The organism is Gorillibacterium sp. sgz306347 (assembly GCF_059735245.1).
Genome location: NZ_JCAPET010000032.1, coordinates 1 through 54,257 on the forward strand (window position 1 = coordinate 1; position 54,257 = coordinate 54,257).

Here is a 54,257-nt window from a genome sequence, read left to right on the forward strand (position 1 = left end):
GGGTTTTTGGGGTGAATAAGCGCTGTGGCAACCGTTAGCCACCCACTGCCCTGGCGGGCACCACAGATTATGAAGCTGCGTTATTTTCAGGGTAGAAATGTCCTTCATTTTCTATTTTGTTCATTTCTTATAGGATTTTCAAATTCATCAAAACAAGGCGGTACCCACCTGTTAATAAGCGAAAAGAACCTGCTCGCCATCCTCGGATGACAAGCAGGTTCTTGCTTTGATACCTTCTCTTGCTGGAACACTGCAAAAGACGCGATTTTACTGAGACAATGTTTTTTCCGAAACCAACGGCCACATAGGGTTTAGCCGAAGCATTGGGCAAAAAAGCAAACCGCCTCAAGCTCAGGACTCTTTTCAGTCAAGAGATGCCCTCTGCCTTTTGCCAGAATTTATCCTTCCAGAAGCAGCTTCTCCGGGTCCTCCAGCAGCTCCTTGACCGTGACCAGAAAACGAACCGCCTCGCTGCCGTCGACTATCCGGTGATCGTACGAGAGGGCGATGTACATCATCGGCCGGTTTTCCATCCGCTCTTCGTCGATGGCAACCGGACGCCGCTGGATGGTGTGCATGCCGAGAATCCCGACCTGAGGCGAATTCAGAATCGGTGTGGACAAAAGCGAGCCGAATACGCCGCCGTTCGTGATCGTAAACGTGCCGCCCTGCAGCTCCGAAAGCGAAAGCGAGTTGTCGCGCGCCTTGGCCGCGAGCTCGGCGATTTTCTTCTCGATGCCGGCAAAATCAAGCCGGTCGGCATCCTTTACGACCGGAACGACCAGCCCTTCTTTGGCCGAAACCGCGATGCCGATGTCGTAGTGATGCTTGACGAGGATCTCCTGTCCTTGAATTTCCGCGTTGAGAAGCGGGAACCGTTTGAGCGCCCCGATGACTGCCTTGGTGAAAAAGGACATGAAGCCCAGGCTTACGTCGAATTTGGCCTGGAACGCTTCTTTGCGGCGTTTCCGCACCTCCAGGATCGCGGTCATGTCGACCTCGTTGAAGGTCGTCAGCATCGCGGCCGTGCGCTGCGCCTCGACCAGCCGCGCCGCGATGGTCTGCCGCCGCCGGGACATGCGGATGCGCTCGACCGGGCGGCCGTCCTCCGCCGGCGCGGCAAAGGAGCCGGCGCCGCTTGCCCCGCCGCCGGCAGGAGCCGGCTGAGGCGAAGACGCCACGGCCGGGGCGCCGGACGACTGCCCCGGAGCGGCACCTTCGGCCGGACGGCTATCCGGCGAAAGCGCCGCAGACGCTGCTCCGCCGCCCGACAGCGGCTGCTTCGCGGAGGCTGCCGCATCCGGAGCGGCAGCACCGGCGCTCCGGCCTTCGACCTCCTCGCGCGTTATCCGCCCGCGCTCCGACTTGTCGGCCGACAGCGCTTCGTCGAGGCCGATGCCGCGTTCGCGGGCGAGCTTGCGCACCGAAGGGGCGGCGACCACCGCGCCGCCGCCTTCGCCCGCCGTACCCGCTCCACTCAAGGCTTCGCCGCCTGCTTCCGCACTTCCGCTGCTCGCTGCTTCGCTGCCAGCCGCCGCAGCAGCGCCACCGCGTACCGCCGATCCCGTGCTTGCGCCAACCGCTGCCGCCCTCCCACTGCTCGCTGCTCCGCCGCGATCCCCCGTTACCGCGCTCGCGCCAGCCGCGCCCTGCTCCGGCTGCGCCGCCGTTCCGCCGTCAGCCGCACCGCTTTGGCCGGCGGAAGGCGAACCCTCGCCCGGCTCGGCGGCGCGCAGCGTCCCGATCGCCTCCCCGACGCGGACGGTGTCGCCTTCCTTCTTCAGGATTTCCTCCACGATGCCGTCCGCTTCGGCCGTAATTTCCACGTTCACCTTATCCGTTTCCAGCTCCAGCAGCACGTCTCCGAACCGGACGGCTTCGCCGGCCTCCACCAGCCACTTCGAAACCGTCCCTTCCGTAATCGACTCTCCGATTTCAGGTATCCGAATGTCCATGCTTCGCCCTCCCCTAGGATTTTGCCGTCACGGGCCGTTCTGCCTTGGCAATCGGCTCGGAAAGCGCCTCGATCAGAATTTGGTTTTGCTCGAAACGGTGAACATGCTGGTAGCCGCTTGCGGGACTGGACCGCATCGGACGGCCGATGTAGCGAACTCCTACGCCGGCGGGCGCAAGCGCCCGCAGCCGGGGCTCCATATAGCTCCAGGCGCCCATATTCATAGGCTCCTCCTGCATCCAGACCACTTCCTCCAGCTTCGGGAAACGGGCGATCACAGACTCCAGCTGCTTGGACGGGAACGGATAAATGCGTTCGACCCGCGCCGCATGCAGCCATTCGGGCGCTGCAGCGGCGTCTCCGGCCCATTTTTCGGCCAGCTCGACCCCGATCTTGCCGGTGCTCAGGATAAGCCGCGTCACCTTCTCCGGCCGGCCGCCCGTCTCCGGCAGCTCCAGCACCGCGTGGAAGGTCCCCAGGCTGAAATCCGCTACCGGCGAAGCCGTCAGCGGGTTGCGGATCAGGCTCTTCGGCGTCATGAGCACGAGCGGACGAATGTAGTCCGTCTTCGCCAGCGCTGCATGCTTGCGCAGCAGGTGGAAGTATTGGGCCGCCGTCGTCACGTTGGCGACCGTCCAGTTCATCTCCGCCGAGTTTTGCAGGAACCGCTCCAGCCGCGCGCTGGAGTGCTCCGGTCCCTGCCCTTCATACCCGTGCGGAAGCAGCATGACCAGGCTGGACCGCTGCGACCATTTCACCCGGCCGGCGGAAACAAACTGATCCAGCACGACCTGGGCGGCATTGGTGAAATCGCCGAACTGCGCCTCCCAAATGACAAACGTTTCCGACGAGAACACATTGTAGCCGTACTCGAACCCCAGAACGGAGGCTTCGGACAGGGGGCTGTTGTAGATCGCGAACGAGCGGCTGCAATCCGGCAGCCGGTGCAGCGGCGAATACTTCTCGCCCGTTTCCGTATCGTGCAGCACGAGATGCCGGTGAGCGAACGTGCCCCGCTCCGAATCCTGACCGGTCAGCCGGATGGGCGTGCCATCCTCGAGAATGGCCGCAAAAGCCAGCGTTTCGGCCAGCGACCAGTCGATTTTGCCCTCCTCCTCAAAGGCGCGCGCCCGCCGCTCCAAAATCTTTTGCAGCTTCGGATAAACGTTGAAGCCTTCCGGAAACCGGATCAGCTCGCGGTTCACCCGGCGCAGCCGTTCCTCGGGAACCGCCGTCTGGAACGAATTGAACCGCTCCTCCTCCAGCGCCTCGCTCAGCATCGTTTTGTCCGCGCCTTCGTTTGTGACCATGCGGTCGTAAGCCTTCTGAAGCGCCTCTTCGCTCTCCCGCCGGAAGCTCTCCGCCTGCTCGGACGTCAGCGCCCCCTGCTTGATCAGATCTTCCTCGTACAGCTCGGCGACAGGCAAATGATGGTGCACCCGCTGGTAAACGATCGGCTGGGTGGCCTGGGGATCATCTGATTCATTATGGCCGTAGCGCCGGTAGCCGACGAGATTGACCACAAAATCCTTCCCGTAACGGTTCCGGTACGCGCAGGCCAGCCGCATCACGAACAGGCACGTTTCCGGGTCGTCCGCATTCACATGGACGATCGGGATTTCAAAGCCTTTCGCCAAGTCGCTCGCATAGCGCGTCGACCGGGAATCCACGCTGTCCGTTGTGAACCCGACGCGGTTGTTGGCGATGATGTGGATGGTGCCGCCGTTCCCGTAGCCCCTCAGGTTGCCCAGGTTAAGCGTCTCCGCGACAATTCCTTCGCCGGGGAACGCGGCGTCTCCGTGAATCAGCACCGCGACCGCCTTCGAGGGATCCTGCTCCGGGTAGCCGCACTTCGTTCTGTCATCCTGCGCCGCCCGAGCAAAGCCTTCCACCACCGGGTTCACGAACTCCAGATGGCTCGGGTTGTTGGCCAGCGTGATTTTGGTGTCCACCGCCCGCTCTTCCTTGAGGGAACGGAAGCCGCCGAGGTGATATTTGACATCCCCCGTCCAACCGTAATTAATCCCCATCGAGCCTTCCGAAGGGATCAGATCCTTGTTGGGGGAATGGTGAAATTCGGAGAAAATTTTTCCGTACGGCTTTCCGAGAATATGCGCCAGCACGTTCAGCCGGCCCCGGTGCGCCATCCCCATAAGAATATGCTCGGCCCCGCAATTGGAATACGCAACGACGATTTCCTCCAGCATGGGAACGAGCGAATCGACCCCTTCAATGGAGAACCGCTTTTGCCCCGGAAACGTACGGTGCAGGAAGCGTTCAAACAGCGCCGTCCGCAAAAGGCTGCGGTAAAGCGCTACTTGATCCTGCGGCTTCATGCGGGGCAGCCGGTCGGCCGACTCGACCTGCCGGTTCAGCCAGTCCCGTTCCTCCTGCTCGTGCACATGCCCGAATTCAAAGCCGGCCGAGCGGGAATAAAGCGATTTCAAACGTTCGATCGCCTGCCAGGCGTTCGCTACGTCCGGATGAGCGTTCTCCCAAACCATTTCGGCGGGGACGAGGCTCAGGTCGGCCGCCGTAACCCCGTACGTCTCAATCTCCATCAACCGGCTGCCCGCTTTCGGATGCAGCCCGAGGGGATCGAGATCCGCGGCCAAATGTCCGTATGTACGAATGCTTTCCACCAGTTTTTCCGCCGCCACCACAAGCCGGGTCCACTCGTCGTGAACCTCCTTCCGGCAGCCATGAAACTTTTCCACCGGCGGCAGCTTCATGCGCCGGCCCGCCGCGCCGGGTACTGCCGCAGGCGCCGGAACCGGTCCTGACGCGTCCTCCGGATTTCCCCACTGTTCGAACATTTCGCGGTATTCCGCCGCGACCGAATCGGGGTCTGTTTCGAACTTCTCGTACTGCTCGAGCAAATAGGCCAGATTGGGTCCGGTCCATCCGCTCCATGGCGCCCGACTGCCGTTGCCGTTTTCCATCGACGACTCCTCCGTCCTTCCTGGTTATGGAAAAAGTGCATGCGCAAACAAGGGTACACTTCATATTAACCTATTCTTGAGCAGCAGAAACCGATTTTCGGGGATGCCAAAAAAAACCGTTTTTGGTCCGCTTAAAGCCGGACAAAACGGTTTGGTTGCCGGAGCTGTCCGGCATGCCGGGCAGACGGCGTTATTTTTTGACGGGACCGACCAGCTTGTAGCCGACACCCCGGATCGATTCGATTTGCACGGACTGCTGGTTCATCTCCAGCTTCTTGCGCAGTGAGCTGACATGAACGTCGACCGTCCGCTGACCGCCGATGTAGTCGAAGCCCCAGACGACGTTCATCAGGTCGTCCCGCGTTACGACCACCCCGGGCCGCTGCACCAGATAGAGCAGCACCTCGAACTCCTTCGGCCGGAGCGGAATGGACTCGCCGTAAAGATGCGCCTCGTACTTCTCCGGGTAGATCAGCAGCTCGCCCGCCCGGATGACCCGCCCTTCGCTTGTTTCCTCGGCGGCGGACGGCTTGTTTTCCTCCGAGCCGGACCGGCGCAGGACGGCGGCGACGCGGGCCAGAAGCTCCGCTACGCCGAAGGGCTTGGTGATATAGTCGTCGGCTCCGTGCCTCAGTCCCTGGACGACTTCTTCTTCCGCCGTGCGGGCGGTCAGAATGATGACCGGTGTCGTCACGCCCTGCCGGCGGAGGTTGTTCAGCACGTCGAATCCGTTCATCCCGGGCAGCATGATGTCCAGAATAATCAAGTCGAATGATTGCTTGAGCGCGGCCTGCAGCCCTTCCCCGCCGTGGTCCGCCGATTGAACGACATACCCTTCCTGTCCCAGATTATAGGTCAACAGGCGGGAGAGCGTAGGCTCGTCCTCGATAACCAGAATTTGCTGAGCCAAGGGAAATCCCCCATTACAATGAAAGTGGATGTGACGTGTAACGTTTCGCCTCGTCTATTTTATCACAAAACGGTGCCCTGTTGGATGACGGGCAGCTCGATGATGAACGAAGAGCCGTAGCCGAGCGTGCTTTCCACGCGGATGGTGCCGCCGTGCAGCTCGACAAGATGCTTGACGATGGACAGGCCGAGCCCCGTTCCGCCCGAACTGCGCGAGCGCGCTTTGTCCACCCGGTAGAACCGTTCGAAAATGCGGGGCAGGTCCGACTTGGGAATGCCGATGCCGGTGTCGGAAACGATGATCCGCACCTTTTCCTCCGCCTCCGAGCCGACTTGCGTTGCCAGCACATGCACTTCTCCGCCTTCGGGTGTATAGCTGATGCCGTTGGAAAGCAGGTTGAGCAGAATTTGCCGCAGCCGGTCCTCGTCCGCCTCCAGGTACAGCTGTCCTTTGACCTCCATATCCAGCCGGATGTTTTTCTTTTCCGCTTCCCGCTGGGTGATTTTCAGGGATTGGCGGATGAACTCGTTCAGGTTGACCGGGGAATAGACCAGCGGCACCCGTTTGGATTCGACCTTGGACAGCTCCAGGATATCGCCGATCAGCCGGTTCAGGCGTTCGCTTTCGTCAAAAATAATTTGCACAAAAGCCCGCGACGTTTCCTTGTCGTCCAGCGCGCCGGAAAGGAGCGTTTCGGCAAAGCCTTTGACGGCGGCCACCGGCGTTTTGAGCTCGTGCGAAACGTTGGCGACGAATTCGCTGCGCATCCGCTCCAAGCGGCGGACGGCCGTTACGTTATGCAGCACGATCAGAATGCCCGAAAGCTGCCCGTCTCCGTCGTTGATCGGCGTTGTGTTTACTTCCAGAATCCGTTCCTCGGGGAAATAAAACACCAGCTCGTCGCGCAAGGGCTCGCCGGAGTCGAGGCTGTCCCGGATCAGCTCGGCAAACTCGTACTGCTGATTGGCCACCGAATAAGTGACGCCGATCAGCTCGTCCGCCGAAAAGCCGAGAAACTCCTCGGCCGTCCGGTTCAGAAGCACAATCCGCTCCTGCCGGTCGACCATCACAATCCCGCTGGTCATGTTGTTGAGCACGCTTTGCAGCCGGGTTTCGTTTTCGCTGATTTTGCGCAGTTGGGCCTGGAGGCTGTCCGCCATGGTGTTGATTGCCTGGCCGAGCTGGCCGATTTCGTCCCGGCTCTTGACGTCGACCCGCGATTTGTAATCCAGGTTCGTAATCTGCTGGGAGACGCGCGTGATTTTCTCCAGCGGACGCGTAAACCCTTGGGCGATCCGGTAGCTTGCGAGGCCGGCCGCCGTAAAAAGCGCGCCGAGTCCGATCAGCATGATGATCCAGAACCGCTCCAGGGAGTGCTCGACTTCTTCCAGGCTGACCGCCAGCCGGATGTAGGCGATCACATTGCCCGCGTCGTCCCGCACCTGCTCGGCTGCATACATCATGTTTTGGCCGAGCGTTTCGCTGTAGCGGATCGCGTATCCGATCGTCTCGGTGGAAGCGTTGCGGATTTCTTCGCGGTCCAGATGGTTTTTCATGGTTGCCGGATCATGATCCGAATCGCCGAGCACTTTTCCGTCCGCCCGAATGTAAGTGACGCGGGCGTCGGCCGTTTCCCGGATGCGGTTCACCTTGCCGGTGTAATAAGCGGTCATCTCTTCTTCCCCGCCGGTTTTGCGCCAGTCCGAGGTCGCCAGAATGATCCGTATTTCCCTCGACAGATCGCCTTCCAGCGCGCCGAGGTAGCTCTCCCGGAGGAGCTGGGCGGAATAAATGCCGGCGGTCAGCACCGACAGGCCGATCATAAGCAGGAAGACAAGGGTTAACTTTGTGCGATATCGCATGCGCGGACCTCCATCCGTCAGTGCAGGAACAGGCATAAACCGCCGGGTGCGGCGGCTCTTTCCGCTCCAGTGTACTCCCGGCGTGTTTTGGTATGATTAACGAATTGTTAACGCTATGTAAAGCGCGCTCCGCGGTTTGTCAGATGGCCGGACGTCTTCTATAATGATGCGTATAGATTACGTTTAAAGTCAAGGAGACCCGCTTTCATGAAATACATCGTTTCGGCGGTCATGGCCGCTCTGGTAATCCTCAGTTTACTCGTTTCCGGCCGGTCCGGCGCGGAAGACGGCGTTTATTACCGCAACCAGGTGGCGGTGCTGATGTACCATCACATCGCGGACGACAACACGAGCTCCTCCACCATCACGACAAAGCTGTTCCGGGAGCAGCTGGACGGCCTGCGGGACCGCGGGTATCAATTTATCGGCCTCGCGGAATTCAAGCGCTTCCTGGCCGGAGAAGCAAGTGTTCCGGACAATGCGGTATTCGTCACCTTTGATGACGGCTATCAAAGCTATGTCTCGCTCGGCCTGCCGATTCTGGAGGAGCGGGGGATTCCGTCGCTGAATTTCGTGATCACGTCTTACCTCGACAGTCCGAAAAAGATCGGCATTCCGGTCCTTACGCGGGACGAAATCCGCGCATCGCAGCAGAGCGGACTGGCCGGCTACGGCTGCCACAGCGGCGCGCTGCATGCCAAGGCGGATGGCGGAAGCGGCGACGCTCTTCTGGTCGCCCGATTAAAAACCGGCGGCAAAACGGAATCGGACGCCGAATACCGCCAGCGAATTCTCGCCGACGCGGCAAGCTGCCGCGAGGACCTGGTCGGCTTGGAAGCGGCCGGAGCCGACACTTATGCCTATCCGTTCGGCATTTACGACGCGGAAGCGATCTCGCTGCTTCAGCAAAGCGGCTTCCGCTACGGCTTTACGATCGCACCCGGAATGACCACCCGCTTTACCGATCCTATGAAAATCCCGCGGATCAATATCGGCAGTCCGAACGTCACCCCGGAGCTCGCGGACGCCATGATCAAACGGCGGATCGTGCTCTCTCCGGACGGTTAGGATGAAGCGGCCAAGCCGTCCCGGCTACGCACCCCAGTTTGCCCTCCGCCTCTCCTGCCGGTATAATAGAGCCAGGAAGGTATAAAGGGGAGTAGCCGAGAGGCAAAGCCGTCATTACGGGAGCGACGTTTCCCCGGCTTTGCCGGCAGCACTGCGTTGCTGGCGAGACCTTTACCAATGCGGCTGTATTGGTAAAGGTCTCTTTTTTGTTTAAGAAACAAGCAAGAAGACCGGAGATCGGCTCTCCGGCCCCTTCCCCATCCCATATCCGGCAAAGGAGAGATGAACCATGAAACGCGGCGGCATCCGTCTTATCCCGTTAACCCTTCTGCTTGGCGGCCTGCTTTCCGGCTGCGGCGTCCTCGAGACGGTGGACCAATCGTTGAATTACACCAATGAGACCCGGGATTACATCAACGACGTAACGGCGTTTGCCGAAGAGGTGCGCACCCGCTCGGCCGACGCGCTGGCCGACGCCAACGCCCGGGAGCAGCTGGAGCATTCCCTGGCCGATATGGAGCAGCGCATCGGCGAATTCCGGGAAACCGAAGCGCCCGCGTTTGCGGCGAATCTGCACGAGCAATTGATCGGCTACAACGACACCCTTCAGCAAAAAATCGACCAGGCGCAGACCGCCATTGCGGACGGCACGTGGAACGACAACCTGCTGGCAGAAACGGGCCTCCTGGAGCCGGTCGGCCAAATCTCGTCGATATGGGAGCAGATCAGCCAGCTGGACGGCGGCGGTTCGGAAGGCGGCGACGCGGGCGAAGGTGCGGACGGAAAGTCGGGCGGGGAATAACCCGCCCGTTTTTCGTCTCCCGGTTACATCCGCATGCCGGTCATATTGCCGGATGTGTAGCGCCGCAGGCCCCGCCGGAACATCCAGACGGCAAACGCGAGCAGGACGGCCGCAAAACCGAAAGCAGCGGCGGTAAAGCCCAAATCGACACTGCGCAGGAGCTTTACCGGCAAATAGCTGATAAAGCCGGCGGGAACCGCCGTGAACAGAAGCGCACGGCCCAGGCCGCGAAAAATATCCGTCGGATAAGTCGTAAAGGAAACCAGACTGTTGAACAGTTGCCCGCTGAGGCCCTCCGTGTTGCCGAAATAAAACGCGAGTGTCCCGAGCAAAATCGCTGCACCGAGAAAAATCGCTCCTCCGATCGCCAAGGCAAAAAGGAATTTCAGAAAACCGGGAAAGCCCCCTTCCCCGAAGCCGAAAAAGATAAGGAAGCCAAACAGCAGATCGCCGATGGCGCTGAGGGACATCCGGCTGACCAGCAGATTGAGAAGGACCGGCTTCGGCTGGCCCAGGTACGTATCCAGCTGGCCGTTTGCGATCAATCCCGAAAGGCGGGTGGCGTTGCCGAAAAAGACGGCCATCACCCCGAACCCCCCGGCGCTTACCGCCCACATCATCATGACATCCGTCATCGACCAGCCGTTTACGAGCTGAAACCGTTCGAAATAAATCCACCAGAAGAACAGCCAGACCAGATTGTTGATCATCATCGTGACCACCGCGAGCAAAAAGCTGAACCGGAACTCCATCGCGCCGGCCAGATTCAGCTTCCAGCTCGTGCCCATAAAGGAAAAGGTCCGCCGAAGTCGGCCGGCGAACCGTTTCGTTTTCTTTTCGTTCCGAGCATTATCCGCCGTTGACATGCAGCTTTTTCACTCCCTTCCGGTAAACGCCGTATGCAGCTGCTCCGAGAACCGCAACCCAGACCAACTGGGTCCCCAGCATGCGCGGAAGCGCCGCAGCGTCAAAAGCGACCGCTGTTTTGGCCGGAAAATACAGCACCGCCTGAAACGGAAGCCATTCGCACACCCGGCGGAGCGAATCCGGGAACACCTCCAGCGGCATCATCATGCCCCCGATGGTAAAGAGCAGCTTCCGGTAAACGAATTCCAGCCCCTGCGTCTCCTCAATCCAAAATGCGCACAAAGCCAGGGTCAGGTTCAGCAAAAAATTGACGGTAAACGCCCCAAGCGTCACGGCCAGCAGCCCCAGCCAACCGTAGCCGAAGGAGGGAAAGCCCAAAATCGCCACCCCCAAACCGAAGCCGACGGCCAGGTTGACGGCAAACCGGAAATAGACCTCCCCCAGATACGCCGCAAAATGAAAGCCGATATAGGAAACCGGACGGATCAGCTTGTAGCCGACGTCGCCGGACTTCACTTCTTGCTCAATGCGAAGCGCCAGGCTGGGCATGGCAAGGGTCATGGCCTCCGACAAAATCAGATACCAGATGATTTGCTTGAAGCTGTATCCCGCGATAAGGGTGCTTCCTTCCCCCCGGTACGTTGCGTGCCAAAGCTCGGTAAAAATGTAGATGATGATGAGCAGAAACAGCGTGCCGAGCAAAAAATCCGCGACATATGCCAGCTGGTTTTTGACGGTCACCCGCCCGACGGCGGAATATTTCCGTCCCTTTCTGATCAAAACGCCGGCTTTCATCTGGCCTCCGCTCCTTTCTGGGAATAGATATGGGCGATGATTTCATCCATTCCCGGGTCTTCGATGGTCAGGTCCACGATGCGAAAATCGCGCACCATCCGCTCCAGCAGAGCGTCCATTGCAATCTTCGTGGTATCGACGGAAAGCCGCAGCCCGCAGCCTTTCCGCTTCACCACCGTCACGCCGGGGATATCGACGCGCTGCGCCTCTTCCTTCAGCTTGAGATGCAGCGTCTTCCGGTTGAGGAATTCGCGTTTCATATTCGAAACGCTGTCGTCCAGGATAACGGTTCCGTGATTGATGACGATCGCCCGTTTGCAAAGCTGCTCCACGTCCGTCGGGTCATGGGAGGTCAGGAACACGGTGGTCCCTTCTTCCCGGTTCATCTCCAGGATTTGTTCCCGGATGCGCTGCTTGACGACGACATCGAGGCCGATGGTCGGCTCGTCAAGAAAAATCACTTCCGGCCGGTGCAAAAGCGCCGCCGCGATCTCGCAGCGCATGCGCTCGCCGAGCGAAAGCTTGCGGACCGGCGTCGTCAGGTAAGGGCCGAGGCCGAACCGCTCGATCAGCATCCCGCTCCGCGTCCGGTAATCCTCCCGGGGCAAATCATAGATGCGGCTCATCAGCTCGAAGGTGTCGATCGGCGGGAGGTGGTACCACAGCTGCGATTTTTGCCCGAACACGCAGCCGATCCGGTATGCCAGCCGCTGGCGGTCCTTCCAGGGACAGAGCCCGAGGACATTCGCTTCGCCGGAGGTGGGATGAAGAATCCCGGTCAGCATTTTGATCGTGGTGGATTTCCCGGCGCCGTTCGGACCGAGAAAAGCCAGCGTTTCGCCCGGTTGCACCGAAAAGCCAACGCCGTGCACCGCCGCTTTCTCGCTGTAGCGCGGACGAACCAGCGCCTGCAGACTGCCCTTGAATCCGGGTTCTTTTTCTTTTACCGCAAACCGCTTCGTCAATCGTTTGACTTCAATCACCATTCCTGACGCCCCCCTTTTTCTCTCTCGCAATAAGCCGCGTGCGGACGCTTTACTCCCGCAAAGCACAAAAGACCTCCGGCCGTTCCGCCTTTGCAGGAGGAACTTGCCGAAGGTCTTTTATCCCTACGGTGTAGCGCAGCTATCCGCACGCGCCCGGCTTCGCTCGGTCCGGTCCGGATAGGGCCAATATCGCCCTATCCGCGGCTCCCTAGAAGCCCTTCCACTTATTAGTTGGATATACTATCACGGATTTTTCATGGCGGCAAGACTTTTTTTATCGGCTATCTCTCGGTCCTGTCCCGAAAAAAAGAGGCCGGCGCCCGAAAGCGCCTGCCTCCTCTATTTATGCTTCCATGTGTTTGATAATCTCGTCCGCGAATTCGGAGGTTTTCACCTTCGTCGCCCCTTCCATCAGACGTGCAAAGTCGTACGTGACGGTTTTGCTGTCGATGGCTTTTTCCAGCCCTTTGTAGATGAGGTCCGCTGCTTCCTGCCAGCCCAGGTGCTCCAGCATCATGACGCCGGACAGAATGACCGAGCCCGGGTTGACGACGTCCTGATCGGCATACTTCGGCGCCGTGCCGTGCGTGGCCTCAAAGATGGCATGCCCGGTGACATAGTTGATGTTGGCTCCCGGCGCGATGCCGATGCCGCCAACCTGCGCCGCCAGCGCGTCGGACAGATAGTCCCCGTTCAGGTTCAGCGTGGCGATGACGTCGAAGTCTTTCGGGCGGGTCAGCACCTGCTGAAGCGTAATGTCGGCAATGGCGTCTTTGATAATGATTTTGCCCGCCGCTTCCGCTTCGCGCTGCGCCTTGTCGGCCGCTTCCGCTCCTTGGTCCGCCTTGATGCGGTCGTATTGATCCCAGGTAAAGGTCTGATCCCCAAACTCGCGCTCCGCGAGGGCGTAACCCCAGTTTTTAAACGCGCCTTCGGTAAACTTCATGATGTTGCCTTTGTGCACCAGCGTGACGCTTTTGCGGCCGTGCTTGATCGCGTATTCGATCGCCGCCCGCACAAGCCGCTCGGAGCCTTCGCGGGAAACCGGCTTAATGCCAAGGCCGGACGTTTCCGGGAAGCGGATTTTTTTGACTCCCATTTCCTTCTGCAGGAATTCCAGCACCTTCTTGACTTCCTCGGAGCCTTCCTGGTATTCGATCCCGGCGTAAATGTCTTCCGTGTTCTCCCGGAAAATCACCATGTCCACCTGCTCGGGATGCTTGACCGGAGAAGGCACGCCGTCAAAATAGCGGACCGGGCGCAAGCAGACGTAAAGATCCAGCTCCTGGCGGAGCGCCACGTTCAAGGAACGGATGCCGCCGCCGATCGGCGTGGTCAGCGGTCCTTTGATCGCGACAATGTATTCCCGGATCGCCGTGAGGGTGTCCTCCGGGAGCCACTCGCCGTATTGATTGTACGCTTTCTCACCGGCAAAAACCTCATACCAGGCGATTTCCTTCGTTCCCCCGTACGCTTTTTCCACCGCGGCGTCGAGCACCCGTTTGGATGCGCGCCAAATGTCCCGTCCGGTTCCATCGCCTTCGATAAATGGAATGACGGGGTTGTTCGGAACGTTCAGCGCTCCTTCCTGAATGGTGATCCGCTCGCCTTTTGCCGGCGGCGCAAACGATTTAAACATGGTCATGCCTGGGTTCCTCCCTGTTTCGTTATTTCAGTCTCTGGCGCGGTTCGGTTCTCTGCCTGCAGCCTGTGCTTATGTACCTGCGTACGGACGAATCCGGCGGGAAAAGCCACCCCTCCGCTTCGTCCGTTCGGTCACGCGCCGCCTCCGTTTACCGGAACTCGACGGGCACGTATTTCTGGTCGGCGTCGCCGACGTATTCCGCGCGGGGGCGGATGATCCGGTTGTTTTCGTATTGCTCCAGGATGTGAGCGGTCCACCCCGAGCAGCGGCTGATGGCAAAGATCGGAGTGAACAAATCCCGCGCAATGCCAAGCGTCGTGTAAACGGAAGCGGAATAGAAGTCGACGTTGGGCCTCAGCCCTTTGAGTCCCGTAACCAGCTCTTCAATTTTGACCGACATTTCGTACCAAAGCAAGTTGTTGGTCAGTTTGCCGAGCTCCTGGGACATTTTCTGCAGATGCTTTGCCCGGGGATCGCCGTTTTTGTACACCCGGTGGCCGAATCCCATCAGCTTCTCCCGGTTGGCCAGCTTGCGGCGGACGTACGGCTCGATGTTGTCCATCGTTCCGATTTCCTCCAGCATGTTCATAACCGCTTCATTTGCTCCTCCGTGGAGCGGCCCTTTCAGAGCCCCGATCGCGGAGGTGACGCCGGAATAAATGTCCGAAAGCGTGGCGACCGTCACGCGCGAGGAAAAGGTGGACGCGTTCAATTCATGGTCCGCGTGCAGGACGAGCGCTTTGTCCAGCGCTTGGGTGGCGATAAAATCGGGCTCGACCCCGTTCAGCATATACAGGAAGTTTTCCGCGATGGAAGCGCCTTCTTTTGGTTCTATGGGGGAATTTCCTTCCCGGATCCGCGCAAATGCGGCGATGATCGTCGGGATTTGCGCCTGCAGGCGAATGGCTTTCCGCAGATTGGCTTCCTTGCTCATGTCGTCCGCTTCTTCGTCATAGAGGGCAAGCGAAGAAACCGCGGTGCGCAGAGCGGCCATCGAATTCGTACCGGATGGAAAAAGGCGGATCAGGTCGATAACAGGGGCGGGAACGGCAGCGCTTGCGCTCAATTGTGCCTTGAAGTGCTCCAGCTCGGCGCCGCTCGGCAGCTTGCCGTACCAAAGCAAATAAACGACTTCTTCAAAGGTCGCATTGTCCGCCAGGTCGTCGATGTCGTATCCGCGGTAAGTCAGGATCCCGTCGATTATAGAGCTGACAGAGGTGGTGGCGGCAACGATTCCTTCCAAACCTTTGGTGGCTGTCATCCGTCTCTCTCCTTTATTTCCTGACTTGATGAATAAACAAGATTTATCATTCTCCTGATATTAATAATAAAGTATTGGAATGGCTTTGTGAATGAAACCAAAATAAAACTTCATTATCAAGATCATAAAAGAATGTGTTGCAAATCTGTGAACAAAACGCGCGCCACTACTTTATACCCTTGGTTGTAAGCGTTTGACTCGCGAAAACCCGGATTCGGATGATGAAATTTTTTAATCCCTGTTTCAAAACAAAATCCGCCGGCGGTTACCGGCGGAAAATGCGAAAGTTCCCTTTTTCGATTTGTTTTTTGAGGATGGCGAGCAGGATCGTTTTCGCCAGCGGACGCGTCAGCGGGAGCAAAAGAAACAGCCCCACGATGTCGCTGAAAAAACCGGGAAAGATCAGCAGGCAGCCGCCAAGCACGACGCAAATGCCGTCGACCACGGTGCTCGCCGGGATTTGGCGCCGGGCGAGCTGATCCGAAGCGTTTCGCCAGGTGTAGGCCGCTTCTTTGCGGGCCATATAGGCGCCGAACAGCGAAAGCAGGAGGATGAGCAGCAGCGTCTGCCAGCCGCCGATCCATACGGCCATTTGGTAGATTCCCCAAAATTCAAGGACGGACAGCCCAACGACAATCAGCATCAGGACACGCAGTGTGAGCACCCTCCATCTTTCCCGGTAAACCGGTTTGTTTGCAAAGAACGGCCGGCGGGACAAAGCCCGGTCGGCCGCTCAGCGGGTTATTCAGCTATGCCGAAAGGTTCTTACAGAACGGCAGCCTTGCCGGAGTAGATGAACCCTTGCTCGGCGTAAAGGGAAACTTCCGTTCCTTCTTGGAGCAGGTTCAGGGCGTTCTCCACGCCGATGATGACCGGTTTGCCCAGGTTCAGGCCAACCACTGCAGCATGGGACGTGATACCGCCGGCTTGCGTGATAATGCCGGCCGCCTTTTCAAAAGCAGGCATGTAATCCTTGTCCGTACCGGCGGCTACCAGAATGGAGCCTTCCGTTACTTTCTCGATCGCTTCCTGCGCGTTCTTGGCGATGACGACTTTGCCGGTCGCCGTCTGGCTTCCGATGCCTTGGCCTTGCGCGATCAGCTCGCCGACATGGTGAACCTTGATCAGGTTCGTCGCGCCGGATCGGCCGACCGGAATGCCGGCCGTAACGATAACCAGGTCGCCGAGGTTCAGGACGCCTTTGTTGCGGCTGGCGTCCAGGGCGAGCTCGATCATTTCGTCCGTCGTGTTGCCCAGTTCGCCAAGTACGGGAATGACGCCCCATACCAGAACGAGACGGCGGAGCACTTGCTCATTGGACGTGTAAGCGATGATCGGGGCGGCCGGACGGTATTTGGATACCATGCGGGCCGTATAGCCGGTTTCGGTCATCGTGACGATCGCTTTGGCGTTCAGGTCAAGCGCGGAGTTGGCTACCGCTTGGCTGATCGCTTCCGTAACGGACGTTTGCTGTGCTTGCGCCTGCTTCAGGAACATTTCGCGGTGCTCCAGCGCTTGCTCCGTGCGTTCCGCGATGCGGGCCATCGTGCGGACGGATTCCAGCGGGTATTTGCCGGCAGCGGATTCGCCGGACAGCATAACGGCGTCGGTGCCGTCGAAGATCGCATTGGCGACGTCGTTGGCTTCGGCGCGCGTCGGGCGCGGGTTGCGCTGCATGGAGTCGAGCATTTGCGTAGCCGTGATGACCGGCTTGCCGACTTTGTTGCACTTCTTGATGATCAGCTTTTGCACGAGCGGCACTTCTTCGGCCGGGATCTCTACGCCAAGGTCGCCGCGGGCAACCATGATGCCGTCGGAGACTTCGATGATCTCATCCAGGTTGTCTACGCCTTCCTGGTTTTCGATCTTCGAAATGATTTGGATGTGGGTGGCGTTGTGCTTTTCCAGCAGCTCGCGGATTTCCAGCACGTCGCTTGCTTTGCGCACGAAAGAGGCCGCGATGAAATCGATGCCTTGTTCGATGCCGAAAATGATGTCGTTGGCGTCTTTTTCGGTGATGCCCGGCAGGGAGATCTTGACGCCCGGGACGTTCACGCCTTTTTTGCTCTTGATCGTTCCGCCGTTGACGATTTTCGTCGTGATTTCCGTTCCTTCGACCTTCAGAACTTCCAGCCCGATCAGGCCGTCGTCGATGAGGATCGTGGAACCGACTTCAACGTCTTTCGGAAGGTCGGAATAGGTGACGGAGATGCGGTTTTTGTCGCCGAGGATTTCTTCGGTCGTCAGCACCAGGGTTTCGTCCTGAATCAGCTCGATCGGCTCTTCCTTCAGCTTGCCCGTGCGGATTTCCGGCCCTTTGGTGTCCAGCAGGATCGCAACGGTTTTGTTCAGCTTCTCGCGGACTACCTTGATGTTCTTGATCCGGTTGCCGTGTTCCTCGAAGTCGCCGTGGGAGAAGTTGAGGCGGATGACGTTCATGCCCGCTTCAACAAGCTTCGTCAGCATTTCCTCCGATTCACTGGCCGGACCGATGGTACAAACGATTTTTGTTTTTCGCATGGTGGTTTCCTCCTAAAATTTGCACATGCACTGGCAGAATATATATTTTACGCTTGGGGGAGCGAAAATATCGAAGTTGTGGCGCACCCGGGTTATCCGAGCGGCTGCAAAAAGCCGAAGCGGCCGATTTGCCGGAATTTGCGGTACCGGTCCTCGCGCAGCTCGTCCGGCGCAAGCTTCATCAGCTCGTTCAAATGAGTCCGCAATTTGTCGCAAATGGCCTCGGCGGCCAGCTTCGGATCGCGGTGAGCGCCACCGCGCGGCTCGGGGACGATGTCGTCAATCACGCCGAGTTCCTTGATGTCCGCCGCCGTAATTTTCATGCGCTCGGCGGCCTCAAGAGAACGCGAAGCGTCTTTGTAAAGGATGGAAGCGGCCCCTTCAGGCGAAATAACGGAATAAATGGCGTTCTCCAGCATCAGGACGCGGTTTCCCACGCCAAGGGCGAGAGCCCCGCCGCTGCCGCCTTCCCCGATCACAACGCAGATGACCGGCACCCGGAGAAGGGACATTTCCTGCAGGTTCCGGGCGATGGCTTCCGCCTGGCCGCGCTCTTCGGCGGCTCCTCCCGGATAAGCGCCGGCCACGTCGATGAACGTAATGACCGGACGGCGGAACTTGTCCGCTTGTTTCATCAGACGAAGCGCTTTGCGGAAGCCTTCGGGATGGGGCATGCCGAAGTTGCGGGCAAGGTTGTCCTTCGTATCCTTCCCCTTCTGATGGCCGACAACCGTTACCGGAATGCCGTCAAGCTTGGCCAGCCCGCCCACGATGGCCAGATCGTCCCCGAACAGGCGGTCGCCGTGCAGCTCGACAAAATCCGAAAAGATCATCTGGATGTAGTCGAGCGTAGTCGGACGCTGCGGGGATTTGGCGATCTGGATTTTTTGCTTCACGCCAAGGCTGCCGTAAATTTCTTCCTCCAGAAGGCGGTAGCGCTCTTCCAGGCGTGCGATTTCATCGGAAAAATCGATTCCCTTCTCTTCGCCGAAGCGCTTCAGCTCGTCGATTTTCCCTCTCAGCTCTGCAATGGGCTGTTCAAAAGGCAATTCACCCGCCATGGGCAACCTCCTTCACCGTATGAATGTCAAGGAGTTTCGTGAGCGTGGCCCGCAGGTCCTTGCGGTGGACGACCTTGTCGATCTGCCCGTGCTGCTGGTTAAACTCGGAGGTTTGAAAATTATCGGGAAGCTTTTGACGGATCGTCTGCTCGATGACGCGGCGTCCGGCAAAGCCGATGACGGCCCCCGGCTCCGCCAGCACGATGTCGCCCAGCATGGCAAAGCTGGCGCTGACTCCGCCAAGCGTCGGATCCGTCATGACGGATATGTATAAGCCCCCGGCCTCGCCGAATTTGCCGAGCACGGCGCTGGTTTTGGCCATCTGCATCAAGGAGAGGATGCTTTCCTGCATCCGCGCTCCGCCCGACGTGGAGAACACGATGAGCGGATAGTTCTTCTGCAGGGCGGTCTCGGCCGCGCGGGCGAGCTTCTCCCCGACCACGCTTCCCAGCGTTCCGCTGAAAAATTCGAAGTGCATGATGCAGACGACCACAGGAAAGCCGCCGATTGTCCCCTCTCCGGTTACAATGGCGTCCCGAAAGCCCGTCTTCTCAATCATTTGAGCCGTCTTCTCCGGGTAGCCGGGGAAGCTCAGCGGATCCTCCGAAACCATGTCGGCGTCATACTCAAACAGCCTTCCGCCGTCCAAAAGCATCTCGATCCGCTCGGCCGCGTTCAACATGAAATGATAACCGCATGAGGCGCATACTTTCAAGTTTTTTTGCAATTCCATGTTGAACTGTATGGCGCCGCATTTGGGGCACTTGTTCATCAAGCCCTCCGGAATTTCCCGTTTGGTCTTCTCGGAGGGAACCGTGGCGTACTTCCGTTTCTTCTGGAACAAATCCTTAAGCTGCACAAAGACACCTCGCAAAGCTTATTTCGGGACCCCAAAGCGACGTCGATCGCGCAGTTCTCCCGCGCCTGCATTCCCGGCCGAAGCCGCGCCATGCCGTCAGCGGTGCAGAATCGTGCCGAGCACCTCTTGCACTTCCATGACTTCGCCCTCGGGAACGAGGATTTCGAACTGGGTCTTGTTCAGATTGATGGCCCGGATCTGGACCAAAAACCCTTCTTCCGTCAATTTTTGCTTGATACGCTCGGCAGTCTTGGCGGTCTGTGCGATATAGATGACTGTCCACATGCGTATGCAACCTCCCCGAACCCTTGCTTCACAAGCGTGTACAATAGAAATATCATAGCACAACCACCAATTGGGCCGCAACAAAGCAAACGCTAGATTTCCCCATGTGCCGCCGTGAAAAGCCGTGCGGGAGAGGCATTTTCCCGGCTTCGTCAGTTCACCTTCGCCGAACCTTCCCCAAGCAGCCGGTCGATCTCCCGGATCAGATCGGGCGAAGGCTTGACATTGTATTTCTCGCTCAGGGCGCGGGTTTTCTGGCCGCGCTCGTAGAACAGCACGACCGGCAGCGGCCCCGTGTTCGCCTGCAAAAGCGCCTGCAAGCGTATCAACCGCTCCCCCTCCTCGCGGTCCGCCGCGATCTTCACAAACACCTTCTGTGTACGGGACGCACGCGGGGAGGCCGCGCGGGCCGATGCATCGTGTTCGGAAGCGGGAAGCGCCGCGGGTGCGCCGCCGCCCGGTGCTCCGTCCCGCTCTTTCCCGGCGGGACCGGACGCCCCGTCCGTCCGTTCGCTTTGCGGCGGACGGACGGGGCCGGCGCTCCGGCCGCGCGGACGGGCCGGCGCCGCAGCGGCGGACGGCGCGCCCGCTTCGGAGCGCGGGCGGGAGCCGCCGCGCCGGAGCGAGCGGACCGATGCGGCCGCATCGTCGCCCGCAAGCGGCACAATCTGCTCGGCGAGCAGCTTGCAGGCTTCCTCCTCGTGCTGCACTTTGCCGCGCAGCGCGATCAGCGAGCCTTTTTGCAGCTTTCCGCGCAGCGTCCGCCACAGGGTCGAGAAAACCACCGCTTCGGCGTGATCGATCCGGTCCTCCAGCTCCAGAAAGGCCATCTGCTGCCCTTTTTTGCTGACGATTTCCTTCACCGAAACGACCATGCCGGCCACGACGGCTTCTTCCCCCTCGGGAATGTCGCCCAGATAGGCGATGGAATCGAGGTCCTGACCGGACAAGGCGTCATCGTAATCATCCAGCGGATGGCCGGACAGGTAGAGCCCGAGCAGCTCCCGTTCCATATCCAGTTGCTCGGTGCGCGTGTACGGCCGGATGTCGGGGTATTCCACCGTCCAGTTGACTTCCTCGGTCAACCCGAACAAATGGAGCTGTAGATCGTCCCGCTCCTTTTTCCATTTGGCGGCGGCTTCCACGGTATCGTCCAGAACGGCGATCTGCTGCGCCCGGTGCCCCGGCAGCGTATCGAGCGCCCCGCCCTGGATGAGCGATTCGATCACCCGCTTGTTGCACTGCCGCAGGTCGACCCGGCGGCAGAAGTCGAGCAGGTCGGCATAGGGACTGTCCGTCCGCCCGGCGATAATGGCGTCGATCGCGTTCGTGCCGACGTTTTTGATCGCCGCCAGCCCGAATCGGATCCAGCCGGCTTCTTCCGGACCGGTTCCGGCTTCGTCCGGCCGCGCCGCATCCCGCCCCGCCAGCGGCGTGAAGGTCACGCGGCTTTCGTTTACGTCGGGCGGCAGCACCCGAATGCCCATGCGCCGGCACTCGTCCACGTATTCCGCCACCTTGCGGTGGCTGCCCATGTTGGCCGTCAGCATCGCCGCCATAAACGGCGTCGGATGGTGGGCCTTCAGATAGGCGGTCTGATAGGCCAGCACGCCGTAGGCCGTCGCATGGGCGCGCGGAAAACCGTAATCGGCGAAGCGGAGAATCATTTCGTACACCTTGCCGGCATCCTCGGCCGAATAACCCTGCTTCACGCAGCCGGCCGTAAAATGCTCCCGCTCCCGGTCCAGCACGTCACGCTTCTTCTTGCTGACGGCGCGCCGCAGAAGATCGGCTTCACCCAGCGAAAACCCGGCCATGCGCGAGGCGATCTGCATGATTTGCTCCTGGTAGACGATAATCCCGTACGTATCCTCAAGGATCGGCCGGAGATCGGGATGGGGGTATTCCGCCTCCGCACGGCCGTGCTTGCTGTCGATGTACTTCGGAATAAATTCCATCGGCCCCGGCCGGTAAAGCGCCAGCACGGAGACGATGTCGGCGAACGAGCTCGGCCGCATTTCCTTCAGCACGCGGCGCATGCCCGGCGATTCCAGCTGGAAGATGCCGGTCGTTTCGCCCCGGCTGAGCAGCTCGTAGGTGGCCGGATCGTCGTATTCCGACCGGCTCCAGTCGGGCAGTTCCTTCCCGCTTTCGGCGATCCAGTTCATCGTCCGCTCGATGATCGAAAGCGTCCGCAGGCCGAGGAAGTCCATTTTGAGCAGGCCGATCGCTTCCAGATTTTCCATGGTGTACTGGGTGAGCGGCGTTTTCTCCGTTCCTTCCTGGAGGGGGACGTAATGCGTGAGCGGCTCGCGGGAAATGACGACGCCGGCCGCATGGGTCGAGGCATGGCGCGGCATGCCTTCGACCTTCATGGCAAGCTCGATGAGCCGGCCGGTCGACGGCTGCTTCGCGCAAAGCTCCTTCAGGTCGGGACTCATCGTCAGGGCATGGCTGAGCGTAATGCCAAGCCGGTTCGGGATCAGCTTGGCCGCCTTGTCGACCTCGCCGTACGGCAGATTCATGACCCGCCCGACGTCCCGGACCGCTCCCTTGGCGGCCATCGTGCCGAACGTGATGATCTGCGCAACATGCTCCTCGCCGTATTTGGCGACCACGTAATCGATCACCTCGTCCCGCCGCTCGTCGCTGAAGTCGATGTCGATATCGGGCATGCTGACCCGCTCCGGGTTCAGGAACCGTTCAAACAGCAGCCGGTGGCGGATCGGGTCCACGTCCGTGATCCGCAGCACGTAGGCGACCAGGCTGCCCGCAGAGGAGCCCCGTCCCGGTCCGGTGGCGATGCCTTTCTCGCGCGCATAACGGATGAAATCCCAGACGATCAGGAAGTAATCCGAAAACCCCATCGACTCGATCACGTGCAGCTCGTAGGACAGCCGGTCCTCCAGCTCCTTCCGGGCGGCCCCATCAGTCCAGCTGTCCGTGCCTCCAAACCGTTCCGCAAGGCCTTCCGCGCATAGGTTCCGAAGGTAATCGCCCGCGTCCAGACCGGCGGGAAGCGGCCGGAATTCGGGCAGGATGGAGTGGCCGAATTCCAGCTGAAGGTCGCATTTGGCCGCAACGTCCAGCGTATTCGCAATTGCTTCCGGCAAATGGGGAAACAGCCGGGCCATCTCCTCGGGGCTCTTCATGTACAGCTCCTGCGTGTCGATGCGGAAGCGGCCGGGATCGTCCAGGTTTTTGCCTGTGCCGATCGCGAGCAGGATGTCCTGCACTTCGTGGTCCGCCCGGTTGATGTAGTGCACGTCATTGGTGGCGACGAGCGGGATGCCGGTTTCCCGGCTCAGCGCGATCATGCCCTGAATGATCTTTTTTTGCTCAAGCATGCCGTGATCCTGAATTTCCAGGTAAAAATCGTCTCCGAACACGCCGCGGAACCACTCCGCCGAGCGGCGCGCCTCCTCCGGCTTGTCCTGAAGCAGAAGCTGCGGAATTTCGCCTTTGAGGCAGGAGCTGAGGCAGACCAGCCCCTCGGCGTGGCGGCTCAGCAGGTCCTTATCGATCCGCGGTTTATAGTGAAAGCCCTGCAAATGGGCGACAGTTGTCATTTTCATCAGATTGCGGTAGCCGGTTTCGTTCTTTGCCAAGAGGACCAGGTGGCTGGTCGGGGACTCCTGGCGGGAAGCCTTGACGCTCAGGCTGCCGCTTGCCAGATAGGCTTCCACGCCGATGATCGGCTTGATCCCGGCCTCGCGGCAGGCCTTGTAAAACGGAATCGCGCCGTACATCACGCCGTGGTCCGTCAAGGCGAGCGCCGGCATGCCGAATTCGGCGGCTTTCGCCGCCAGCTCGCGGACGCGGGCGGCCCCGTCCAGAAGACTGTATTCGCTGTGAGCGTGCAGATGCACAAATCCGTTCATGGCGCTGCTCCAATCCGTTGATCGTTATTCTTCTATTTTACCACAAGGAAGAGGGCATGCGAACCCACATTCCCCTATCGCCCGCAGTTTCCGTTTTTTCCCGCCCAGCACCCGGCAGCCGGCATCCGTGGCAAAACACGAGCCCGGGAGCAAATTGTCACAGTGCGCCAAAGGGCAATCTTCTATACTGAGGGTAGTACAAAACCGGCCGGAAAGGGAAAAAGACAGTGCCGGCGAAGAGAGGCGGGCGGTTATGAAGCGGACGGTCATTCATTATTTTTCGGGCACCGGCAATACCCGGCGGGCGGCGGCCAGACTGGAGCAAGCGTTGGCTGCGCGCGGATACGAAACCGAAAAAGTCGACATCGGCAAAAATCCGGCCGCGGGCGGACCGAACGCGGATAGTGACTTCGGAGGCGCAGAGCAAGGTAGCGGTCCGGAGAAAACCACCGGAGATCTTCATGTTTTTCTGTTTCCGCTTTACGGCTTCGGTCCGCCGAAGCTGGTCCTGAACTACGCCCGCGGATTTGCCCCGGCGGACGGCGGGCGGGCGGCTGTCATTGCCGTCGGCGGCACCTCGGGCAGCGCGGAGGGATACGACGGCCGGGCGACCGTCCGCGTCGCCTCCGCGCTGCGCAAACGGGGCTTCCGGGTCTTCTTTGAGGATTTTGCCACTTATCCGGAAAACTGGACCCAGTTCTTCAACCCGCCCGATCCGGACCAGGCCGCCGCTATTTGCAGGCGGGGAGACCGGCAGATCGACGGCTTTGCCGAACGGATCGCGGCGGGACTTCCTTCGCTCCGCGTCCGCCATCCGTTTATGCGTTGGGTGACGGTGCCCGTCTACTGGGGCTACCGCCTGGCCGGACGCCGCCTTCTCGGCAAACTGTTTGCGGCCGATAAAAGCTGCGACGGCTGTTCCGCCTGCGCGCGAAGCTGTCCGGCGGGAGTGATCGCCATGAAACGGAACCGGCCGGAATGGAACTGGCGGTGCGAGGGCTGCCAGCGCTGCATCAACACTTGCCCGCGCGCCTCCATTCAGACCTCGTACGCCCGACTGGCGGCATTCGGACCGCTCGCGGCCTTGCTGCCGGTATTCCCTGCGCTTGCGCTCCTCCGTTTGTTTGAGCTTTCGTCCGGGGTGCTGGCCATCGGGACCGGGCTTCTGCTCTACATCGGCTTCGCCGTTCCGATTGCCGCGGCTATTGATCCGGCTGTCCGAAATCTGGCGCGGATTCCCGCCCTCCGCCCCCTGTTCGCCGCCGGCTTCACCCGATCCTTCCGGCGCTACCGCGCACCGAAGGATCGGACGTAGTGTAGCCGCCCCTCTCCCTTCCATGAACCGGCCCGTCGGAGCGAACGCCTGCCGGCCGGGCCGCCGGTCGGGCCGCTCGTCAAGCCGAAATTGTCCTAACCAACGCCTTGTCATGTTCTTCCCCGCTCCCTGTCAGGGAGCGGGTTTTACATATTCTTTGGCGGAAATCCACACGGACAGCTCCGACTGCACGACCACCAAAGACTGGACGCGCACCCGGTAATCCTTTCCCTTGATCGCGGGATATACCTTCCCGTCCACCAGCCGGAGAAAAACAAGCGGCGCGGCTTTCACCGCACTGACGGGCCGGCCGGACGCCACTTGAAGGTCCTGCCGCACCGCTTTGCGCAGCTCGCTTTCCGTCCACTCGTCCAATTCCCCGTCCCCCGTCCGGTCGATATGCACCGATAGCTTGGTGACCGTCTCCATCCGGTTTTGCATGCCCGTGAGCGCGTTCAAATTGGTCCGCAGCTCCTCGGTTTCCGCGCGCAGGTCCGCATTTATGGCGCACAAGCGGGAAAAGGCCTGCTGGTGCAGGCTCATATAAACCGCGCTGCCGCATACGGCGCCTGCGAGAAATAACGCGCTTCCGACCATCAGGCCGCGATAGCGGTCGAACGGCGGCACCCTCACGGCTTCGTCCCCGCTCCGGGGCCTCCGCACATCCAGTGAACCAGCGTGTAGCCCAGATGGGCTCCGATGAAAGAGGCGGCGAAAAAAAGAATCTGCTTGATCGCGGGCGACAGGTACCCTTCCTGAAAATTGGTTTCAATAATGCGGATCGGGTCGATCGTGCCGCCGGCGGCGGCGATCATGGCCCAAATTTTGATATTGGACGCGACGGACTCCATAACGCTTGAAGGCGGCTGCAGCATGAACACCGCGCCGATGCCGGCGAGCAAGCTTCCTCCAAGCACAAAACCAAAGGCGATGAACAGATCCAGCACGCACTTGACAAGAAACGCGTTCACGGCGCACCTTCCTTCGCTCAGGCTGCCCGCCGTCCCCGCAATCGCTCCGAATTCCGGACAGGCTCGGCTTATGTATATGCAAGCCCGGCCGGGCCAATGCCACGGCGGCGGAAGAGCCCCCCGGCAAGGCAAAAACGGCCCGGCGCGGAACGAAGGCCAGACGGTCCAATGCCACGGCGGCGGAAGAGCCCCCCGGCAAGGCAAAACGGCCCGGCGCGAACGAAAGCCAAACGGGCTCAATCGTTTTCGCGCCGGGCTGCTTTCCTGCTTTTCCGCCGGCTTTTTACAAATCTTCAAATACATGCGCGGTGATCATCGCTTTGACCACAAGGCGGTCTTCCGCGTGCATAGTTACTTCCAGCTTGGCGAATTTGCGGCTGACCTCCAGAATGACGGGACGGATCAAAATATCGCTCTCCATCTGCACCGGGTGTAAAAAGTAAACCGAAACGTTGTCGATGACCAGATCGCCTTTTTTGTAGCGTTCGGCAGCCCGGTATGCGGCCTGCGTCAGAAGCGTGCTGAGCACGCCGGACGATACCGTGCCAAGCTGGTTGGTCATCTGCGGGGACATCCGGCCGCGAAAGACGACGTTGTCGTTCTCGTCGGTGAATTCGGCAAAGCTCGTCCACATCTGATCGTCGAAGGTTTCCCCCATCTGCGGCTGCCGCTGGATGTATTGCAGCACCTTCATGACTTCAGAACGGCTCACGCTTCCGACCAGCTTGCGCCCCGCATCCACAACGGGCAGCAGGTCGATGCCCTCCCACATCATGAGGTGGGCGGCGGAGGCGACCGACGTGCGCAAATGAATGGTGACCGGATTGCGCGTCATGTACTTTTCCACCTGCTGCTCGGGCGACGCCCCTTCCACATCGCGCGCCGTTACCATTCCGATGACGCGGTTCCATTCGTCGACGACCGGAAACCGGTCAAACCCGGCCGTTTCCGCCAGCCGGCGCCAGTCCGCCACGGTGCTGCTCGTCTTGAGGGCGTGCAGCTTGGCGCGGGTAATGACGTCCTCCACCAGCATGATTTTCTTCTTGATCATCCGGTCGTAGATCGCCCGGTTGATCATCGACGCCACCGTAAACGTATCGAATGAACTGGAGATGATCGGAAGCCCCAGGCTGTCCGCCAGTCGCTTCACTTCAGCGTTGGTATCGAAACCGCCGGTAATGAGCACCGCCGCCCCGTTTTGCAAGGCGCCTTTGTGCGCTTCCTCCCGGTTCCCGACAATCAGCAGGCTCCCCGCGTCGATATAGCGAAGCATCGCCACCTGCTCCATCGCCCCGATAACAAACTTGTTCAGGGATTTGTGCAGCCCCCGGGCGCCGCCGAGCACCTGCCCGTCCACGATATTGACGACCTCGAGAAACGTAAGCTTGTCGATGTTTTTCTGTTTTTTCTCGATCCGGACGGTTCCGATGCGTTCCTTCGTGCTGACAATGCCTTTGTTCTCCGCTTCCTTGATCGCCCGGTAGGCGGTTCCTTCGCTGACGTCCAGGTCCCGGGCGATTTTCCGGACGGAAATGTGGCTTCCGACGCGCAGGCTTTCAATATAACGCAAAATCTGCTCGTGCTTGGTAAGGGAAGGCTCGTTCGAATAATCGTCCATGTGTTTCACCCTTTCCGGGTATCCTGTACTAGTCTGTATGACGATTATAATACGTGCAGGCCCCGGTTCACAACGAAACGCCCCCCTTTTGCCAGCGATTTTTGCCCAAGCATGCCCGGCTGCCGGCCTATTAAAAAAAGTCTGGTTACCCCGCTCACTCGCAGCACTCTCTCCACTTGCACAGGGAACGATGATTGTAACTTGCTAAACCAGGGATCGGGCCCTCTTGGGCGGATAAAAAGGAGCTTCTCCAGGTTCCCAAATGGCAGACAGCATGGCAAAAGCCGGAAAAAGGCTCTCCGGCAGAACCTGCGGCAGCGAAGTGAGCTTGTTTTCCCTCGGGGGACTGATGAGGAGAACCGGTTTTCCTTTGATGGATAACGACGAGTAATCCTGTTTCCTTCGGTCTAGCGAAGAGAACCGGTTTTCCTTAACGAAAAGAACTGGTTTCGCTTCGTTCTGGCGAGGAGAAGCGGTTTCGCTCGAGATATAGCGAAGAGAATTCCCATTCCCTTCGGTCTAGCGAAGTGAACCGGTTTTCCTTAACGAAGAGGACTGGTTTCGCTTCGTTCTGGCGAGGAGAAGCGGTTTCGCTCGAGATATAGCGAAGAGAATTCCCATTCCCTTCGGTCTAGCGAAGNCCTTAACGAAGAGGACTGGTTTCGCTTCGTTCTGGCGAGGAGAAGCGGTTTCGCTCGAGATATAGCGAAGAGAATTCCCATTCCCTTCGGTCTAGCGAAGAGAACCGCTTTCCCTTTGGTGGTTTATGGAAGGGGTGTCAAGCAGCATCGCCTGTTTGGCCTCAGCTCAACGCTAACGGTTGCCACAGCGCTTATTCACGCCAAAACCGCCTTTTTTAATTTCTAACGGTTGCCAGAGAGCTTATTTTGGAGAAAACCGTGCTTAACCACGCAAAAAAGCATAAATAAGCCCCGTGGCAACCGTTACATTTCGAAACGCCTCTTTTTGAGGCAAATAGGCTCTGTGGCAACCGTTAGCGCAATCGGCAAGCAGTCCCCTAGCAGAATCATCGCATAGCCCGCATGGCAAAGCTTTATCCCAGCTATTCTACAAGAAGCGAGAAGCGGCAATCAGCGTCTCTTTTCCGCACCGCACGAAGCTCCCAGCGCGCGGTGTTCAGCGTCACATGTCGGTGGTAGGAAAAAAAATTCTCATTAGGCGGATACTGTGTACGTTATGCGAAATTCGTCTGCGTTACGCTTTTATCGCATTATGTACGTGCGCCCCTGCGTTACGCGTCTATCATTCAAGTTGCGTACCTACGGTTGCGTAAACCTGAACGCACGAGTTACGCGGTTATTCCCCGAGTTACGCCTGCATGGGCAGCTAACACATTCACGACTACGTTAACGCATGCCCGTCTGGTTACGTGTGTTCTGTCGCGTTATGCGTATATCATCCAAGTTAAGCATGTAAGGACTACGTTGCCCGAGTACGCCCGCGTTACGCGTGTACCCTTTGCTTTACTTGTGTACTGGCCCCTTATGCGTGTAGCATCCGAGTTAAGCCTCATGTATCGTCTGTGTTATGTACGAACGATCCGCGTTACATCTGTGACGCCTACTCGTGTATTCATCGAATTACGCTTGTATCTTTCGAGTTACGCATGTACCATTCACGTTGCGCATGTACCATTCACGTTGCGCATGTACCATTCACGTTGCGCATGTACCATTCACGTTACGCATGTACCATTCACGTTACACGTGTACCAGCCCCGTTATGCACGACCTATTCTCGTTACACACTAAATGGCCCGCATTACACGCTTATACCGTCTAAGTCCGCGCCCTAACCTTTGTTTGCAGACCGAAGATTTCGCGGTTCGCAAACGGACTGCGGGAACCCAAGTTCAGCTATAAAAAAGACCGGCGCCATCAGGCGCCGGTTCCGGCTGGCTGGGGTCCTAAACCCAGGCTTTCAGGATGATGACCAGCAGAATGAAAAGAACCAGTACAAATGCGAAGCTGTTGCCGTAGCCGCCGCCGCCGCAGGGATAACCTCCACCCAAAAATGCCATGCTTGACGCACTCCTTTCTCATCCGCCAGGTGTGAGTTGCGTGCACATTTGACCCATGCACAGTGTCATTGTATGGCGGAATCCCGAAAGGGATTGTACGCGTGTCCCCTATGGCTTAATGCCGGGGAAAAAAGCGGCTTGGTCAACTGGTAGCAGTCAATGGCTTCGTTGTAGCCGGCCATTCGGTAGCCATGTCTGGTATAAAACCGCTGCGCTCCGGCATTGACGGCATCGACGTAGAGATGGGCGGAGTCGCAAACCCGGTGCCGGCCGAGCCGCTCGGCATGCTTGAGCAGCTCGCTTCCCCAGCCTTTTCCCTGGTGCTCTTTTGCTACGGCCAGCATGTCGACCCACAAACCGCCGGATGTCGGAACGGCCGCGATGAAGCCCGCCAGCTTCCCGCCGGGCTGCGCCGGATCGACCATTACAAACACGGTGGCATTGTCCAGCCGGGCCCGGATTTCGCTTACCTCCACCTGGATGCCGGGAAACGCATGGCGGGCGTACGGAAGCAGCTCCCTTCGCACCAGCCCCGTGATCTCCCGGTCGTCCCCGGGAGCCCGATATCGTATCATTTCACGCCGCCTCCTTGGTCCGCGCATCGGTTCTCCGCGCGAACGTTCGCTACATCATATCCCGCCTCTCCGAAAAGGGACTTCACCCAAGCACATTTTTCGGAAACATGTGCCGTTGTCCCGGCCGGGCGGCGCCAGCCCTCATACGATGAGAAAGGAACAGGCATGGAGGTGGGAACATGACGCGATCGGGAGCAAACCCGGCTACCATCCGCAAGTGGACCGGGAAACGCATATATGCGCTGACAAAGGACGGGCGGGTCATAAGCGGCAAACTGCTTAAGGTGTCCGGCGGCAAGCTTTATCTATCCCGCGGCAAAAAAGGAAAAGCGTCCGTCTCGGCCATCATTCCTCTGCTTTTGACGAATCTTCTGGCGGTGGGGGCTTATCCGAAAGGAATCGGGGGCTTTGGTAAGCCGCCAGGCTTCGGCGGACCCGGAGGTTTTCCGGGCGGCTTCCCCGGCGGCTTAGGCGGGATCGGAGGGCCTGGCGTTCCAGGGGGATTCGGCGGGTTAGGCGGATTTGGCGGCCTAGGCACTCCCGCAGGATTCGGCGGGTTTGGCGGATTTGGCGGTCCAGGCGCTCTCCCCGGATTCGGAGGTCCGGGCGGGTTGGGCGGCTTCGGAGGGCTTGGCGGTTTGGCCGGGCTGGGCGGGCTTGGAGGAATCGGAAGCGTGGGCGGCTTGGGAGCTTTTCCGGGAGGATTTGGCGGCTTCCCGGGCGGCTCGCTGCTTGGCGGAGGAGGCGGCCTTGGCGTTTTGGGCGGTGTCGGAGGCGGCTACAATCCGATCGCCGGTTTTGGCGGCGGCGCGGGCGGCATTGCGGGCACCATTTTCTAGCGGACGGCAAAAAAGCAGGCCGACAGCCCCGGAGCGGCCGTCAGTCTGCTTTTTTATGCGGAAGGATCATTCCCTCCCTCCTCCTCCGGCTGGACCGCCGGCTCCGCTTCCTCTTCCCCGTCTTTTTCCGCCGCGTAAATATCGGCCATCCATTCCTTGATCCACTCGGGAATCCCGGGATCCTCCCGGACGCCGGTCTCCGGCTCGGCCGCGGCATTCTCATGAAGAAACGAACGCGCGCCGCTGAACCGGTTTCCGTCCCCGCCTATGGAGCCGAATCCCTGGTTGTGGGTTTTGCGGCTGGCAAACCCCGCTGGAACATTGTTGCCGATGTTGATACAAGACGCGCCTTCCACACTCCCGATGCGGATATGGCCAATAACAAACGTCGGAGATAAAAAAGAACCCGGCATCGCTTCTCCTCCTCACCCGGGTAAAAACCGGAAGCCTGTACCCGTGCGCTCCATCCCCGCTTTTCTCCCCTTCTCCTCCGGATCGGTTCTGCCGGGGGCGGGAAGGGATGACGGGAAGGTCCGTTCTTTGTCTTTGTCAAGTGTCCCTGGCGAAAGCGGCCGCACGGTACCGCGGGCGGACAATCCGGCCGGAGCATTCATCCGGTCCTCCCGTACCGCAACCCGGACAGGCTCCCGCTTGGCAGTGGAAACGTCCATAAGAGGCGTTTCCACAGCGGGCGGCTCGCTCCCGGCCACCGGTGCGGCGGATACGCCCATGCGCGGCTCTCCGGCCGCGGGCGTCCCACTCCCGGCCACCAGCGCGGCGGATACGCTCATGCGCGGCTTTACGGCCGCGGTCAGCTCACTCCCGGCTGCAGTCGCCCCGCTCCCGGCGTCCGGTGCGGCGGATGCGCCCACGCGCGGCTCCCCGGCCGCGGTCGGCTCGCTCCCGGCGTCCGGCGGGCACCGGCCTGCCGGGCCGTGCTCCGGCGGCTCGTCTGCTCTGCGGGCATGCTCCGCCGGCGGCCTCTGCGGCTCGCGGAGGTTCTCGCCCGGCAAGTCTTCCGGCGGAGGAAGAGTCACGGTGCCTTCGCCTGCCGCTTTTGCAGGCACGGCCTCCCGGCCGAGAGCCGAAGCCGGCTTCGTTGCTATCCCCCTGCTCTCCGCACTCTCCCGGCTTCCCGTTCTCTCCGTGCTCTCCCGGTCTCCCGGTCTCTCCCGGCTTCCGGGGTCTTCCGCCCGCCGCCCGCCGCCGCGCGACGCGCCAAAGCGGTTGCCGATCGTAAGCTCTCCGCTCAGCTCCCCGATTTCCAGCCGGTCCATGCGAAAAACAAGCTCGTCGGCCACAAAGCGGTCGACGTGCATGGTCTCCACTGTAAAGCGGCATTCTCCGCCCGGCTCGGCTCGGGTCCATCGGGCTTCGAGCCGCTCCAGCCGCTCCAGGATGTCCCGGAGCAGCCGGAGCTGCTCGCCGTCCACCGGTTCCCGCTCCCTGGCTTCATCCGTCACCCCCGCCATTCCTCCGCCTCTTCCCGCCCTTCAAATTCGACCGCCACCGTGCGGCTCTCGGCGTCCGGGTACAGCGCCATTGTAAGTATCAGCAGCCCCTGGCGATAGGATGCGCTGACGCGGTCCGGGTCGACAGGTTCGGGAAGCGGCAGCTTGCGGACAAACCGGCCCAATTGGCGCTCCGAGCATAACAAATCGTCCTCGTTCACCGGATAGGAAAACGGAATTTCGCCGCTGACGGTAAGCCACTTTCCGGTCAGCGACACCGAAAGCCCTTCCGGCGAGTCCACGCCCGGAAGCTCCATTACCGCCACCAGGTCGCGGCCGTCCCGGTACAGATCGGTCCGGGGGCCCTTTTGCGGCAGCATGTCCCCAAGCTCTTCCCAGAAGTCTTCGCCGAGGACACGGATCGCCTGTTCCTTCCATTTCTTCATCATAGCGCGGCTTTCCCCGATGCTCATGGCTTTCGCCCTCCCCTTCCGTCATGCCGGATTTGGACTCCGCCGATCAGGCCTTCCTTGTAAAATACGGTCGGGCTTCCGCACTTGGCGCAATAAGCGGCGTCCTCCCGATTGACGTGGCTGCATTTTTTGGTAAACAAATCTCCTTCGCTCGTACAGGTGTTCACGAGAGGCGCCGCGCAGTGTACGCAATACTTGTCCTTCTCGTCCGCTTTTTCCCGGCAGCGCGGACAGCGCCGTTCTTTTTTATCCTCCGCCATTCGGTTCGCCTTCTTCCGCAAGCGCCGTGCGGGGACGGCTTGCGCCGGAAACGCCCGCTTCCACAATATTTCGGTCCCCGGCCACTTCTCCGAAGCCTTCGCTCCGCACCGAAACGTCCCGGTGCCCCGCCGGGCGGTTGCGTCCGGAACGGATGGCCGAGCTCCGGCCAAGACGGTCCGCCCGAAGGTCGCCGATCAACAACTTCATGGACCCGGCACTCCTTTCTCCGCCGATTGGAGTCCGCCTGGACCGGCTCCGTCCGATACGCGTCCCCCTTTTCCACTATATGCCTCCGGCCTGTTTCCCTATGCTAAGCCCCTGCGGTCGTCACCGACGGATTGTTGTTGAATTCATTATCGAAAATGGGCGTATCCACAAGACTGTTGTTGCTGAGAATGACATAGGGATTGGTGATGAGGTTATATTGCCCGCAGATGAGACCGACGCCGACCACCCGTTTGGAGTGGGCGTTCCAGCCCCATTGCTCGTTCTCGCCCTGAAAAAGCCCGGCATTGGTGCTATTCGAGTTGATGACGATGCTATTGAAGTTTAAACTGACCGTCAATCCGCCCACCTGCCGATCCCTTGGTGTTGGCCGCATGCGCCCATTTCAGCCTATTCCGCGCCCGCCGACATGGTGCAGCGCATCCGCGCGCAAGCTTCACGGAGTCCTCCTGCCTTTGCTTGGCCTTTCCGAAGCGTTTGGCGGGGCGGCGTGCCGCGTGTCCAATCCCGGTGCATCGGGCTTTCCGCCCGTCTTCGGGCCGGGTGCCGTTGTCGTCTGACCGAAGGTATGCGCGGCGGGAGCGGCTACATCCGCCGGGACGGCAGCCGGTCCCACTGCGGAACCTGCGGGTACTCCTGCCGCTACGGCGGCCGGTCCCACTGCGGAACCTGCGGGTACTCCCGCCGCGTCTGCGGCCAGCCCTACTGCGGAACCCGCCGACGGTCCCCCGATGAGGTCGCGGTCGTCGATCGGGGTATCGACCAGGTCATTGTCGTAAATCACGCTGATGTTCCCCGACAGCCGGTTCATCATGCCGGATACGGTTCCGAAGCCGGATACGTTCTTGGCGTGGGAGCTCCACCCCCACTGGGCGTTCGTCCCGATAAAAATGCCGGAGCCGGAATCGATATGGGACACGTTGATGTTTCCAAGCTCGATTTTCAGCTTTGCTGGCCGCCGCATCCCCTACGCCTCCCTGCCCGCAGTCCGCATTCGCCGGTTATCCGCCATCTTATGCCGGCGAATGCCCGTTCAGCACTGTCAGCCGAAACTTCCCGGAACACGCACAGAGAAATCCCTTCATAAACTGGAAGGAAACCGAGGAAGGAGGAAGACGGAATGCCCTCGAAAAACGATTCTGACCCATGGGTGGCGCTGAACCGGCTGCTCGAAGGAAAAACCCCGCTGCCCAAAACGGCGGAAGCCCTTCAGTCCGGCGAATGGATGCGCTCCCTGATCGAGGACTTCGTAAAGCACACGCTTGACTCGCTCTCCATCGGCACGGCCGCGCCGCATGCCGGACCGGGCCAGGAACAGCACGAACCGGCGGCGGATACGCGCAAGCAGGCGGCGGCCCGTCCCGAGTCCCGCCAGCCCGAAAACACGGTTCACGCCCCCGCCCCGTCCTATCCGCGCAACCCGCGGATCACCGCGTCGGGGGACGCGGTGGTGGTGCGCTTCACGCTGCCGGACAGGACAGAGCCGAGCCGGCTGCTGCTGCATGCCGACCGCACGCAGCTTCGGCTCTCGGGTCTGCCCGGCGGAACCGAGCGCCTCTTTGCGCTCCCCGTTGCGGTTGCGTCAAAGGGCGCGGTCGCCCGCATCACCAAAAACAACCTCATCATCCGGCTTCCCAAAGCCCCGCCCAGCCGGGAACGGGAAATACCGATCCGGCGCGGATGACGCCGTGGCGGCGGGGCAATTGCCTTTTGCCCGTTGTCTTTTTGTCCCCGCCGCTTAACGGGCCTCGCTTTGTTTGACCACAAAGCGGTTGTTTTCAAAAACGAACGTTTGTGTGCTTGTCACCGGTTCCGTCAACGGCACGCCGGCCAGGCTTTCTTTCGCTTCCGTCTGCCAATGGATCAATTCCGCTTTTTCATTGTAAAACCGATACCCGCCCAGACGCAGATAGACGGTGTCCTGAAAAACCGATCTTTCGCTTGCCACGCCGCTCCACGCTTCCTTCCAGCGCCCCGCGGCGTCCGGGGTCAGCAAGTGGACCTCGCGCATATCGAGGCCGCTGCCCCCGTCGCGGCTCTCCACCTCGTAAAACGGAACGGAACCAAGAAAGAACGCGGGCTCCGCCCGAACCGAGTCGACCTGCCATTCGCGCTCAAACAGCAGGCGGACGCCGCCGGGGTGACGGTCGAATACAAAAAAATAACCCAAATGAACCCCGCCGTCCATTCGGACGGCGTATTCGGCTTCCGGGTCCGCGTCGGCATGAATCGGGTCAACGGTGATAAACTCGAAATAGTCTTCCGGTATCGTTCCAAGTCCGCTGTGCTTTCGTATCCATTCCGCCGCCTCCTGCGGCGTCGGCTGCGTCTGGAGCTCGACGGCGCGCTGCCCGGCATTCCAGGTGACCTGCGCCCCGAGCGCCTCGGCAACCGTTCGGACAGGCGCAAAGGCGGTCCCGTCTTTGACGGAAACCGTTCCCGCCGTTTTTATCTCCGCGCCGTCCACCCGAAGGCCGACCGGCGCGCTTTCCATTCCTGCGCCTGCAGCCAGCAGGCTTGCCGCCGTGAGGGCGGACAAAATCGCGAACCGTTTTTTGCCCATGCTTTCGTCTCTCCTTTGGAAATATCATTTGTTAATAGAGACGTTGGAAAGGCCGGCGGGGTTTTCCGCTCCCGGCTGGCAACCGCGTTTTTGGGCTTCTTCCAAACGGCGTGATATAATAGAGTCGATAGGGAACTCATCAACCCGTTTGGAGTGATTGCAGATGCCGTTTCAGAAAATTTTACTGGCTTATGACGGTTCGGAGCCCTCCCGGAAAGCGCTGGCGAAAGCCATCGAGCTTGCCGCGTTGAACCCCGAAGCGGAGCTGCACGTGCTGAATGTTTTGCAGTATCCGGTTATGGTGCTCGGGGAAGCGATGATCACGCCGCCGCCAAGCGCCCAAAAAGAATACTATGACGATTCCGAGCGGATGATGGAGGAGCTGAAGCCGCTGCTGGAGCCGCTGCCCCACGATTCGAAGCTGGTTCAGATCGAAGGCCCCGCCGCCGAAACGATTCTGAATTATTCCCGAGAAGGCGCGTTTGATCTGCTCGTGATCGGCAGCCGCGGCCTCGGAAACTTCCGTGAACTGATGCTGGGCAGCGTCAGCCATGAAGTCGTGCAGCACGCCAAGATTCCGGTTTTGGTCGTCAAGTAAGACCGGCGGTCACCCGCCGCGCTTCCCGTACAACGCATAAAGAGACGTTCCCGATCAGCGGCGGTCCGCTTTTCGGAAACGTCTCTTTTTCTTGCCGGTGATCCCTCTCCCTATTCCCTCCGTGGGTTCAGCCGTGTTCAGGCGCCTTCCCGTTTGCCCTTCCAGGCATTCGCTGCACTGTTTAACGTCTGCTCCATCCGCCATTTGCGCGCCCGCTTGACCGCCCGGTACTCCGCCCGCTCTTCTTCATCCACGCCCATGATGTCATGCAAATGCGCCGCCACGATCAGCAGCAGCATGGCCAGCCAAAGCACCCCGAAAACCGTGGGAAGCATGAACCCCTCGCCCATTCTGAGCTGCGGGACGGCATAGATCAGCAGGCCGAGCGCTCCGCTGAGACATAGCATGCTTTTGGTTCCTTTCATGATTGCCCGCTCCCTTCCGAAGCTTGTTCGCTTCAGCATATGCCCGGCGGGCGCGGTTTATGACGCGTCCCCCGGGGCATCAAGTTGGGCGCGGATCAAGCACCAAGGGATATCTGTCCTCATATGATGAACCAGTCGTTGACAGAACTGTTTTATTTCGTTTTCCGGAGGCGTCGCTTATGGATACGAGCCGGCCCTCGATCGGCGTAATGGCGTTTCCCCGTCCGGGGCGGCTTCTCTTCCGGGAGAGCCGGACCTACGCGGAGCTGAGCGCCGAAGCCCGCCGTCAAGGCGCGAACCTGTATGTCTTTGCTCCGGAGGCGCTGCTTACCCCTGCGGAAGGCGTCAGCGGTCAAGCGTACGACGCGGCTGCGGGCGTCTGGCGGGACGGACGGTTTGCCCTGCCGCACGCCGTAATCGACCGCTGTTTTCCCGAAGGGCCCGATGAAGCGCGGGCCGCCCGCCTCGGCCGCCGGCGGCTCGCCGCGCACGCCATCCCGCTTTTGTCCGGCCGGCTCGGCGGGAAGCGGGAAACCGGCCGGGCGCTCGCCCGCTGTCCGGCGCTGCGGCCGTATTTGCCCTTTACCGGACCCGCCGGCAACGGCGAAGCCGTGCTGCTGCGGCTGGCACGGCGGGGCGCGGCGTTTTTGAAACCGGACTGCGGCTCGCAGGGCAAGGGCTGCTGCCGTCTCCGGCTATGCGGCGCGGACGGCGCGGGCATTGCCGCGGACGGCCGCGACCGGACGGGAAAGCCGTTCCGGCGGACCTTTGCCGCTTCCGATGACTTTCTTGACTGGCTGCGCGGCTTTACGGGCGCGCAGAATTACCTCGTGCAGGATTGCTTGCAGCTTGCCTGGGACGGCGAGCCCGTTTGCGACATCCGCTGCCTTGTGCAGAAGGACGGCTCCTGCACCTGGACCGTCGCGGGCACGGCCGTCCGGATCGGCGCGCCGGACAGCGCCGTGTCGAACCTGCATGGCGGCGGACGGGCGGCCGACCCCGGGAGACACCTTGCCCGGAGATTCGGCGAAGCGGAGGCAAGCCGGCTGTTGGACCGGATCCGCCGGCTGTCCGTTTTGGCGGCCAAGGTGCTGGAGCGCGCATTCGGCCGGTTCGCCGAGCTCGGCCTGGACTTCGGCATAGAGCCTTCCGGACGGCTTTGGCTCCTCGAAGCAAACTCCCGTCCCGGACGGGAAGCGTTCCGGGCGGCGGGCGATACCGAAGCCGCCCGCCGCTCCGTCGCCAATCCGGTGGCGTACGCGCTCGCACTCGCGCGCCGCCATCCGGCTCCCGCGGCCGTTTAGCCCGCACCAAACCGGCGAATCGTTTAGGAGGAACTCTCGATGAGTTTGACTTCATGCAACATCCTCATCACCCGTCAGGAAGGGCGTTTCGTCGCGCTGACCCGTCCGCTGTGCAAACGAATGCAGCTTACCCCCGGCAGAACGTGCACCCTCCGGATCGGCTCCCGCAGCGTGACGCTCACGGTGAAAACCTTGAACCGCCAGGGAAACCTGCTGGTTCTCCCCGCATCCGCCGCCGCATCCCTCCGTCTGCCGCACGAAGGAAGCTGCTTCGTGCGCACCGACGGCGAGCGGGCGGTCCGGATCGGGCCCCTGGTCGGCGTGATGACCGATATTACGGCGAATGCCGAACGCCCCTTCGGGGGCCGCACCCCGATCATCCGCGAGCTTGCGGACCTGGCCAAAAACAACGGGTTTCTCTTCGCCTTTTCCCCGCGCAGCGTGAATTGGAACGACGAGACGGTAACCGGCTTTTTCCGCCAGGAGCACGGCGGGTGGAGACGAAAGACCGTGCCGCTTCCCGATGTCGTTTACAACCGTCTGCCGCACCGGTGGGCGGAGAAATCCGCTTCGATGCTGGAGCTGAAGCGGAGGTTCGTCCGCCGCGGCATCCCGTTCTTCAATTGGGACTTCTTTGACAAATGGGACGTGTACCGGCTTCTGGACAACGACCAGACCATGTCGGCCCACGTGCCCGATACCGAAATCGATCCGGACCCCGAGGAAATCCGCAGCATGCTCGAAAAGCACCGGTTCGTATACCTCAAACCGACAACGGGCAGCCTGGGCTTCGGCATCTTCCGGCTGACGTACCAGCCCGGCAAAGGCTACTACCTGCGCTACCGGCGGAAAGGCAGCAACGTACTGATGCGCTTTCCCCGTTTTCAGGGCCTTCTCGCCATGCTGAAGCGGCTGAATCTCCGCATGTCCCATTACGTTATTCAGCAAGGCATCCGGCTGATTGAAATCGACGAGTGCCCGATCGACTTCCGGTTTCACCTGACCAAAAACAATCGCAATGAATGGGTTGTTTCCGGCATCGGGGCCAAAAAAGCCGGCAAAGGCAGCGTCACGACGCATGTCCGAACGGGCGGGGAGCTGCTGACCCCGGATCAGGTGCTGCAAACCGCCTATGGCAGCCGGGCGGAGGAAGTGCTCGACAAAGCGAAAAACACGGCCGTTCAGCTGGCCCAGGCTATCGAACGGGAATATCCCCACGCGCTCGGGGAAATCGGGCTTGATCTGGGCATCGACACGGATGAGAAGGTCTGGATGTTCGAAGCCAACTCCAAGCCGGGCCGGACCATCTTCAAGCACCCCCAGCTGAAAAACCAGGGCAAAGCCGCATCCCGCAATTTGTTCGAGCATTTCCTTTATTTAAGCCGTTTCGGCGAAAGGGAGGACTGATCGATGGTCGACATGGAGCAGGATCGCCCGAAGCAAATTTCCCTCGCCATCCTGACCATGCCGGATCCCGAGCGCGGCTTCCGCGGCAATGAATCCAATTTCATCGATCTGATCCAGACGGGAAGAGAGCTTGGCGTCTTTGTTTTTGTGACGACGACCGCCGATTTTGATCCGACGCAAAAAAGAACGCACGGGTACCTGTATTACCCCGAGTACAAAACCTGGTACCGCCAGCTTCTTCCCCGGCCTCAGGTCGTGTACAGCCGCATTCCGACACGGTCCGACGAGCAGCTGCCCGAGGTGCGGAAAGTAATCGACGATTGTTTGCGCTCCCGGTCGATTCAGCTTTTCAATCCGTTTTTCTTTAACAAGTGGACGTTGTTTGAATGGCTGAACGGGGCGAAAGAGACCAAACATTTTATTCCCGCCACCCGCAAGTTAAACTCGCCGCAGGATCTGGCCGAATTTGTGCGCGATCATCCGATGGTCTACCTGAAGCCGATCCGCGGCAAGGCGGGCAAAGGCATCATGAAGCTGGAAACCGGCCCGGAAGGCGACGGCTCCTGGTGCCGGCTCAGCGTGCAAAATAACCGCAAAAGCATCGTTTCCAAGCATGTCAACATTCCGCGGATGTGGACCCGGCTCAAAAAGGAAATCGCTGACGAGGAGTACATTATTCAACAAGGCATCCGGCTGGCGGAATCGGGCGGGCGGCCGTTCGATTTGCGTGTGCTGGCGCAAAAGGACGCGACCGGCAAATGGAAGGTGACGGGCATCGGAGCGCGTGTCGCCGGTGCGGCGAGCATCACGACGCACGTTCCGCGCGGCGGCCGGATCGACGATCCCAAGAACGCGCTGGAGGCCTTTTTCGGCCTCGACAAAACGCCCTTTCTCCTGCGGCGGATCAAAGCCGCCGCGCTTGCGATCGCCAAGCAGATCGAAAAGGAAGCCGGGCATCCGCACGGCGAAATGACCCTCGATCTCGGCGTCGACCAGCTGGGGCGGGTTTGGTTTTTCGAGGCCAATTCGCGCCCGATGAAATTCGACGAGCCGGATATCCGGCGGGCTTCCCTGGAGCACATCATCAAATACAGCCTGCATTTGGCAAAGCCGAAGCGAAGGAGAAGAAGAGGCGGATGAGGGACGTGGCGGAAAAACCGGTCTTGGGCATCATGACGCTGTACGGAAGCGCAAACCGATTGGACCCGGAGGAGCTGCGTTACTTTCGTTCTCTGACGGAGGCGGGGGCGGCGCTTGGGTTTGACGTGTTCGTTTTCACCCCCGAGGATGCGGCAAAAGAAACGGTGCTGGCGCATGTTTACCGGCCCGCCGAGGGGAAATGGCGCCGGGAACGGCGGCACTTGCCGGACGCCGTATACGACCGCTGCCGCACGCAGCGGTCGCCCCGCTTCGGCCAGCTGCGCCGGTTTCGTTCCCTTCACCCGTCCCTGCTGTATTTAAGCCGGCCGCTGTCCAGCAAATGGGGCAATCAGCGGATTCTGGCCCGGAACCCGGTCATCCGCCCGCATCTGCCGGAAACGGCCCGGTACACCGGGGGACGGCAGCTGCGCGGCTTTTTGAAGCGGTACGGGCTCGTTTACCTGAAGCCGGTCAACGGCTCGGGCGGGCGGGGCATCGCCAGCATTGCCGCCGGCAATGGCGGCTGCGTGCTCCAGGGACGGGACTTCGCCCGCCGGATCATCCGCCCGCTCCGGCTGCCTCCCGCTTCTGCCGCTTCCAGGCTGCGTTCCCTCGGCTTCGCGGGCCGGTACATCATTCAGCAGGGCATTCCGCTTGACCTGCCCGACGGAAGGGTACACGACATCCGGTTGCTGCTGCAAAAAAACGGCGCCGGAAGCTGGGAAACGACCGGCCTGGCCGGGCGGATCGGCGGAAAAGGCAGCGTAACGTCGAATCTGCACGGCGGCGGCGAAGCGGTTTCGTTCGGCAGGCTGCTGGAGCTCCGGAAGCCGGCGGCCGGCACGGCCCGCTCCATCCGGGCGGACGCGGATAAACTGGCGCGCCTGGTGGCGGAGGAGCTGGAGAAAGCCTTCGGCCCGCTCTGCGAGCTGGCGCTTGATCTGGCGCTCGGGCCCGACGGACGCCTTTGGCTGCTGGAGGTCAACCCGAAGCCTTCGCGGGACATTTTCCGCCGGACCGGCGAGCGCGAGGTTTACGAAACGGCGGTCCGCCGGCCGCTCGAGTATGCGCTGTGGCGCTTGTCGAACCGCAAAGGCGTTTCCGAAGGTTAAAAAAGCGCATCGGTCTCCCGAAGGAGCCGGTGCGCTTCTTTCCGACAGGGGGTCTCCGGCCAAACGCCGGGCAGCTGCGGTTATTTTTTGGACAAGGGGTTAACGGAAGGGCCTCCTTTTTAACGGACACGGTATTGATAAGTGGATTTGAAGTAAATCGTGCCTCCGATTCGGACCCAGTAGGCGGTCTGCTCCTCCGCGGGTCCGCCTTCATGCACGCGTTGTCCGCCCTGCCATACTTCCACATGACGAGCCATCCAGATAGCGTTTTCAAAATCGGCGTCGTTCTTCAAAATGGTTCCGGTCTGGTACATCGTTGATCCCTCCGCTTATACCTTTCGACATGTAAGCGGTTTATCCTCTCAAAAATCCGCCACCTCGTGAAAAAAATTACATGCGGTTCCAGTCCTGGAATCGCTCGACAACCCACAGGATGAACAGTAGCGAAAAGGAGGTTTGGAGCCGCAGGAGCGCCAGCGTTCGCCTTTGTCTTCAGATTTCCCCCGCTGCAATACCTGATGAAGAAATCCGGAGACAACAGCGACCGGAGGCCCAAACGCTCCATGCAGCTGCCCGCTTCACCCGAACGGGTTTCGGCCGAACTCAGGGGTGGAACGCCCGCCAAAACGAACCGTTCGTGTCGATGAGGCCCGAGATTTCCGCAAACGGAATGCGGAAGGTCGGAAAGCCCGCCGCGTAGGGGGCGATTTCATACGGCGCAAAATACAGATACAGGTTTGCTTCGTCCACGTAGAACGGCTGATCCGGCCGGATGCCTTTGTAGTCGTCTTTCCAGACGTAGTCGTATTCCGGGTTTTGATCGATTTGCCGCCGGACAATCCGGCTGAGCGTTTTTACGTAACCGCTGTCCGGCTTGAACAAATCCTTCAGCTGAAAAATCTCGCCGGTGCGCAAATGAAGGTTGGCGTGAATCCGGCTGGGCATTCCGTGGGCAGCTCCGAAAGGATATTCGTAGCCCGTAAGCTCCAGAACCAGAAGCAGCTTCCGGTAAAAGGCGACCGAGAAGTCGCCGGTATAGCTCGCGTCCAGCAGCGCGTCCGGCTTGACGGGCTTTACGGCCGACAGCTCCCTCAGCCTGGCGTTCAGCGCGCGCTCCGCTTCCGCATCCGCCATGCCCTGCACCTCGGGAAAGTACACGAGGTAGTCCCGGTTCGGTTTGTATTTGCGCTCGGCCACGCGAAAAGGCGGAGCCAGCGGGATCACGGTATTTTGCCGCCAGACCGTGCGGCCCGACCGGTCCAGGTAGGCAAGGCGCAGGTCCGTATCCGCGCGGATCAGCGGGCCGGTCATCCGCACCGTCCCGCTGCCGGGAACGGCCGGCAGCCATTCCGCCCGGCGGCCGCTCCGGTCCAGAAAGAACGTGTGCCGCGAATCGGTTGCCGACGCCAGCCCGTCTTCGTATTCCGCTACATCGTCGTACTGAAAGCCGCCGGCGAGCCGCCCTTCCGCATCAACCACGGCGAATTTGGACCCGCGGTATGGTTTTGCGGGATCGAGCGCTTTGCCAAGCGCCGCTTTGCCTTCGCCAAGCGGCCGGATGTCATTGTAGCCAGGTCCGGCGACGAACGTCCCGGTCCGGTCGATCCAGCCGTAGCGGTTGCCGTAATCCTCGGCCGTATTGACCACAGCCCGACCGTCCCGGAACGGCTGCGCGCCGGTGTACCTCGGAGACAGCACAACGCGGCCCCGTTCGTCCATGTACCCGTACCTTCCGCCCTTTTCGGCTTGAAAGGCCAACAGGCCGTCCCCGGGATTGCCGACAAACGGATAGGCGTACAGCGCAAGAGCATGACCGAAACGGTCGATCAATGCGTAACCTCCGTTGGCCGAGCGGACAAGCGCCTTGCCGTTCCCGAAGTCGTTCGCTTCGCTGTACCGGGCGGGAATGGCTTCTTGCCCGGCCCGGTCCAAATAGCCATACAGGCTTTGACCCCCGGTTTCGGAGGAGGCGAAAAGCGCACGCCCCTCCCGGAAGGGACTCATATAGGTGTAACGCCTGGACGTAATCGGCCGGCCCGCCTCGTCCAGAGCGAGAAAGCCGCGGCCGTCGACCGCAACCGCGCGTCCTTCCGAATACGGCAGGATCGAATCGTAAACCGGCGGAACGACAAACCGGCCAGTTCCGTCGATCAGGCCCGCTTTGCCGTTCAACCATGCCGCCGCCAAGCCGTTCGGCTGAAACGCTTCTGCCTGCTCGAACTGCGGGGCGACAGCGAACCGCCCTTGCGCGTCAATGTATCCCCACAGCGTGCCCCGCGCCGTTCGGACCGGGGCCGGAAAAAGTCCGGTCATTGCGCCTCCTCCTTATCGCCATATGGCGGCCGCTTCTTTCTTCCCGTCAGTACAGCATACGGGAACGCCGCTCGTCCCATGCCGCAAGAAAAAGGCGCGGTAGACCGCCAATGCCTCCGAAGCCTGTTTGGCGTGCCCGCCTGGATGCTGGTGAACATTTCTTTGCCCAGCAAAAAACCGCCTTCGCCGTCGGGCGAAAGCGGTTTTCACGGTCGGCCGGGCGGGCCGGCTTAGAGAGCGTTCAGTTCCACGTCAATATTGCCGCGCGTGGCTTTGGAGTAAGGGCATACCTGATGCGCCGCTTCCACAAGCTCCTGCGCCGTTTCCTTGTCGACGCCGGAGACGGATACGTCCAGCTTCACGGCCAGCTTGAAGCCGCCGTCGGTGTCTTTGCCGATCGTCACATGAGCCGTGACCTCCGTGCCCTCCACCTTCAGCTTCTTGTTGCGGATGACCAGGTTCAGGGCGCTGTCAAAGCAAGCGGCATAACCGGCGGCAAAAAGCTGCTCGGGATTGGTTGCATGGCCGCCTGCGCCGCCAAGCTCCTTCGGCGTCTTCACGGAAAGATCGATCACCTGGTCGCTCGACTGCACTTTGCCGTCTCTTCCTCCGGTGGCTTTTACGGTTGCGGTATAAAGGGGCTGCATTGCGTTCATCCTCTCCTTGATTTTTTAAAATTCAATTGTCTACTATTTAATTGCTCGTTATCATTCTATCGCTCAATCAGCGCATTGTCAAGCTGTGCCTATTCTGCCCAGCCGAAAGACACGCCACCCCAATTGTTAACCATAAAAACCTGCGGGGAACCAGTTTTCTCTGACCGGCCGGGATCCGCAACAAAAACACCGGCACCGGGTTCACCCGGTGCCGGCCCTGTTCATGCGCCGCGTATTTGGTTTGCTTCCTTCGGAGCTGGCCCGTTATTCAATCCCCGCCAGCGTCAGCAATTCGGAAAACGTCTTGATGGTAACGTCCGCCTCCGCAAGCTCCGCCTTGTCGCCGAAGCCGGCGTAGTCGCAGCCGACAACAAGCAGGCCGTTTTTCTTGCCCGCCTCCACATCGGAGGAGCGGTCCCCGACCATCCAGGCCTCCTTCACGCCGTAGCGCTCCAGCAGAAGCCGGACCAGGTCCACCTTGCTGCGGGTACGGAATTCGCCGGCACTGTACAGCCCTTCGAACAGCTCGGCCACTCCTTGGTGACTCGCGACCAGCTTGACGTAATCCTCCAGCCCGTTGCTTGCCACAAACAGGCGCACGCCGGCGGCGGAAAGCTTGCGGAGCGTTTCCTCCACGCCGGGGTACAGCACCCCTTCGCCCCGCTCCAGGCATCCGATCTGATGCTGCAAAAGCAGCTCGTCCGCGCGGCGGTGCGTCTTTTCCGGCTCGCCCGGAAACACCTTCCGCCAGATTTCCTCCAGCAGCATGCCCAATCCGCCCAGAATCCGCTCGTCGGGCGGATTTTCCCCGCGGTACAAGCCTTCCCGGCGCAAATCGTCGCAGACCTTCGCAAAAGCGGGCAGTAGAATCGATTCGGTTTGAAAAAGCGTGCCGTCCATATCAAAGATCATGGCTTCCGGTTTGCGTGTCTCTCTGGTCATCGGTGTCCCTTCCTTTCGAAGCAAGCATCTCCGCTCTATGGTGGCAAACTTTGCTCTGAAAGTCAATGAATCGCCGCCCCCAAAAAGCAGCGGCCTTCGAAGCTGTTTCGCCAACAGCACCGGCGGCAAACGCAGAAAAAAGGTACAGCCCCTTGTCTCGCAAGGGACCGTACCTTTATAAGAATCCGATTCGCTTAAGCCTCTTCCAGCGGATATTTCTCCATGTAATCCAGCAGTTCATCCACCGTGGTAAAGGCGATGCCGGTCACCGTGTCGGCGCAGCCGTAGTAAATGGCGATCCGGCCGGTATCCGCGTCCGTCAAGGCGGCGCAGGGGAAGGTTACGTTCGGAACGTCGCCGACGCACTCATACAGCGTTTCCGGTCCGAGAATGTAGTTGCGGGAACGCGCCTTCACCTTCCACGGCTGGTCGAGATCCAGCAGCGCGCAGCCCATCCGGTAGACGAAGCCGTTGCAGGTGTTGATGACGCCGTGGTAGATCAGCAGCCAGCCCTTGTCGGTTTCAATCGGAACCGGTCCGGGGCCGATTTTCTTGGACTGCCAGGCGGATGCGTCGCCGCCAATGGTGCCCATTACATAGCGGTGCATGCCCCAGAAGGTCAGGTCGGGGCTTTCGCTGTAAAAGATATCCCCGAACGGCGTGTGGCCCGTATCGCTGGGACGGCTCAGCATGGCGTAGCGCTCCCCGATCTTCCGCGGGAACAGCACCCCGTTGCGGTTGTAGGGCAAAAAGGCGTTTTCCAGCTGGTGGAAGGTTTTGAAATCGGTCGTATACGCGATGCCGATCGTCGGGCCGTGGTAGCCGTTGCACCAGGTGATGTAATAGCGGTCTCCGATTTTGCAGACCCGCGGGTCGTAGCGGTATTCTCGTTTGATAACTTCTTCGTCTCCCTGGAAAACGATCGGATCGTGATTGATGGTCCAGTTCACGCCGTCGTCGCTGAAGCCGGCAAAAATATCCATGCTCACCGAACGGGAGTCGCAGCGGAACACGCCGGCATACCCGTCGCCGAAAGGCACGACGGCGGAGTTGAACACGCTGTTGGAGTTCGGGATCGCATGGCGTCCGATGATCGGGTTTTGCGAGTAGCGCCAAACCGGGGCGTTCAGACCTTCGGGTTTATCCTGCCAGGGGATGTTTTTCAGGGATTCGCCAATAATTTTGCTCATGTTCAGGTCTCCTTTTTTGGAAAAAGTGTGTTTCGAATGATGCGCACCGCTTGGCCAAGCGGCCTTACAGAATGTCGTCCTTCATCGCCTTATACACCAGCTGCGAGAAAAGACTGTTCGACCAGGCAAACCATTTGCGGGTAAAGATGGCGGGATCGTCCGCGTGGAATCCTTCGTGCATGAAGCCGGTGCCGGCGTCGGTGCTTTCCAGCATGTCGATCATCTCCAGCTTTTCCTCCGGCGAGGTCGCGGTCAAGCCCTGCATCGACAGAGCCATGTGCCAGATGTATTGCTCCGGCGTGTGCGGACTGCCGATGCCCCTAGCCGCTTTGCCCTCGTAGTAAAACGGGTTTTGCTTGCTCAGCGCGAATTTGCGCGTGTTCTGATAAACCGGATCGTCCGCGCCGACGTAACCGAGATACGGAATGGACATCAGGCCCGGCGTGCCGGCGTCGTCCATCAGGCAGTAGTTGCCGAACCCGTCGGTTTCATAGGCGTAGATCGGGCCGAACTCGGGATGGCGGTAAATGCCGTAGAGCTGAATGCCGTGCACGACCTCCTCTTCCAGTTCCTTCAGCTCCTTGAGGAAATCGGTGTCGCGGAATACCCATTCGGCGAATTCCTGCATCTGCCGGAGCACGGTCACGGCAAACATATTGGCCGGAATGTTGTAGTGGAAATCGCAGGCGTCGTCGCTGGACCGGAAGCCGGACCAGATCATCCCCGTGAAATTCACCGGCATGCCGAGGCCTTTGTTCTTGAGCGTGTCCGTGGGCGGACAGCCTTCGCGCATAAACCGGTACGGAGACTGCTCGAAATGGTACTGCTCCGTTTTCCACAGGTCGACGGTGGTGCGCATGGCCGCTTTGAAGCCGGAATCGAAAATATCCGTCAGGCCGGTTTCTTTCCAATACAGATACGCCAGGCGGAACGAGAAACAGATCGAATCCAGCTCAAACTTGCGCTCCCAAACCCAAGGGGACATGTCGGTCCGGTCGGCTTTGTTCCAGTGCCAGTCGTTGTCGGATTCGTTAAACGCATTGGCGTAAGGATCAATGTGAATGTAAGCCATATGCCGTTTGATCAGCCCGCTTAAAATCCGCTGCAGGTCCGGATCGTTTTTGGCCAGCGGCACATAATGAATCACTTGTTCAACGGAGTCGCGCAGCCAGCAGGCCGGGATGTCGCCGGTGATCACAAATGTCGTGCCGTCCTCCATCCGCTTGGTTGTCGTCTCCAGCGTATTCGGAAAGCAGTTTTTGAACAGCTGCAGCAGCTTCGGCCGGTGGGCCAGCTTGATTTCCGCTTCGGCCAGCGTTTCCTGAACCGCTTTGGGAAGCTCCAGCTTAGGCATCGGAATTTGAGGCAGTCGGAATTGTTCCATGGTGGTTCTCTCCTTTTTTGATTCTAGGGAAAGCCGGTAAAAGGGCGCAGCAAACAGACCGGTCGGCGGCCGCACGGCCGGAAAGGAGAAGGCGCTTGTTTGTTCGGTTCGGCAGCTTCAGGATTGAAACGCCTTGTCGGATAACACCGGTGCAGGTTCCGGGCGGAAAGGCGCGGGAAAATCCGCTGCCTTTCCACCCGGAATCGCCGCTCCGGGCGCGCGTCAGAACGTCAGCTTAACGGTTTTGATCTCATAAGGACGGAAGGCGAGCCGAATGCCGCCATCTTCCACCGGCAAGCGTTCCCCGTTTTCCTCCAGAGCGTCGGCGAGGAAAGCATCCGCGATCGGACGGTGCCAGCCGACGGAAACGGTCTCGCGGCCGCCGCCGGATTCGTAGAACCGCAGAATCACGCCGCTGCCATCTTCCGCTTCTTTTACCGTGTCCAGCACGACATGCTCGGCCTGGTACGGAATGAACGACAGGACCGGCGGAAGCGGTCCGTTCGCCCCCTCCGTCCGGCGGACCGTCATCGGGCGGTTCAGCTCCGCCGCCAGGCGGACCGTCCGCGCCTCCGTCCAATCCCCTGCGTGCGGATAGAGCGAATACGTAAACTCATGCCGCCCTTCGTCCGCTGTCGCGTCCGGCCAGGTGGGCGAGCGCAAAAGCGAAAGCCGAAGCGTGCTGCCCTGCACATCGTACCCGTATTTGCAGTCGTTCATCAGGCTGACGCCGTAGCCTCTTTCCGACACGTCCGCAAAGCGGTGGCCGCAGACTTCAAACTGTGCCTGCTCCCAGCTCGTGTTGCGGTGCGTGGTGCGCTCCAGCGCGCCGAACGGAATTTCGAAGGTCGCCTTCTCGGTCCGGACGTCAACCGGGAACGCCACTTTCAGCAGCTTGTATTTCTCGTTCCAGTCCACGCGGGTGATAAAATCGATCCGCGGGTTTTGCCGGTAGAAAACGACATCCTGCTCAATGACGGAGCGTTCGCCGATCCGCCAGCGGAAGGTGAGGACATCCAAGGTTTCGCCGCGCTTCGCGATCCTTTTGTCCTCCAGAACGGCGGAGCCGGCGGGCTGGCTTTCGTACCGGTTGTCGATGTCCCAGGCATCCCAGAGCGTCGGCCGGTCGTGGAAAAAGTCGAAGCGGTTGCCGGTTTGCCCGGGAAGCAGCACGTCGCGGTTCGCCTGTTTGTCCCACAGTCCGGCGAACTCGCCTTTTTCATTGAAGGCCACACGGTAAAACGGCGTTTCCCAGCTGTCGCCGAGGGCTTCGCCTTCCGTTTGCCCGGCGGCCGCGCCTCCGCTTGCCGCGCTTTTCAGCCAGACGGTCCGGCAGCCGAAAGCCGGTACTCCCGGGACTTCGACGGCCAGCTCGAAACGTCCGCCGCCGCTGCGGAGCAAGTCGGATGGCAGAACGTTTCCGTTCTCGTCGTACACGGCCATTCCCTCCAGCTCGGCGCCTCCTTCAATCCGGACCAGATCTGTTCTCTCCCAGCCCATGCCGTTGAAGACGGTATACGGGATGCCGTCGCCTTCCGTATTGAGCAGGCCGGCTACCGCGTCCAGTCCTTTTTCCAGACTGAACGAGCCTTTGGCAAATACGTCCTCGTACTCGCGGGCGGAGGTTTCGTAGGATTCCGTGATGGCCGTGCCCGGAATGATGTCATGGAACTGGTTGAGCAAAATCAGCCGCCAGCCCTCGTTCAGCGACCGCAGAACGGCGTCCCGCGTTTCGCCGCGCGCTGCGGAGAACCCGAGGCTCCCCCACAGCTCCGCTTCCCGGTAAAGGATCTCGGCCTTGCGGTTCATCCGCTTGTTGCGGCCATGCGTAGTGTAGGTGCCGCGATGCAGCTCCAGATACAGGTCGCCGTGCCAGCTCGGCAGGCCGGCGTTCTCGGCGCCGGCGAAAAAGGCCGCCGCCGTGCTGTGCCGGCTTTCCGGCTGGCCGGTCATCAAATCGGACCGGTCGATGTATTCCAGCATCTCGCGGGTCACGCCCCCGCCTCCGTCTCCATGGCCGTACAGCAGCATTTGCTCGGCGTAGCTGGCTTTTTGCCGGTACGACTCCCAATGCTCGGAAACGTCCTTCGGGTGCGTATGCTCGTTGATGCCGTGATTCAGATAAGAAAGAATCGGCGTCCCGTCGATGCCGACCCAGTGGAACAGGTCGTACGGGAACACGTTCGTGTCGTTCCAGTTCAGCTTGGAGGTCATGAAGTAGCGGACTCCGCCGTGCTTGAGGATTTGCGGCAGCGATGCGCAGTACCCGAAAGTGTCGGGCAGCCATTCGATCTCCGAAATCAGCCCGAACTCTTCCCGGTAGAACCGCTGGCCGTAAAGCATCTGGCGGATCAGCGATTCGCCGCTCGGGATATTCAGGTCGGGCTCGACCCACATGCCGCCTACCAGCTCCCAGCGCCCTTCCTTGATGCGGGCCCTCACCCGTTCATACAGCTCCGGGTCGTTTTCTTTCAGGAAAGCATACAGCTGGGGCTGGCTCTGCGCGTAACGGAAGCCGGGGTACTCATCCATCAGCCGGTCGACCGTGGAAAACGTGCGGCTGGTCTTGCGGACCGTCTCGCGCACCGGCCACAGCCAGGCGACGTCGATATGCGACTGTCCGACCATATGCTCCAGGCCCGCCGCGTTGCCGCCCTGGGCGCGGACCGCTTCCTTCAATTCTTCCTCCAGCGCGCGGGTATGGGCCGCCGGGTCTTCCTCCGGTCCAGGACCGCCTGTAAACCGGTCCATTGTTTTGTGCAGCGCTTCGACCAGCCGGAGACGGCGCAGATCGCCCTCCGGCAGCAGCTTCGCCGCGTCCCGGACGACCGTCACCGTATAAAGCAGGCTCTGCACCGGTTCATCCACCCGGACGAGCCGGGAATGCACGGCCCGGATCGGGGGATGGATCGTCGCCTGCTCGTTCAAGCGGTCGAACGGCTCCGGGATCGCATCGTACAATTCAATTTCCAATTCCGGGGCGAGGCCGGTGATTTCCGTGTTCAAGGTAACGTAAGTATGATTGCGGTCCAGTCCGGCGTACGACTTTCCATTGACGCGGAGCAGGCCTTCGCCGCCCGCTTCGAAGGAAAGGCCGACCTTGCCGGGCAGCCACTCCTCCGGAATGACCAAGGTTTTGCGGAAAAAGTAGGTGTTTCCCTGCACGCTCGGGAAGGCGTCAAGCGCTTCTCCGGCCGGCCAAGGCTCCTCCTCCTTGTAGTTTCCGGGGGTCAGGTATGTCGTTTTGCCGATTTCCCAGTCCCGGATAGCCAGGACCTCTTTCCATTGCTTTTTTGTCAACTCGCGGATAAAGCGGCTGATTCGTTCCACGTTTTCGCTACTCCTTCCGTACCGTCAGACCGGCGGCAAGGCCACTAGACGAGTTTGCGCCGACCGTGATGATGAATTCGCCGGGTTCCACAAACGGCTTCAGATCCTTGTTGAACATTTGCAAATGCTCCGGGGTCAGGACGAATTCGACGGTGCCGGTTTCTCCGGGCTTAAGCCGCAGCTTCCGGAAGCCTTTCAGCTCTTTGCCCGGACGGGTGAACGAGCTGATCCGGTCCGTTACGTAAAGCTGCGCCGTTTCGGCGCCTTCGCGCGTTCCGCAGTTGGTCACCGAAACCTGCACTGTCGCGCTATCGTCCGGTCCGATCACGGACGGTGTTACCGTCAGACCGGAATAACGGAACTCGGTATAGCTGAGCCCGTACCCGAACGGGTAGCGGGGCGCCAGGTCGCTTTCCAGGTACCGCTTCCCTCTGGATCGTTTGCCGTTGTAGTAGACCGGCAGCTGGCCAACCGCTTTCGGGATCGAAAGCGTTAGACGGCCGGACGGGTTCACGTCGCCGTACAGAATGCCTGCGACCGCATGTCCCCCCTGGGCGCCCGGGTACCAGGCTTCCAGAATGGCGTCCGCTTGCTCGTCGATCTCGGGCTCCACGATTGGTCTCCCGTTAATATACACCACGACTAACGGTTTGCCCAATTTGCGGATCTCACGGAACAGCTCCAGCTGTACGCCCGACAAGCCGAGCGTCAGCCGGTCGATGCCTTCGCCGCAGTCCATGTCGCTTTCGCCGCGTCCCGTCACCACCGAGGCTCCGGTGCGCAGGTCGATGCTGCCTTCGCCGAAGTCGCGGGCGCTGGAGCCGCCAAGCACCAGCACGACCGTATCGGCTTTTTCCGCGCAGGCGAGCGCCGTTTCAAAGCCTTCGCGCGAAGGGTCTTTGACCCGGCAGCCGGGTGCGTAAAGCACGCGTTCCGGCGCGTCCGCGTGAAGCGCGCGGATGCCGTCCAGCACCGTGACGATCGACTCGCGCGGCTGAGGCGACGTATAATCGCCCAGCTGGTTGTACGGCCGGTCCGCATTCGGGCCGATGACCGCAACCGTGCCGGACGCCTTCGTCAGCGGCAGTACGCCGCCTTCGTTTTTGAGCAGAACCACGCTCTCCTCGGCCGCCCGGCGGGCCAGCTCGATATGCTCCGGCTTCCCTTTTGCCGCTTCCGCCGCTTCGGGATCGGCGTAGGGGCGTTCGAACAGCCCCAGGCGGAACTTCAGCGTGAGCACGCTTTTGACCGCCGCGTCCAGCTCGTGTTCCGCCAGCTTGCCTTCCCGGATGGCGGCCAGAAGATGGGTGCCGAACATTTCCCCGGACATTTCCATCTGGATGCCGGCCCGCAGTGAGCGCACCGCCGCGTCCATTCCGTCCTCGGCCACGTCGTGCCCGGCCGCCAGCATGTCGATCGCGCCGCAGTCGGTGATGATCATGCCGTCAAAGCCCCAGTCCTTGCGCAGCACGCCGTCCAGCAGATCGTCGTTCAAGGTGCAGGGCACGCCGTCGATCTCATTGTAAGCCGGCATCAGGGACGCCGCGCCCGCTTTCACCGCTTTGCGGAACGGCTGCAGGTCGGATTCCATCAGCTCGCGCCAGCCCATGTGCGCCGGTCCGGCGTTGCGTCCGCCTTCGGAGCTGCCGTACGCCACGAAATGCTTCACCGTGGCTGCGATGCTGTCCGGCCGGTCCAGGCTCTCGCCCTGCATGCCTTGCACGGCCGCTTCGGCGTATTCTCCGATCAGAAACGGGTCTTCGCCGTAGCATTCCTCCGTACGGCCCCAGCGCGGGTCTCGCACCACATCAAGCACCGGCGAGTAGCCGGCCGCTCCGCCCTGGCTGCGCGTTTCCGCCGCGATGGCGCGGCAGATCTCACGGTACAGCCCCACGTTCCATGCGCTGCCCATGGCGAGCGGAACCGGAAAGACGGTCCCGCCGATGGCCATGTGGCCGTGCGACGTTTCTTCGCCAAACAGAATCGGGATGCCGAGGCGCGATTCTTCTACGGCGCAGCGCTGGATTTTGTTGATCGCTTCGGCGCCTTCGCGGGGGGAAAAGCCGGTTTCCAGCGTCACGCCGGTCCATGGGTCCGCCCGAAGCGTGCCGTACAAGGAACCGACTCCGCCGGCCCTGACTTTGGCGATGAACGCTTCGGTCAGCTCGACGCCGGTTCCGGTTCGTTCAAACGACTGCCAGCCGAACGGCTGGACCAGCTGGCCTACTTTTTCCTCGGCCGTCATGAGCCCGAGCAGGAGCTCCGCCCGTTGCTCCGGCGATTTTGCCGCGTCTTTGTAGCTCAACACCAACCACCCTTTCCTGCGCGATGAAAACAAACTCACTTCACTGCGTGAACCTTTCACTGCGTGTGCTGTGATCTCACTGCGTGCGCTGTGAACACTGCGTGTGCTGCGCCGGTCCTGC

47 protein-coding genes are annotated in these 54,257 nt (G+C 60.5%); 10 read left to right on the forward strand and 37 right to left on the reverse strand.

The features are described from left to right. Positions 1 to 398: 398 nt before the first annotated feature. The 4 genes from odhB to pnpS form a co-directional block, all read right to left on the reverse strand. On the reverse strand, positions 399 to 1,955 hold the full coding sequence (gene odhB / locus AC6I6H_RS16250; protein ID WP_497955014.1) for a 2-oxoglutarate dehydrogenase complex dihydrolipoyllysine-residue succinyltransferase: 1,557 nt from the start codon (positions 1,953 to 1,955) through the stop codon (positions 399 to 401). A 13-nt stretch (positions 1,956 to 1,968) separates the two neighbouring features. Beyond that, positions 1,969 to 4,896 (reverse strand): 2-oxoglutarate dehydrogenase E1 component, encoded by a 2,928-nt coding sequence (locus tag AC6I6H_RS16255; RefSeq protein ID WP_497955015.1) that lies wholly within the window; start codon positions 4,894 to 4,896, stop codon positions 1,969 to 1,971. Positions 4,897 to 5,086: 190 nt separating this feature from the next. Then, positions 5,087 to 5,806, reverse strand: coding sequence for a response regulator transcription factor (locus AC6I6H_RS16260; protein WP_497955016.1), 720 nt, complete (start codon positions 5,804 to 5,806; stop codon positions 5,087 to 5,089). A 62-nt stretch (positions 5,807 to 5,868) separates the two neighbouring features. Continuing rightward, positions 5,869 to 7,668 carry a two-component system histidine kinase PnpS gene (gene pnpS, locus AC6I6H_RS16265; RefSeq protein ID WP_497955018.1) on the reverse strand — a complete coding sequence of 600 codons (1,800 nt, stop codon included), beginning with the start codon at positions 7,666 to 7,668 and terminating at the stop codon, positions 5,869 to 5,871. 207 nt (positions 7,669 to 7,875) lie between these two features. On the opposite strand from pnpS, the gene AC6I6H_RS16270 reads away from it, so the two are divergent. Further along, on the forward strand, positions 7,876 to 8,736 hold the full coding sequence (locus tag AC6I6H_RS16270) for a polysaccharide deacetylase family protein (protein WP_497955019.1): 861 nt from the start codon (positions 7,876 to 7,878) through the stop codon (positions 8,734 to 8,736). A gap of 289 nt (positions 8,737 to 9,025) precedes the next feature. Beyond that, on the forward strand, positions 9,026 to 9,538 hold the full coding sequence (locus AC6I6H_RS16275; RefSeq protein ID WP_497955020.1) for a DUF6376 family protein: 513 nt from the start codon (positions 9,026 to 9,028) through the stop codon (positions 9,536 to 9,538). 23 nt (positions 9,539 to 9,561) lie between these two features. Here the strand turns inward: AC6I6H_RS16275 and AC6I6H_RS16280 are convergent, their stop codons facing one another. The 11 genes from AC6I6H_RS16280 to AC6I6H_RS16330 all read right to left on the reverse strand — a co-directional run bounded on the left by AC6I6H_RS16280 (position 9,562) and on the right by AC6I6H_RS16330 (position 23,698). Beyond that, entirely contained in the window at positions 9,562 to 10,404 is an 843-nt protein-coding gene (locus tag AC6I6H_RS16280; protein WP_497955021.1) for an ABC transporter permease, read from the reverse strand. Beyond that, positions 10,388 to 11,200 (reverse strand): ABC transporter permease, encoded by an 813-nt coding sequence (locus AC6I6H_RS16285; RefSeq protein WP_497955022.1) that lies wholly within the window; start codon positions 11,198 to 11,200, stop codon positions 10,388 to 10,390. Before AC6I6H_RS16285 ends, AC6I6H_RS16280 begins: the two co-directional genes overlap by 17 nt. Then, complete coding sequence (locus AC6I6H_RS16290; protein WP_497955023.1) at positions 11,197 to 12,186, reverse strand: ABC transporter ATP-binding protein; 990 nt, start codon at positions 12,184 to 12,186, stop codon at positions 11,197 to 11,199. The genes AC6I6H_RS16285 and AC6I6H_RS16290 overlap by 4 nt, the downstream gene beginning before the upstream one ends. Before the next feature lie 343 nt (positions 12,187 to 12,529). Next, entirely contained in the window at positions 12,530 to 13,831 is a 1,302-nt protein-coding gene (gene icd, locus AC6I6H_RS16295) for an NADP-dependent isocitrate dehydrogenase (protein WP_497955024.1), read from the reverse strand. Between the two features lie 148 nt (positions 13,832 to 13,979). Then, positions 13,980 to 15,092, reverse strand: a complete 1,113-nt coding sequence (gene citZ, locus AC6I6H_RS16300; RefSeq protein ID WP_497955025.1) for a citrate synthase — start codon at positions 15,090 to 15,092, stop codon at positions 13,980 to 13,982. 265 nt (positions 15,093 to 15,357) lie between these two features. Beyond that, positions 15,358 to 15,756 carry an FxsA family protein gene (locus AC6I6H_RS16305; protein WP_497955026.1) on the reverse strand — a complete coding sequence of 133 codons (399 nt, stop codon included), beginning with the start codon at positions 15,754 to 15,756 and terminating at the stop codon, positions 15,358 to 15,360. Positions 15,757 to 15,857: 101 nt separating this feature from the next. After that, entirely contained in the window at positions 15,858 to 17,612 is a 1,755-nt protein-coding gene (pyk, locus tag AC6I6H_RS16310; RefSeq protein WP_497955027.1) for a pyruvate kinase, read from the reverse strand. 92 nt (positions 17,613 to 17,704) lie between these two features. After that, positions 17,705 to 18,673, reverse strand: coding sequence for an acetyl-CoA carboxylase carboxyltransferase subunit alpha (locus AC6I6H_RS16315; RefSeq protein ID WP_497955028.1), 969 nt, complete (start codon positions 18,671 to 18,673; stop codon positions 17,705 to 17,707). Further along, positions 18,663 to 19,532, reverse strand: a complete 870-nt coding sequence (gene accD / locus AC6I6H_RS16320) for an acetyl-CoA carboxylase, carboxyltransferase subunit beta (protein WP_497955029.1) — start codon at positions 19,530 to 19,532, stop codon at positions 18,663 to 18,665. The genes AC6I6H_RS16315 and accD overlap by 11 nt, the downstream gene beginning before the upstream one ends. 96 nt (positions 19,533 to 19,628) lie before the next feature. Continuing rightward, entirely contained in the window at positions 19,629 to 19,817 is a 189-nt protein-coding gene (locus AC6I6H_RS16325) for a glutamate decarboxylase (protein ID WP_497955030.1), read from the reverse strand. A 152-nt stretch (positions 19,818 to 19,969) separates the two neighbouring features. Beyond that, positions 19,970 to 23,698, reverse strand: a complete 3,729-nt coding sequence (locus AC6I6H_RS16330) for a DNA polymerase III subunit alpha (RefSeq protein WP_497955031.1) — start codon at positions 23,696 to 23,698, stop codon at positions 19,970 to 19,972. A 253-nt stretch (positions 23,699 to 23,951) separates the two neighbouring features. Here AC6I6H_RS16330 and AC6I6H_RS16335 point away from each other — a divergent pair, with 253 nt between their 5' ends. Continuing rightward, complete coding sequence (locus tag AC6I6H_RS16335; RefSeq protein WP_497955032.1) at positions 23,952 to 25,013, forward strand: EFR1 family ferrodoxin; 1,062 nt, start codon at positions 23,952 to 23,954, stop codon at positions 25,011 to 25,013. Between the two features lie 132 nt (positions 25,014 to 25,145). Here AC6I6H_RS16335 and AC6I6H_RS16340 read toward each other — a convergent pair whose 3' ends face one another. The 5 genes from AC6I6H_RS16340 to AC6I6H_RS16360 all read right to left on the reverse strand — a co-directional run bounded on the left by AC6I6H_RS16340 (position 25,146) and on the right by AC6I6H_RS16360 (position 30,218). After that, positions 25,146 to 25,646, reverse strand: coding sequence for a sporulation membrane protein YtrI (locus AC6I6H_RS16340; RefSeq protein ID WP_497955033.1), 501 nt, complete (start codon positions 25,644 to 25,646; stop codon positions 25,146 to 25,148). After that, positions 25,643 to 25,984, reverse strand: coding sequence for a YtrH family sporulation protein (locus tag AC6I6H_RS16345; protein ID WP_497955034.1), 342 nt, complete (start codon positions 25,982 to 25,984; stop codon positions 25,643 to 25,645). The genes AC6I6H_RS16340 and AC6I6H_RS16345 overlap by 4 nt, the downstream gene beginning before the upstream one ends. A 283-nt stretch (positions 25,985 to 26,267) precedes the next feature. Next, positions 26,268 to 27,602, reverse strand: a complete 1,335-nt coding sequence (locus tag AC6I6H_RS16350; protein ID WP_497955035.1) for a DRTGG domain-containing protein — start codon at positions 27,600 to 27,602, stop codon at positions 26,268 to 26,270. 1,927 nt (positions 27,603 to 29,529) lie between these two features. After that, positions 29,530 to 29,643: a YjcZ family sporulation protein gene (locus AC6I6H_RS16355; protein WP_497955036.1), complete on the reverse strand. Its 114-nt coding sequence runs from the start codon at positions 29,641 to 29,643 to the stop codon at positions 29,530 to 29,532. 65 nt (positions 29,644 to 29,708) lie between these two features. Next, positions 29,709 to 30,218: a GNAT family N-acetyltransferase gene (locus AC6I6H_RS16360; protein ID WP_497955037.1), complete on the reverse strand. Its 510-nt coding sequence runs from the start codon at positions 30,216 to 30,218 to the stop codon at positions 29,709 to 29,711. A gap of 179 nt (positions 30,219 to 30,397) precedes the next feature. On the opposite strand from AC6I6H_RS16360, the gene AC6I6H_RS16365 reads away from it, so the two are divergent. After that, positions 30,398 to 31,057: a hypothetical protein gene (locus AC6I6H_RS16365; protein ID WP_497955039.1), complete on the forward strand. Its 660-nt coding sequence runs from the start codon at positions 30,398 to 30,400 to the stop codon at positions 31,055 to 31,057. 53 nt (positions 31,058 to 31,110) lie between these two features. On the opposite strand, the gene AC6I6H_RS16370 is transcribed toward AC6I6H_RS16365, so the two are convergent. The 7 genes from AC6I6H_RS16370 to AC6I6H_RS16400 form a co-directional block, all read right to left on the reverse strand. Continuing rightward, positions 31,111 to 31,470 carry a hypothetical protein gene (locus AC6I6H_RS16370; protein WP_497955040.1) on the reverse strand — a complete coding sequence of 120 codons (360 nt, stop codon included), beginning with the start codon at positions 31,468 to 31,470 and terminating at the stop codon, positions 31,111 to 31,113. A gap of 12 nt (positions 31,471 to 31,482) precedes the next feature. Beyond that, positions 31,483 to 32,529, reverse strand: a complete 1,047-nt coding sequence (locus tag AC6I6H_RS16375) for a hypothetical protein (RefSeq protein ID WP_497955041.1) — start codon at positions 32,527 to 32,529, stop codon at positions 31,483 to 31,485. Next, the gene (locus AC6I6H_RS16380) at positions 32,517 to 32,981 is read right to left on the reverse strand and encodes an Hsp20/alpha crystallin family protein (RefSeq protein WP_497955042.1); all 465 of its coding nucleotides are present in this window, start codon (positions 32,979 to 32,981) and stop codon (positions 32,517 to 32,519) included. Before AC6I6H_RS16380 ends, AC6I6H_RS16375 begins: the two co-directional genes overlap by 13 nt. Continuing rightward, complete coding sequence (locus tag AC6I6H_RS16385) at positions 32,978 to 33,241, reverse strand: hypothetical protein (protein WP_497955043.1); 264 nt, start codon at positions 33,239 to 33,241, stop codon at positions 32,978 to 32,980. The genes AC6I6H_RS16380 and AC6I6H_RS16385 overlap by 4 nt, the downstream gene beginning before the upstream one ends. After that, positions 33,228 to 33,449 carry a hypothetical protein gene (locus AC6I6H_RS16390; RefSeq protein ID WP_497955044.1) on the reverse strand — a complete coding sequence of 74 codons (222 nt, stop codon included), beginning with the start codon at positions 33,447 to 33,449 and terminating at the stop codon, positions 33,228 to 33,230. Before AC6I6H_RS16390 ends, AC6I6H_RS16385 begins: the two co-directional genes overlap by 14 nt. 103 nt (positions 33,450 to 33,552) lie before the next feature. Next, entirely contained in the window at positions 33,553 to 33,807 is a 255-nt protein-coding gene (locus tag AC6I6H_RS16395) for a hypothetical protein (protein WP_497955045.1), read from the reverse strand. A gap of 96 nt (positions 33,808 to 33,903) precedes the next feature. Next, positions 33,904 to 34,431 carry a hypothetical protein gene (locus AC6I6H_RS16400; RefSeq protein WP_497955046.1) on the reverse strand — a complete coding sequence of 176 codons (528 nt, stop codon included), beginning with the start codon at positions 34,429 to 34,431 and terminating at the stop codon, positions 33,904 to 33,906. 156 nt (positions 34,432 to 34,587) lie between these two features. On the opposite strand from AC6I6H_RS16400, the gene AC6I6H_RS16405 reads away from it, so the two are divergent. Then, complete coding sequence (locus tag AC6I6H_RS16405; RefSeq protein WP_497955047.1) at positions 34,588 to 35,151, forward strand: Hsp20/alpha crystallin family protein; 564 nt, start codon at positions 34,588 to 34,590, stop codon at positions 35,149 to 35,151. A gap of 54 nt (positions 35,152 to 35,205) precedes the next feature. On the opposite strand, the gene AC6I6H_RS16410 is transcribed toward AC6I6H_RS16405, so the two are convergent. Beyond that, entirely contained in the window at positions 35,206 to 36,030 is an 825-nt protein-coding gene (locus tag AC6I6H_RS16410; protein ID WP_497955048.1) for a stalk domain-containing protein, read from the reverse strand. A 163-nt stretch (positions 36,031 to 36,193) separates the two neighbouring features. Between AC6I6H_RS16410 and AC6I6H_RS16415 the strand changes: the two genes are divergently transcribed. After that, positions 36,194 to 36,628, forward strand: coding sequence for a universal stress protein (locus tag AC6I6H_RS16415; RefSeq protein WP_497955049.1), 435 nt, complete (start codon positions 36,194 to 36,196; stop codon positions 36,626 to 36,628). 137 nt (positions 36,629 to 36,765) lie between these two features. Here AC6I6H_RS16415 and AC6I6H_RS16420 read toward each other — a convergent pair whose 3' ends face one another. Further along, the gene (locus AC6I6H_RS16420) at positions 36,766 to 37,053 is read right to left on the reverse strand and encodes a hypothetical protein (RefSeq protein ID WP_497955051.1); all 288 of its coding nucleotides are present in this window, start codon (positions 37,051 to 37,053) and stop codon (positions 36,766 to 36,768) included. 179 nt (positions 37,054 to 37,232) lie between these two features. On the opposite strand from AC6I6H_RS16420, the gene AC6I6H_RS16425 reads away from it, so the two are divergent. The 4 genes from AC6I6H_RS16425 to AC6I6H_RS16440 are packed head-to-tail and all read left to right on the forward strand — an operon-like array spanning position 37,233 to position 42,016. Next, positions 37,233 to 38,357 carry a YheC/YheD family endospore coat-associated protein gene (locus tag AC6I6H_RS16425; protein WP_497955052.1) on the forward strand — a complete coding sequence of 375 codons (1,125 nt, stop codon included), beginning with the start codon at positions 37,233 to 37,235 and terminating at the stop codon, positions 38,355 to 38,357. Between the two features lie 39 nt (positions 38,358 to 38,396). Next, the gene (locus tag AC6I6H_RS16430) at positions 38,397 to 39,764 is read left to right on the forward strand and encodes a YheC/YheD family endospore coat-associated protein (RefSeq protein ID WP_497955053.1); all 1,368 of its coding nucleotides are present in this window, start codon (positions 38,397 to 38,399) and stop codon (positions 39,762 to 39,764) included. 3 nt (positions 39,765 to 39,767) lie between these two features. Beyond that, positions 39,768 to 40,904 (forward strand): YheC/YheD family endospore coat-associated protein, encoded by a 1,137-nt coding sequence (locus tag AC6I6H_RS16435; RefSeq protein WP_497955055.1) that lies wholly within the window; start codon positions 39,768 to 39,770, stop codon positions 40,902 to 40,904. Next, on the forward strand, positions 40,901 to 42,016 hold the full coding sequence (locus AC6I6H_RS16440) for a YheC/YheD family endospore coat-associated protein (protein ID WP_497955056.1): 1,116 nt from the start codon (positions 40,901 to 40,903) through the stop codon (positions 42,014 to 42,016). Before AC6I6H_RS16435 ends, AC6I6H_RS16440 begins: the two co-directional genes overlap by 4 nt. Before the next feature lie 119 nt (positions 42,017 to 42,135). Here AC6I6H_RS16440 and AC6I6H_RS16445 read toward each other — a convergent pair whose 3' ends face one another. The 8 genes from AC6I6H_RS16445 to AC6I6H_RS16480 form a co-directional block, all read right to left on the reverse strand. Further along, positions 42,136 to 42,330, reverse strand: coding sequence for a hypothetical protein (locus tag AC6I6H_RS16445; RefSeq protein ID WP_497955058.1), 195 nt, complete (start codon positions 42,328 to 42,330; stop codon positions 42,136 to 42,138). Positions 42,331 to 42,619: 289 nt separating this feature from the next. Continuing rightward, complete coding sequence (locus AC6I6H_RS16450; protein ID WP_497955061.1) at positions 42,620 to 44,329, reverse strand: WG repeat-containing protein; 1,710 nt, start codon at positions 44,327 to 44,329, stop codon at positions 42,620 to 42,622. A 230-nt stretch (positions 44,330 to 44,559) separates the two neighbouring features. Further along, a complete protein-coding gene (locus AC6I6H_RS16455) occupies positions 44,560 to 44,976 on the reverse strand; it encodes an organic hydroperoxide resistance protein (protein ID WP_497955062.1) in 417 nt (138 codons plus the stop codon). A 273-nt stretch (positions 44,977 to 45,249) separates the two neighbouring features. Then, positions 45,250 to 45,927, reverse strand: a complete 678-nt coding sequence (locus AC6I6H_RS16460; RefSeq protein WP_497955063.1) for an HAD family hydrolase — start codon at positions 45,925 to 45,927, stop codon at positions 45,250 to 45,252. A 194-nt stretch (positions 45,928 to 46,121) separates the two neighbouring features. Beyond that, complete coding sequence (locus tag AC6I6H_RS16465) at positions 46,122 to 47,117, reverse strand: glycoside hydrolase family 130 protein (RefSeq protein ID WP_497955064.1); 996 nt, start codon at positions 47,115 to 47,117, stop codon at positions 46,122 to 46,124. A gap of 64 nt (positions 47,118 to 47,181) precedes the next feature. Beyond that, positions 47,182 to 48,501 (reverse strand): glycoside hydrolase family 125 protein, encoded by a 1,320-nt coding sequence (locus AC6I6H_RS16470; protein ID WP_497955065.1) that lies wholly within the window; start codon positions 48,499 to 48,501, stop codon positions 47,182 to 47,184. Positions 48,502 to 48,723: 222 nt separating this feature from the next. Continuing rightward, positions 48,724 to 51,831 (reverse strand): alpha-mannosidase, encoded by a 3,108-nt coding sequence (locus tag AC6I6H_RS16475; RefSeq protein WP_497955066.1) that lies wholly within the window; start codon positions 51,829 to 51,831, stop codon positions 48,724 to 48,726. A gap of 7 nt (positions 51,832 to 51,838) precedes the next feature. Continuing rightward, positions 51,839 to 54,136, reverse strand: coding sequence for a glycoside hydrolase family 3 N-terminal domain-containing protein (locus AC6I6H_RS16480; protein ID WP_497955067.1), 2,298 nt, complete (start codon positions 54,134 to 54,136; stop codon positions 51,839 to 51,841). Positions 54,137 to 54,257: the final 121 nt, after the last annotated feature.

Coding starts and splice junctions, on each gene's coding strand:
- odhB (WP_497955014.1), bottom strand. CDS start 1,955: ATGGACATTCGGATACCTGAAATCGGAGAGTCGATTACGGAAGGGACG.
- AC6I6H_RS16255 (WP_497955015.1), bottom strand. CDS start 4,896: ATGGAAAACGGCAACGGCAGTCGGGCGCCATGGAGCGGATGGACCGGA.
- pnpS (WP_497955018.1), bottom strand. CDS start 7,668: ATGCGATATCGCACAAAGTTAACCCTTGTCTTCCTGCTTATGATCGGC.
- AC6I6H_RS16270 (WP_497955019.1), top strand. CDS start 7,876: ATGAAATACATCGTTTCGGCGGTCATGGCCGCTCTGGTAATCCTCAGT.
- AC6I6H_RS16275 (WP_497955020.1), top strand. CDS start 9,026: ATGAAACGCGGCGGCATCCGTCTTATCCCGTTAACCCTTCTGCTTGGC.
- AC6I6H_RS16280 (WP_497955021.1), bottom strand. CDS start 10,404: ATGTCAACGGCGGATAATGCTCGGAACGAAAAGAAAACGAAACGGTTC.
- AC6I6H_RS16285 (WP_497955022.1), bottom strand. CDS start 11,200: ATGAAAGCCGGCGTTTTGATCAGAAAGGGACGGAAATATTCCGCCGTC.
- AC6I6H_RS16290 (WP_497955023.1), bottom strand. CDS start 12,186: ATGGTGATTGAAGTCAAACGATTGACGAAGCGGTTTGCGGTAAAAGAA.
- icd (WP_497955024.1), bottom strand. CDS start 13,831: ATGACCATGTTTAAATCGTTTGCGCCGCCGGCAAAAGGCGAGCGGATC.
- citZ (WP_497955025.1), bottom strand. CDS start 15,092: ATGACAGCCACCAAAGGTTTGGAAGGAATCGTTGCCGCCACCACCTCT.
- pyk (WP_497955027.1), bottom strand. CDS start 17,612: ATGCGAAAAACAAAAATCGTTTGTACCATCGGTCCGGCCAGTGAATCG.
- AC6I6H_RS16315 (WP_497955028.1), bottom strand. CDS start 18,673: ATGGCGGGTGAATTGCCTTTTGAACAGCCCATTGCAGAGCTGAGAGGG.
- AC6I6H_RS16325 (WP_497955030.1), bottom strand. CDS start 19,817: ATGTGGACAGTCATCTATATCGCACAGACCGCCAAGACTGCCGAGCGT.
- AC6I6H_RS16330 (WP_497955031.1), bottom strand. CDS start 23,698: ATGAACGGATTTGTGCATCTGCACGCTCACAGCGAATACAGTCTTCTG.
- AC6I6H_RS16335 (WP_497955032.1), top strand. CDS start 23,952: ATGAAGCGGACGGTCATTCATTATTTTTCGGGCACCGGCAATACCCGG.
- AC6I6H_RS16350 (WP_497955035.1), bottom strand. CDS start 27,602: ATGGACGATTATTCGAACGAGCCTTCCCTTACCAAGCACGAGCAGATT.
- AC6I6H_RS16355 (WP_497955036.1), bottom strand. CDS start 29,643: ATGGCATTTTTGGGTGGAGGTTATCCCTGCGGCGGCGGCGGCTACGGC.
- AC6I6H_RS16360 (WP_497955037.1), bottom strand. CDS start 30,218: ATGATACGATATCGGGCTCCCGGGGACGACCGGGAGATCACGGGGCTG.
- AC6I6H_RS16365 (WP_497955039.1), top strand. CDS start 30,398: ATGACGCGATCGGGAGCAAACCCGGCTACCATCCGCAAGTGGACCGGG.
- AC6I6H_RS16370 (WP_497955040.1), bottom strand. CDS start 31,470: ATGCCGGGTTCTTTTTTATCTCCGACGTTTGTTATTGGCCATATCCGC.
- AC6I6H_RS16375 (WP_497955041.1), bottom strand. CDS start 32,529: ATGGCGGGGGTGACGGATGAAGCCAGGGAGCGGGAACCGGTGGACGGC.
- AC6I6H_RS16380 (WP_497955042.1), bottom strand. CDS start 32,981: ATGAGCATCGGGGAAAGCCGCGCTATGATGAAGAAATGGAAGGAACAG.
- AC6I6H_RS16385 (WP_497955043.1), bottom strand. CDS start 33,241: ATGGCGGAGGATAAAAAAGAACGGCGCTGTCCGCGCTGCCGGGAAAAA.
- AC6I6H_RS16390 (WP_497955044.1), bottom strand. CDS start 33,449: ATGAAGTTGTTGATCGGCGACCTTCGGGCGGACCGTCTTGGCCGGAGC.
- AC6I6H_RS16400 (WP_497955046.1), bottom strand. CDS start 34,431: ATGCGGCGGCCAGCAAAGCTGAAAATCGAGCTTGGAAACATCAACGTG.
- AC6I6H_RS16405 (WP_497955047.1), top strand. CDS start 34,588: ATGCCCTCGAAAAACGATTCTGACCCATGGGTGGCGCTGAACCGGCTG.
- AC6I6H_RS16410 (WP_497955048.1), bottom strand. CDS start 36,030: ATGGGCAAAAAACGGTTCGCGATTTTGTCCGCCCTCACGGCGGCAAGC.
- AC6I6H_RS16415 (WP_497955049.1), top strand. CDS start 36,194: ATGCCGTTTCAGAAAATTTTACTGGCTTATGACGGTTCGGAGCCCTCC.
- AC6I6H_RS16420 (WP_497955051.1), bottom strand. CDS start 37,053: ATGAAAGGAACCAAAAGCATGCTATGTCTCAGCGGAGCGCTCGGCCTG.
- AC6I6H_RS16425 (WP_497955052.1), top strand. CDS start 37,233: ATGGATACGAGCCGGCCCTCGATCGGCGTAATGGCGTTTCCCCGTCCG.
- AC6I6H_RS16430 (WP_497955053.1), top strand. CDS start 38,397: ATGAGTTTGACTTCATGCAACATCCTCATCACCCGTCAGGAAGGGCGT.
- AC6I6H_RS16435 (WP_497955055.1), top strand. CDS start 39,768: ATGGTCGACATGGAGCAGGATCGCCCGAAGCAAATTTCCCTCGCCATC.
- AC6I6H_RS16440 (WP_497955056.1), top strand. CDS start 40,901: ATGAGGGACGTGGCGGAAAAACCGGTCTTGGGCATCATGACGCTGTAC.
- AC6I6H_RS16445 (WP_497955058.1), bottom strand. CDS start 42,330: ATGTACCAGACCGGAACCATTTTGAAGAACGACGCCGATTTTGAAAAC.
- AC6I6H_RS16450 (WP_497955061.1), bottom strand. CDS start 44,329: ATGACCGGACTTTTTCCGGCCCCGGTCCGAACGGCGCGGGGCACGCTG.
- AC6I6H_RS16455 (WP_497955062.1), bottom strand. CDS start 44,976: ATGCAGCCCCTTTATACCGCAACCGTAAAAGCCACCGGAGGAAGAGAC.
- AC6I6H_RS16460 (WP_497955063.1), bottom strand. CDS start 45,927: ATGACCAGAGAGACACGCAAACCGGAAGCCATGATCTTTGATATGGAC.
- AC6I6H_RS16465 (WP_497955064.1), bottom strand. CDS start 47,117: ATGAGCAAAATTATTGGCGAATCCCTGAAAAACATCCCCTGGCAGGAT.
- AC6I6H_RS16470 (WP_497955065.1), bottom strand. CDS start 48,501: ATGGAACAATTCCGACTGCCTCAAATTCCGATGCCTAAGCTGGAGCTT.